General features: G+C 62.0%; 70 protein-coding genes and 1 pseudogene (2 of these 71 running past the window's edge). 25 read left to right on the forward strand and 46 right to left on the reverse strand.

The genetic code is table 11. From position 1 onward, the window contains the following. The 12 genes from tolB to hisB form a co-directional block, all read right to left on the reverse strand. Positions 1-819, reverse strand: the 5' portion of a protein-coding gene (tolB, locus tag ACSH0F_RS12815) for a Tol-Pal system beta propeller repeat protein TolB (protein ID WP_435203404.1). It extends 573 nt beyond the left edge of the window; the window shows 819 of its 1,392 coding nt (coding positions 1-819); it begins with the start codon at positions 817-819; its stop codon lies beyond the left edge, outside the window. Then, on the reverse strand, positions 816-1,628 hold the full coding sequence (locus tag ACSH0F_RS12820) for an energy transducer TonB (RefSeq protein WP_435203406.1): 813 nt from the start codon (positions 1,626-1,628) through the stop codon (positions 816-818). The genes tolB and ACSH0F_RS12820 overlap by 4 nt, the downstream gene beginning before the upstream one ends. Before the next feature lie 9 nt (positions 1,629-1,637). Further along, on the reverse strand, positions 1,638-2,120 hold the full coding sequence (locus ACSH0F_RS12825; RefSeq protein ID WP_435203407.1) for an ExbD/TolR family protein: 483 nt from the start codon (positions 2,118-2,120) through the stop codon (positions 1,638-1,640). Further along, a complete protein-coding gene (gene tolQ / locus ACSH0F_RS12830; protein ID WP_435203409.1) occupies positions 2,121-2,819 on the reverse strand; it encodes a protein TolQ in 699 nt (232 codons plus the stop codon). Further along, positions 2,816-3,268 carry a YbgC/FadM family acyl-CoA thioesterase gene (locus tag ACSH0F_RS12835; protein ID WP_435203411.1) on the reverse strand — a complete coding sequence of 151 codons (453 nt, stop codon included), beginning with the start codon at positions 3,266-3,268 and terminating at the stop codon, positions 2,816-2,818. Before ACSH0F_RS12835 ends, tolQ begins: the two co-directional genes overlap by 4 nt. A 115-nt stretch (positions 3,269-3,383) precedes the next feature. Beyond that, complete coding sequence (locus ACSH0F_RS12840; protein ID WP_435203413.1) at positions 3,384-3,764, reverse strand: histidine triad nucleotide-binding protein; 381 nt, start codon at positions 3,762-3,764, stop codon at positions 3,384-3,386. Beyond that, the gene (locus ACSH0F_RS12845; RefSeq protein ID WP_435203415.1) at positions 3,764-4,078 is read right to left on the reverse strand and encodes a phosphoribosyl-ATP diphosphatase; all 315 of its coding nucleotides are present in this window, start codon (positions 4,076-4,078) and stop codon (positions 3,764-3,766) included. The genes ACSH0F_RS12840 and ACSH0F_RS12845 overlap by 1 nt, the downstream gene beginning before the upstream one ends. Positions 4,079-4,096: 18 nt before the next feature. Beyond that, positions 4,097-4,870 (reverse strand): imidazole glycerol phosphate synthase subunit HisF, encoded by a 774-nt coding sequence (hisF, locus tag ACSH0F_RS12850; RefSeq protein WP_435203417.1) that lies wholly within the window; start codon positions 4,868-4,870, stop codon positions 4,097-4,099. Beyond that, positions 4,867-5,262: a hypothetical protein gene (locus ACSH0F_RS12855; protein ID WP_435203419.1), complete on the reverse strand. Its 396-nt coding sequence runs from the start codon at positions 5,260-5,262 to the stop codon at positions 4,867-4,869. Before ACSH0F_RS12855 ends, hisF begins: the two co-directional genes overlap by 4 nt. After that, positions 5,259-5,996: a 1-(5-phosphoribosyl)-5-[(5-phosphoribosylamino)methylideneamino]imidazole-4-carboxamide isomerase gene (gene hisA / locus ACSH0F_RS12860; protein ID WP_435203421.1), complete on the reverse strand. Its 738-nt coding sequence runs from the start codon at positions 5,994-5,996 to the stop codon at positions 5,259-5,261. The genes ACSH0F_RS12855 and hisA overlap by 4 nt, the downstream gene beginning before the upstream one ends. After that, on the reverse strand, positions 5,993-6,619 hold the full coding sequence (gene hisH, locus ACSH0F_RS12865; protein ID WP_435203423.1) for an imidazole glycerol phosphate synthase subunit HisH: 627 nt from the start codon (positions 6,617-6,619) through the stop codon (positions 5,993-5,995). The genes hisA and hisH overlap by 4 nt, the downstream gene beginning before the upstream one ends. Then, positions 6,612-7,205: an imidazoleglycerol-phosphate dehydratase HisB gene (gene hisB, locus ACSH0F_RS12870; protein ID WP_435203425.1), complete on the reverse strand. Its 594-nt coding sequence runs from the start codon at positions 7,203-7,205 to the stop codon at positions 6,612-6,614. Before hisB ends, hisH begins: the two co-directional genes overlap by 8 nt. A gap of 114 nt (positions 7,206-7,319) precedes the next feature. Between hisB and ACSH0F_RS12875 the strand changes: the two genes are divergently transcribed. The 4 genes from ACSH0F_RS12875 to ACSH0F_RS12890 are packed head-to-tail and all read left to right on the forward strand — an operon-like array spanning position 7,320 to position 9,774. Next, positions 7,320-7,823 carry an SspB family protein gene (locus ACSH0F_RS12875; RefSeq protein WP_435203427.1) on the forward strand — a complete coding sequence of 168 codons (504 nt, stop codon included), beginning with the start codon at positions 7,320-7,322 and terminating at the stop codon, positions 7,821-7,823. Between the two features lie 35 nt (positions 7,824-7,858). After that, positions 7,859-8,296, forward strand: coding sequence for a hypothetical protein (locus tag ACSH0F_RS12880; RefSeq protein ID WP_435203429.1), 438 nt, complete (start codon positions 7,859-7,861; stop codon positions 8,294-8,296). Positions 8,297-8,350: 54 nt separating this feature from the next. Further along, positions 8,351-8,998: a guanylate kinase gene (gene gmk, locus ACSH0F_RS12885; protein WP_435203431.1), complete on the forward strand. Its 648-nt coding sequence runs from the start codon at positions 8,351-8,353 to the stop codon at positions 8,996-8,998. Positions 8,999-9,000: 2 nt separating this feature from the next. Further along, positions 9,001-9,774: a helix-turn-helix domain-containing protein gene (locus ACSH0F_RS12890; protein ID WP_435203433.1), complete on the forward strand. Its 774-nt coding sequence runs from the start codon at positions 9,001-9,003 to the stop codon at positions 9,772-9,774. Positions 9,775-9,816: 42 nt separating this feature from the next. On the opposite strand, the gene ACSH0F_RS12895 is transcribed toward ACSH0F_RS12890, so the two are convergent. The 3 genes from ACSH0F_RS12895 to ACSH0F_RS12905 are packed head-to-tail and all read right to left on the reverse strand — an operon-like array spanning position 9,817 to position 12,968. Continuing rightward, a complete protein-coding gene (locus ACSH0F_RS12895; protein ID WP_435203435.1) occupies positions 9,817-10,623 on the reverse strand; it encodes an SDR family NAD(P)-dependent oxidoreductase in 807 nt (268 codons plus the stop codon). Between the two features lie 16 nt (positions 10,624-10,639). Next, the gene (locus ACSH0F_RS12900; RefSeq protein WP_435203437.1) at positions 10,640-11,779 is read right to left on the reverse strand and encodes an acyl-CoA dehydrogenase family protein; all 1,140 of its coding nucleotides are present in this window, start codon (positions 11,777-11,779) and stop codon (positions 10,640-10,642) included. Between the two features lie 4 nt (positions 11,780-11,783). Next, complete coding sequence (locus tag ACSH0F_RS12905) at positions 11,784-12,968, reverse strand: acyl-CoA dehydrogenase family protein (RefSeq protein WP_435203439.1); 1,185 nt, start codon at positions 12,966-12,968, stop codon at positions 11,784-11,786. Between the two features lie 179 nt (positions 12,969-13,147). On the opposite strand from ACSH0F_RS12905, the gene ACSH0F_RS12910 reads away from it, so the two are divergent. From ACSH0F_RS12910 to ACSH0F_RS12955, 10 genes are all read left to right on the forward strand, one after another. Further along, positions 13,148-14,008, forward strand: a complete 861-nt coding sequence (locus ACSH0F_RS12910) for an SDR family NAD(P)-dependent oxidoreductase (RefSeq protein ID WP_435203441.1) — start codon at positions 13,148-13,150, stop codon at positions 14,006-14,008. Further along, the gene (locus tag ACSH0F_RS12915) at positions 14,008-15,477 is read left to right on the forward strand and encodes an MFS transporter (protein ID WP_435203443.1); all 1,470 of its coding nucleotides are present in this window, start codon (positions 14,008-14,010) and stop codon (positions 15,475-15,477) included. Before ACSH0F_RS12910 ends, ACSH0F_RS12915 begins: the two co-directional genes overlap by 1 nt. Positions 15,478-15,558: 81 nt before the next feature. Next, entirely contained in the window at positions 15,559-16,911 is a 1,353-nt protein-coding gene (locus tag ACSH0F_RS12920; protein WP_435203445.1) for an acyl-CoA dehydrogenase family protein, read from the forward strand. Beyond that, positions 16,911-17,996 carry a Zn-dependent alcohol dehydrogenase gene (locus tag ACSH0F_RS12925; RefSeq protein ID WP_435203447.1) on the forward strand — a complete coding sequence of 362 codons (1,086 nt, stop codon included), beginning with the start codon at positions 16,911-16,913 and terminating at the stop codon, positions 17,994-17,996. The genes ACSH0F_RS12920 and ACSH0F_RS12925 overlap by 1 nt, the downstream gene beginning before the upstream one ends. Positions 17,997-18,221: 225 nt before the next feature. Beyond that, entirely contained in the window at positions 18,222-19,292 is a 1,071-nt protein-coding gene (locus ACSH0F_RS12930; RefSeq protein WP_435203449.1) for a phosphotransferase family protein, read from the forward strand. 48 nt (positions 19,293-19,340) lie between these two features. Continuing rightward, the gene (gene dapD / locus ACSH0F_RS12935; RefSeq protein ID WP_435203451.1) at positions 19,341-20,165 is read left to right on the forward strand and encodes a 2,3,4,5-tetrahydropyridine-2,6-dicarboxylate N-succinyltransferase; all 825 of its coding nucleotides are present in this window, start codon (positions 19,341-19,343) and stop codon (positions 20,163-20,165) included. 83 nt (positions 20,166-20,248) lie between these two features. Next, the gene (locus ACSH0F_RS12940) at positions 20,249-20,575 is read left to right on the forward strand and encodes a hypothetical protein (RefSeq protein WP_435203453.1); all 327 of its coding nucleotides are present in this window, start codon (positions 20,249-20,251) and stop codon (positions 20,573-20,575) included. 20 nt (positions 20,576-20,595) lie between these two features. Beyond that, positions 20,596-20,823 (forward strand): DUF2945 domain-containing protein, encoded by a 228-nt coding sequence (locus ACSH0F_RS12945; RefSeq protein ID WP_278329006.1) that lies wholly within the window; start codon positions 20,596-20,598, stop codon positions 20,821-20,823. Further along, positions 20,823-21,014 (forward strand): DUF3008 family protein, encoded by a 192-nt coding sequence (locus ACSH0F_RS12950; RefSeq protein ID WP_435203455.1) that lies wholly within the window; start codon positions 20,823-20,825, stop codon positions 21,012-21,014. Before ACSH0F_RS12945 ends, ACSH0F_RS12950 begins: the two co-directional genes overlap by 1 nt. Further along, a complete protein-coding gene (locus ACSH0F_RS12955) occupies positions 21,014-21,343 on the forward strand; it encodes a DUF3140 domain-containing protein (protein WP_435203457.1) in 330 nt (109 codons plus the stop codon). Before ACSH0F_RS12950 ends, ACSH0F_RS12955 begins: the two co-directional genes overlap by 1 nt. Positions 21,344-21,358: 15 nt before the next feature. Here ACSH0F_RS12955 and ACSH0F_RS12960 read toward each other — a convergent pair whose 3' ends face one another. Then, a complete protein-coding gene (locus ACSH0F_RS12960) occupies positions 21,359-22,627 on the reverse strand; it encodes a dipeptidase (RefSeq protein WP_435203459.1) in 1,269 nt (422 codons plus the stop codon). A 67-nt stretch (positions 22,628-22,694) separates the two neighbouring features. Between ACSH0F_RS12960 and ACSH0F_RS12965 the strand changes: the two genes are divergently transcribed. Genes ACSH0F_RS12965 through ACSH0F_RS12975 form a run of 3 tightly spaced genes read left to right on the forward strand, consistent with a single transcriptional unit; the run spans position 22,695 to position 23,616 of the window. Continuing rightward, positions 22,695-22,985 carry a DUF427 domain-containing protein gene (locus ACSH0F_RS12965; protein ID WP_435203461.1) on the forward strand — a complete coding sequence of 97 codons (291 nt, stop codon included), beginning with the start codon at positions 22,695-22,697 and terminating at the stop codon, positions 22,983-22,985. Further along, entirely contained in the window at positions 22,898-23,218 is a 321-nt protein-coding gene (locus ACSH0F_RS12970) for a DUF3253 domain-containing protein (protein ID WP_435203463.1), read from the forward strand. Before ACSH0F_RS12965 ends, ACSH0F_RS12970 begins: the two co-directional genes overlap by 88 nt. Then, positions 23,215-23,616 (forward strand): DoxX family protein, encoded by a 402-nt coding sequence (locus ACSH0F_RS12975; RefSeq protein WP_435203465.1) that lies wholly within the window; start codon positions 23,215-23,217, stop codon positions 23,614-23,616. Before ACSH0F_RS12970 ends, ACSH0F_RS12975 begins: the two co-directional genes overlap by 4 nt. Positions 23,617-23,622: 6 nt before the next feature. Here the strand turns inward: ACSH0F_RS12975 and ACSH0F_RS12980 are convergent, their stop codons facing one another. Continuing rightward, the gene (locus ACSH0F_RS12980) at positions 23,623-23,874 is read right to left on the reverse strand and encodes an SWIB/MDM2 domain-containing protein (RefSeq protein ID WP_278328999.1); all 252 of its coding nucleotides are present in this window, start codon (positions 23,872-23,874) and stop codon (positions 23,623-23,625) included. 25 nt (positions 23,875-23,899) lie between these two features. Beyond that, the gene (locus ACSH0F_RS12985) at positions 23,900-24,433 is read right to left on the reverse strand and encodes a YbhB/YbcL family Raf kinase inhibitor-like protein (protein ID WP_435203468.1); all 534 of its coding nucleotides are present in this window, start codon (positions 24,431-24,433) and stop codon (positions 23,900-23,902) included. Positions 24,434-24,723: 290 nt separating this feature from the next. Between ACSH0F_RS12985 and ACSH0F_RS12990 the strand changes: the two genes are divergently transcribed. Continuing rightward, positions 24,724-26,166 (forward strand): S41 family peptidase, encoded by a 1,443-nt coding sequence (locus ACSH0F_RS12990; protein WP_435203470.1) that lies wholly within the window; start codon positions 24,724-24,726, stop codon positions 26,164-26,166. Positions 26,167-26,178: 12 nt separating this feature from the next. After that, positions 26,179-26,514: an Mpo1-like protein gene (locus ACSH0F_RS12995; RefSeq protein ID WP_435203472.1), complete on the forward strand. Its 336-nt coding sequence runs from the start codon at positions 26,179-26,181 to the stop codon at positions 26,512-26,514. On the opposite strand, the gene ACSH0F_RS13000 is transcribed toward ACSH0F_RS12995, so the two are convergent. From ACSH0F_RS13000 to ACSH0F_RS13015, 4 genes are all read right to left on the reverse strand, one after another. Further along, on the reverse strand, positions 26,511-26,966 hold the full coding sequence (locus ACSH0F_RS13000) for a DUF3429 domain-containing protein (protein ID WP_435203474.1): 456 nt from the start codon (positions 26,964-26,966) through the stop codon (positions 26,511-26,513). The genes ACSH0F_RS12995 and ACSH0F_RS13000 overlap by 4 nt on opposite strands. 28 nt (positions 26,967-26,994) lie before the next feature. After that, entirely contained in the window at positions 26,995-27,414 is a 420-nt protein-coding gene (locus ACSH0F_RS13005) for a COG3650 family protein (RefSeq protein ID WP_435203476.1), read from the reverse strand. Beyond that, on the reverse strand, positions 27,411-28,331 hold the full coding sequence (locus tag ACSH0F_RS13010; RefSeq protein ID WP_435203478.1) for an alpha/beta hydrolase: 921 nt from the start codon (positions 28,329-28,331) through the stop codon (positions 27,411-27,413). The genes ACSH0F_RS13005 and ACSH0F_RS13010 overlap by 4 nt, the downstream gene beginning before the upstream one ends. Before the next feature lie 84 nt (positions 28,332-28,415). Next, complete coding sequence (locus tag ACSH0F_RS13015) at positions 28,416-29,312, reverse strand: hypothetical protein (protein WP_435203480.1); 897 nt, start codon at positions 29,310-29,312, stop codon at positions 28,416-28,418. 201 nt (positions 29,313-29,513) lie between these two features. On the opposite strand from ACSH0F_RS13015, the gene ACSH0F_RS13020 reads away from it, so the two are divergent. Continuing rightward, positions 29,514-30,065 (forward strand): hypothetical protein, encoded by a 552-nt coding sequence (locus ACSH0F_RS13020; RefSeq protein WP_435203482.1) that lies wholly within the window; start codon positions 29,514-29,516, stop codon positions 30,063-30,065. Between the two features lie 32 nt (positions 30,066-30,097). Here ACSH0F_RS13020 and ACSH0F_RS13025 read toward each other — a convergent pair whose 3' ends face one another. Continuing rightward, complete coding sequence (locus ACSH0F_RS13025) at positions 30,098-30,676, reverse strand: fasciclin domain-containing protein (protein WP_435203484.1); 579 nt, start codon at positions 30,674-30,676, stop codon at positions 30,098-30,100. A 262-nt stretch (positions 30,677-30,938) separates the two neighbouring features. Between ACSH0F_RS13025 and ACSH0F_RS13030 the strand changes: the two are divergent. Then, positions 30,939-31,358 (forward strand): annotated as a pseudogene (locus ACSH0F_RS13030) (pyridoxamine 5'-phosphate oxidase family protein). 31 nt (positions 31,359-31,389) lie between these two features. Here ACSH0F_RS13030 and ACSH0F_RS13035 read toward each other — a convergent pair. Continuing rightward, the gene (locus ACSH0F_RS13035) at positions 31,390-31,734 is read right to left on the reverse strand and encodes an HPF/RaiA family ribosome-associated protein (protein ID WP_435203486.1); all 345 of its coding nucleotides are present in this window, start codon (positions 31,732-31,734) and stop codon (positions 31,390-31,392) included. Between the two features lie 205 nt (positions 31,735-31,939). Here ACSH0F_RS13035 and ACSH0F_RS13040 point away from each other — a divergent pair, with 205 nt between their 5' ends. Further along, positions 31,940-32,479: a hypothetical protein gene (locus ACSH0F_RS13040; protein ID WP_435203488.1), complete on the forward strand. Its 540-nt coding sequence runs from the start codon at positions 31,940-31,942 to the stop codon at positions 32,477-32,479. 24 nt (positions 32,480-32,503) lie between these two features. Here the strand turns inward: ACSH0F_RS13040 and ACSH0F_RS13045 are convergent, their stop codons facing one another. The 3 genes from ACSH0F_RS13045 to ACSH0F_RS13055 all read right to left on the reverse strand — a co-directional run bounded on the left by ACSH0F_RS13045 (position 32,504) and on the right by ACSH0F_RS13055 (position 33,602). Beyond that, positions 32,504-32,734, reverse strand: coding sequence for a hypothetical protein (locus ACSH0F_RS13045; RefSeq protein WP_435203490.1), 231 nt, complete (start codon positions 32,732-32,734; stop codon positions 32,504-32,506). Between the two features lie 126 nt (positions 32,735-32,860). Beyond that, positions 32,861-33,265 carry a nuclear transport factor 2 family protein gene (locus ACSH0F_RS13050; RefSeq protein WP_435203492.1) on the reverse strand — a complete coding sequence of 135 codons (405 nt, stop codon included), beginning with the start codon at positions 33,263-33,265 and terminating at the stop codon, positions 32,861-32,863. Then, a complete protein-coding gene (locus ACSH0F_RS13055; RefSeq protein WP_435203494.1) occupies positions 33,258-33,602 on the reverse strand; it encodes a hypothetical protein in 345 nt (114 codons plus the stop codon). Before ACSH0F_RS13055 ends, ACSH0F_RS13050 begins: the two co-directional genes overlap by 8 nt. 218 nt (positions 33,603-33,820) lie before the next feature. Here ACSH0F_RS13055 and ACSH0F_RS13060 point away from each other — a divergent pair, with 218 nt between their 5' ends. Both ACSH0F_RS13060 and ACSH0F_RS13065 read left to right on the forward strand, forming a co-directional pair. Further along, positions 33,821-34,330, forward strand: a complete 510-nt coding sequence (locus ACSH0F_RS13060) for a ferritin-like domain-containing protein (protein ID WP_435203496.1) — start codon at positions 33,821-33,823, stop codon at positions 34,328-34,330. Between the two features lie 108 nt (positions 34,331-34,438). Continuing rightward, positions 34,439-34,924, forward strand: a complete 486-nt coding sequence (locus ACSH0F_RS13065) for a YaiI/YqxD family protein (RefSeq protein WP_435203498.1) — start codon at positions 34,439-34,441, stop codon at positions 34,922-34,924. Positions 34,925-35,179: 255 nt separating this feature from the next. Here ACSH0F_RS13065 and ACSH0F_RS13070 read toward each other — a convergent pair whose 3' ends face one another. From ACSH0F_RS13070 to ACSH0F_RS13110, 9 genes are all read right to left on the reverse strand, one after another. Further along, positions 35,180-35,353: a hypothetical protein gene (locus ACSH0F_RS13070; protein WP_435203500.1), complete on the reverse strand. Its 174-nt coding sequence runs from the start codon at positions 35,351-35,353 to the stop codon at positions 35,180-35,182. Between the two features lie 47 nt (positions 35,354-35,400). After that, positions 35,401-35,691, reverse strand: coding sequence for a hypothetical protein (locus ACSH0F_RS13075; protein ID WP_435203502.1), 291 nt, complete (start codon positions 35,689-35,691; stop codon positions 35,401-35,403). 98 nt (positions 35,692-35,789) lie between these two features. Then, the gene (locus ACSH0F_RS13080; RefSeq protein WP_435203504.1) at positions 35,790-36,359 is read right to left on the reverse strand and encodes a hypothetical protein; all 570 of its coding nucleotides are present in this window, start codon (positions 36,357-36,359) and stop codon (positions 35,790-35,792) included. 141 nt (positions 36,360-36,500) lie between these two features. Then, entirely contained in the window at positions 36,501-37,187 is a 687-nt protein-coding gene (locus ACSH0F_RS13085) for a Fic family protein (RefSeq protein WP_435203506.1), read from the reverse strand. 1 nt (position 37,188) lies between these two features. Beyond that, the gene (locus ACSH0F_RS13090; protein ID WP_435203508.1) at positions 37,189-37,362 is read right to left on the reverse strand and encodes a hypothetical protein; all 174 of its coding nucleotides are present in this window, start codon (positions 37,360-37,362) and stop codon (positions 37,189-37,191) included. Between the two features lie 135 nt (positions 37,363-37,497). Beyond that, positions 37,498-39,414: a phosphomethylpyrimidine synthase ThiC gene (thiC, locus tag ACSH0F_RS13095; protein WP_435203510.1), complete on the reverse strand. Its 1,917-nt coding sequence runs from the start codon at positions 39,412-39,414 to the stop codon at positions 37,498-37,500. A 194-nt stretch (positions 39,415-39,608) separates the two neighbouring features. Beyond that, positions 39,609-40,220, reverse strand: a complete 612-nt coding sequence (locus ACSH0F_RS13100; protein WP_435203512.1) for a hypothetical protein — start codon at positions 40,218-40,220, stop codon at positions 39,609-39,611. 341 nt (positions 40,221-40,561) lie between these two features. Next, positions 40,562-41,641 carry a tyrosine-type recombinase/integrase gene (locus tag ACSH0F_RS13105; protein ID WP_435203514.1) on the reverse strand — a complete coding sequence of 360 codons (1,080 nt, stop codon included), beginning with the start codon at positions 41,639-41,641 and terminating at the stop codon, positions 40,562-40,564. A 43-nt stretch (positions 41,642-41,684) separates the two neighbouring features. After that, complete coding sequence (locus ACSH0F_RS13110; protein ID WP_435203740.1) at positions 41,685-42,440, reverse strand: hypothetical protein; 756 nt, start codon at positions 42,438-42,440, stop codon at positions 41,685-41,687. On the opposite strand from ACSH0F_RS13110, the gene ACSH0F_RS13115 reads away from it, so the two are divergent. Continuing rightward, entirely contained in the window at positions 42,417-42,611 is a 195-nt protein-coding gene (locus tag ACSH0F_RS13115; protein WP_435203516.1) for a helix-turn-helix domain-containing protein, read from the forward strand. The genes ACSH0F_RS13110 and ACSH0F_RS13115 overlap by 24 nt on opposite strands. Positions 42,612-42,654: 43 nt before the next feature. On the opposite strand, the gene ACSH0F_RS13120 is transcribed toward ACSH0F_RS13115, so the two are convergent. The 10 genes from ACSH0F_RS13120 to ACSH0F_RS13165 form a co-directional block, all read right to left on the reverse strand. Continuing rightward, positions 42,655-43,224, reverse strand: coding sequence for a hypothetical protein (locus ACSH0F_RS13120; protein WP_435203518.1), 570 nt, complete (start codon positions 43,222-43,224; stop codon positions 42,655-42,657). Positions 43,225-43,316: 92 nt separating this feature from the next. After that, positions 43,317-43,820 carry a hypothetical protein gene (locus ACSH0F_RS13125; protein ID WP_435203520.1) on the reverse strand — a complete coding sequence of 168 codons (504 nt, stop codon included), beginning with the start codon at positions 43,818-43,820 and terminating at the stop codon, positions 43,317-43,319. Next, a complete protein-coding gene (locus ACSH0F_RS13130; protein WP_435203522.1) occupies positions 43,817-44,440 on the reverse strand; it encodes a hypothetical protein in 624 nt (207 codons plus the stop codon). The genes ACSH0F_RS13125 and ACSH0F_RS13130 overlap by 4 nt, the downstream gene beginning before the upstream one ends. 2 nt (positions 44,441-44,442) lie before the next feature. Next, positions 44,443-44,973, reverse strand: coding sequence for a hypothetical protein (locus tag ACSH0F_RS13135; protein ID WP_435203523.1), 531 nt, complete (start codon positions 44,971-44,973; stop codon positions 44,443-44,445). A 105-nt stretch (positions 44,974-45,078) separates the two neighbouring features. After that, positions 45,079-45,603 carry a hypothetical protein gene (locus ACSH0F_RS13140; protein WP_435203525.1) on the reverse strand — a complete coding sequence of 175 codons (525 nt, stop codon included), beginning with the start codon at positions 45,601-45,603 and terminating at the stop codon, positions 45,079-45,081. 225 nt (positions 45,604-45,828) lie between these two features. Continuing rightward, positions 45,829-46,383, reverse strand: coding sequence for a DUF305 domain-containing protein (locus ACSH0F_RS13145; RefSeq protein WP_435203736.1), 555 nt, complete (start codon positions 46,381-46,383; stop codon positions 45,829-45,831). A 57-nt stretch (positions 46,384-46,440) separates the two neighbouring features. Next, positions 46,441-46,782 (reverse strand): ion channel, encoded by a 342-nt coding sequence (locus tag ACSH0F_RS13150; protein WP_435203527.1) that lies wholly within the window; start codon positions 46,780-46,782, stop codon positions 46,441-46,443. 726 nt (positions 46,783-47,508) lie between these two features. After that, positions 47,509-48,768: an APC family permease gene (locus tag ACSH0F_RS13155; protein WP_435203737.1), complete on the reverse strand. Its 1,260-nt coding sequence runs from the start codon at positions 48,766-48,768 to the stop codon at positions 47,509-47,511. Positions 48,769-48,857: 89 nt separating this feature from the next. Next, positions 48,858-51,086, reverse strand: coding sequence for a copper-transporting P-type ATPase (locus ACSH0F_RS13160; protein ID WP_435203529.1), 2,229 nt, complete (start codon positions 51,084-51,086; stop codon positions 48,858-48,860). A 16-nt stretch (positions 51,087-51,102) separates the two neighbouring features. Next, positions 51,103-51,508 carry the 3' portion of a ribose-phosphate diphosphokinase gene (locus ACSH0F_RS13165; RefSeq protein WP_435203531.1) on the reverse strand. 485 nt of this gene lie beyond the right edge of the window, so the window shows 406 of its 891 coding nt (coding positions 486-891); its start codon lies beyond the right edge, outside the window; the stop codon is at positions 51,103-51,105.

Below are 51,508 nucleotides of genomic sequence, written 5' to 3' on the forward strand. Positions count from 1 at the left end.
CGTCACCAGCGTCTGGCGACCGGTGCCGATGTCGTAGACGTAGATGCGCGGATTGCCGTCGACATAGCTGAGGTAGGACAGCTTCTTGTAATCGGGCGAATAGCGCGGCGTCAGCGCAGTCGAGCGGCCGGTGGTGATGAAGCGGTGGTTGGCCCCGTCGCTGTCCATGATCGCGAGCCGCTTGGTGCGATTATCCTTCGGCCCCGTTTCGGCGATATAGGCGATGCGGCTGTCGAAGAACGGACTTTCGCCGGTCAGGCGCGAATAGACGAGGTCGGCGCATTTGTGCGCCGCGCGCCGCCAGTCGGCCGGCTCCACGATCCAGCCTTCGCGGACCAGTTGCTGCTGCAGCGCCATGTCGTATAGATAGCAGCCGACCGTCAGCCGGTTGTCGCTTCGCGCACGGACATAGCCATGCACCAGCATTTCCGCCCCGCGATTGGACCAGGTCGGCCAGTTGGGGGCGTTGATTTCCGGGAAGCTCGGCTGCGGCAGCGCATCGGGGCCGGTAGGTTTGAACAGGCCGTTGTTTCGCAGGTCGGCGGTGATGACACGGGCGAGTTCCTTGCCCAGCGCAGCCGTGCCGTTCTGGTTGGCCGGCGTTGCGACATCGGCATCGGTCGCGAAGCCGGGAATGGCGATGCCCAAGTCTTCCAGCGCGGTTTCGTCGGTGATGGTGAAGGTCAGCCCTTCGCCATCCTCCGCCTCCATGACGGTTTCGACCTCGCCGCCCTCCTGAATGGGCTGGCCGAGATCCTCGTTCTGCGCCGCGAGCGGGGCGGCGACGAGAGCGGTGGCGAAAATGAAGAGCTGTTTCATCGGGACAAGTTCCTGTCGAAGCGGGCGCCGCGGATGGACTTCCACGCATTGTAATATTCGGGCGGGAGATCGAAGGGCGCGGCGAGTTGGACGGCGCGGATGGCGACCTCGGCGTGGCGGCCCTTCTGGGCTTCGTTGGCCGGGGTCACGCCATCCTGTGAGACGACGCGCGGGCGACCCGCCAGCGAGCCGTCGGGATTGAGATCGAAGGCGAGGACGGAGACGAGCAGTTCGGCGTCGGCACCGGACGGCGCCTTGCCCTGCCAGTGCGGGCGCACTTGACGGGCGATTGCCTGCACGATCGAAGCCTTCGCGCTTGCCCCGATCTGCGAAGCGGGAACGCGAGTCTCGCTGGTCGTGGTGCTGGCACCGGCGCCGTCGAGGAAATTGTCGCCCAGGCGCGAGCCACCGCTGCGTTCGCTGCTGCGCGGCTGCGTCTGCGTGCGCTGCGGCTCCCGGCGCGGAGCCTCGCGCGGCTGGGCGCGCGGCGCGGGGACGGGTGATTGCACGCGCGGGACCGGCGGCGTGACCTGACGCGGGACTGGCGGCGCGACCGGCTCGACTAGCGGCGGGGCCGGACTATCCGACAATGTCGGCGCGACTGCGGCGCGACTTTCGGGCACCGGATCGGGCGCGGTCGCCTCCAGCCCGACATCCTCGGCCAGGCTGACGGTCATGCGCTCGACCGGCTCGAAGGTCGGCGCCGGGAGCAAGCCCTGCACAAACAGGCCAGCAAACAGCGCCAGATGCAGGATGAGCGCGACCAGTAGCCCGGTCTTCTCCTCGCTGCGGAAGGCGGTGTTTCCCATGCTCACCGGCTATTCCTCCGTCGATGAACCGTTGTTGACCGGGGCGGAGACCTGGCCGCCGTTCGTCACCAGCGCGATGCGGTTGAGCCCGGCGCGATTGAGTTCGCCCATCACCGCCATCACACGCCCGTAATCCAGTCCGCGATCGGCCCGCAGGGTGATATCCGGGCCGTCGTCCGTGCGCGGAATATTCTCGAGCGCCTGCGGCAAGCCGCCGACCGCGACCTGCGCGTCGTCGATATAGACATAGCCGCCCTCGTCGATGCTGATCGTAACCTGCTGCGCCTCCTGTGGCAGCGAATCGGCACGGCTGTCGGGCAAGTTGATCGGCACCCCAGCGGTCAGCAGCGGCGCGGTCACCATGAAGATGATCAGCAGCACCAACATGACGTCGACAAAGGGCGTGACGTTGATTTCGGACATCGGGCGACGACCGCCGCGCCCGCGCCGCCTGACGCGGCGGCGTCCGCCCGAGGCAAGGCTTATCGCCATTTACCTTTGCTCCAGCTGGCGGCTGAATGTCGCGGACAGCTTGTCCGCAAAGCGCTGCAGCCGCGCTTCGTAGCGGTCCACCCGGTGGCTGAAGCGGTTATAGGCGATCACCGCGGGAATGGCGGCGAACAGGCCGATTGCGGTCGCGAATAGTGCCTCGGAGATACCCGGAGCGACCACGGCGAGCGAGCTGCTCTCCTGAGCACCGATCTGGAAGAAGCTGTTCATGATCCCCCAGACGGTACCGAACAGGCCGACGAAGGGCGCGACCGAGCCGACCGTGGCGAGGAAGTTGAGCCGTTCGGCGATCTCGTCCGCCTCCAGCGCGATCTGGCTGTCCATCGCCACGCCGATGCGGTCGCGCAGCGCCTCCTTGTCGCGCACCTCGCCCTTGGTCGACTTGCGCCATTCGCTGACCGCTGCCTGCGCGACGCGAGCGGCGGGAATATCCTTGTTGCCACGTTCGGACATGAAGCGATCAAAATTGTCCGCCTGCCAGAACTCGCTTTCGTAGGCGATCGTGCGCTTGCGGGTGCGCGCCATGCGCAGGCTGAAGCTGACGATGATCATCCAGACCCAGATGCTGGCGAGCAAGAGGCCCGCCATGACCAGCTGGACGACGATGTCCGCATCGAGAAACAATTCGATCGGATCGAGCCGCGTCGGGGCAGCGGCTGCAAGCATGGAAAGTGTGGTCATTCGCCCTCTTGGATACCGAAACGCGCAAAAGCCGCGCGCCATTCTTCGGGTTGGCGCACGGGCCGACCCTCGGGTGAAACGAAGCCGACGCGCAAATGTGCCTCGGCCAGCAAATCATCCCCGCGTAACGCCCGCTGGTGCATGCGGCACGAGGCCGCGCGCATCTGCGTGCAAGTGGTGACGATCGTGACATCGTCATCGAGTTTGGCGGGGGTAAGATATTTCAGAGAGAGTTCGGACACGGCGTAGGCGCCCGTCCCGTCCTCGATCGCAGATCGCTGGTCGATCTCCAGCCGGCGGAGCAAATCGCTGCGTGCACGCTCGAACCAGCGCAGATAATTCGCGTGATAGGTGATGCCCGACAGGTCCGTGTCTTCATAATAGACGCGCACCGCATAGAGGTGGCGACTGCCATCGATCACGCCGTCGGGGGGATTGGGTAAAAGCATTCGAACGGCGCTCTAGCGCAGCGGAAATTCGCTGCAAAGACGGCATTCGACTCCTGAACATGAACGGCGATGAAACGAGGCATGGAGGCGGTGAAAATGTTCGAAAGCAGGGAGCCTATCTTCGCGCAATCATTGGGCCGAGCGGCTCACCACCGAAGAGGTGCACATGCAGATGCGGCACTTCCTGGCCGCCATGCGCTCCGACATTGGCCATCATGCGGTAGCCAGGCTCGACCAGATCCTTGTCGCGCGCGACCTTGCCCACGGCGCGCACGAAGCCTGCGATTTCCTCGGCAGAAGCCTTTGCGCTAAAATCGTCCCAGCTGACGTAGCGGCCCTTGGGGATCACCAGCGTGTGGACCTCGGCCTGCGGATTGATGTCCTCGAAAGCGAAAACCCACTCGTCTTCATAGACTTTGTTCGAGGGGATTTCCCCGCGCAGGATCTTCGCGAAGATGTTGTCGTCGTCATAGGGCTGGGTCGGGTCGATCGGCATTACGCGCTCCTCGAATTCTTCTCGTCGATACCGCTGGTCCCCTCGCGCCGGTCGAGTTCGGCCAGCACTTCGGCCAAAGTTACGTCCTTCGCACCGAGCAGGACCATGAGGTGGAAGAGCACGTCCGCTGCCTCGCCGACCAGCTCTTCGCGGCTGCCGCTGAGCGCCGCGACGCAGGCTTCCACCGCTTCCTCGCCCAGCTTGCGGGCCATGATGGGCAGCCCACGATGGTTGAGCTGCGCGACATAGCTGGTGTCGGGATCGGCCTCGCGGCGGTTCGCGATGGTGGTTTCGAGACGGGTCAGCGTGTCCATGGGCGCCTTCTTGTGCGTTCAACCGCGGGCGGGCAAGCCCGCTGCGCGCAACGCCGCGTGAGCCTCGGCCACGGTATGCTCGCCGAAATGGAAGATCGATGCGGCAAGGACCGCGCTCGCATGCCCTATGGTCACGCCTTCTACCAGATGGTCGAGCGTGCCGACGCCGCCGCTGGCGATCACGGGGATCGAGACGCTGTCGGCGATCGCGCGGGTCAGTTCGAGATCGTAGCCCGCCTTGGTCCCGTCGCCGTCCATCGAGGTGACCAGCAACTCGCCCGCGCCAAACTCTGCCAGACGCTCGGCATGCTCGATGGCGTCGATCCCGGTCGGCTTGCGGCCTCCGTGAGTGAAGATTTCCCAGCCGCGAAAGCCTTCGCCCTCGGTACGTGCCCGCGCATCGACGCTGGCGACGACGCATTGGCTGCCGAATTTCTCGGCGATTTCGCGTACCAGTTCGGGCCGCGAGACCGCAGCCGAATTGATCGCGACCTTGTCTGCGCCGGCCAGCAAGAGTGCACGCGCATCCTCCACGCTGCGCACCCCGCCGCCGACGGTCAGTGGCATGAAGCAGACCGCCGCCGTTCGCCGCACCATGTCGAGCAGCGTTCCGCGCCCCTCGTGGCTGGCGGAGATATCGAGGAAACACAGCTCGTCGGCACCGGCGCGGTCATAGGCCTGCGCTTGCTCCACCGGGTCGCCCGCATCCTTGAGATCGACGAAATTGACGCCCTTCACCACGCGCCCATCGGCGACGTCCAGGCAGGGAATGACGCGGATGCGGACGGTCATAACCAAAGGTCCACGAAAATTATCAGTAGAGGTCGCAATTCAAGCGTCCCGCTTTGGTCAACATTAGGTTCTCGGAGCCAATCCTCGACCGTCAATCCATCGCTGATTGACACGATCCTCTGCCTCAAGAGATGCTCTAAGCTTTTTTTAAGAACGCTTGGTGGTTCCGAAAAATTGAAAGCTCCGTAATCTCCCGCAGACCACGCATCTAAGTTTGAGAAAAAGTCTCCTAAAGCAGCCAAAGTCTTTGGATTCTCAGCGACGGGTTTTAAGCTTTTGGGCCATTTTGCCGCTGAAGAGTCAGATGCAACGTTCTCGCGAACCTTTTCAATTTCTCTCCTGAAATTGTCCTTAAGCCGCAACTCAGGGCGGTCGTGATCAATCCGGCTCATATAGACCCGTCACAATTGGCGGTGCGTATTGCTAGAGAAAGATCGAGCCGCCCGTCATAGAGCGCGCGTCCGGTGATCACGCCCTCGATCCCATCGGCGGCATGCGGCTTCAGCGCCTCGATGTCTTCGATCCCTGCGACGCCGCCGCTGGCGATGACGGGGATGTCGACCTGCCGTGCAAGCCCGACCGTCGCCTCGACATTCACGCCTTTCAGCAGACCGTCGCGCCCGATGTCGGTGAACAGCAGCGCGGCAACACCCGCATCCTCGAACCGGCGGGCGAGATCGACCACCGGCACGTCCGAAACCTCCGCCCAGCCCTCGGTCGCGACCATGCCATCTTTCGCATCGACCGCGACGACGATGGCCTGCGGATGGGCGCGAGCCATGGCTTTCACGAACTCCGGGGCCTTCAGCGCCGCCGAGCCCATCACGATCCGCGAGACACCCACATCGAGCCAGCCCTCGACGTCCTCTTGGCTGCGGATGCCGCCACCCAATTGCACACGCCCGGGGAAGGCTGCGACGATGCTCTCGACAGCCTCGCGGTTCTGCGCCGATCCCGCGAAGGAGCCGTCGAGATCGACCACGTGGAGATACTCGGCCCCGGCCTCCGCAAACAGCGTCGCCTGCTTGGCCGGATCGTCGCCATAAACGGTTGCGCGATCCATATCGCCCTCGGCGAGGCGCACGACTTGGCCGCCTTTAAGGTCGATCGCAGGAAAGATGATCAAGGCTTCCACTCCAGAAAACGGGTCAGGGTTGCGAGGCCGTAATGCTGGCTCTTCTCCGGATGGAACTGTACGCCGAGCAGATTGTCGCGGCCGACCGCAGCGACCAGTCCGCCGCCGTGATCGGTCATGGCGAGCACGTCCTTCCCGCTATCGGCGTGGAAGTGGAAGGAGTGGAGGAAATAGGCCTCACCCTCATAAACAACGTCATGCATTTTCGCATGCGGCGTCAGCGCGACATCGTTCCAGCCCATATGCGGCACTTTCACGCTCTCATCGGTTGGCTCGATCAGCCGTACCTCGCCCTCGATCCAATCGAGGCCCGGCGTGCTGCCATGCTCCAGACCGCGCGTGGCGAGGAGTTGCATGCCCACACAAATACCGAGGAACGGAGCGCCGCCCACGAAGACCCGATCGTGGATCGCCTCGATCGCTCCGTCGACGGCGCGCAAGCCTTCGGCGCACGCCTTGAACGAGCCGACGCCGGGAAGAACGATCCGGTCGGCCGCGCGGATGACATCGGGATCGTCGGTAACTTCCACCTTCGCCCCGACCTTGCGGAGCGCGTTCTCGACCGAATGGAGATTCCCCGCGCCGTAATCCACCAGCGCGATCACCTCACCCACCGAGCTGCCCCTTCGTGCTCGGAATGGCCCCACCCTTCCGCGGATCGATTTCGCAGGCAATCCGCATCGCGCGGGCGAAGCCCTTGTAGATGCTTTCGCAGATGTGGTGGTTATTCGTGCCGTAAAGCAACTCGATATGCAGCGTCAGGCCGCAGGTCTGAGCGACCGAGTGGAACCAGTGCTCGATCAGCTCGGCGTCCCATTCGCCGAGCTTTTCCTGGCTGAAGCCCGCCTTCCACACGAAATAGGGCCTGCCGGATATATCGAGTGCGACGCGCACCAGCGTCTCGTCCATCGGCGAATAGGCGCTGCCATACCGCGCGATCCCACCCTTGTCGCCAAGCGCCTGCGCCAAAGCCTGGCCGAGCGCGAGCGCACTGTCCTCGGTGGTGTGGTGCTGGTCGACATGGAGGTCGCCGTCGACTTTCAACGTGACGTCGATCAGGGAATGCTTGGCGAATTGCTCGACCATGTGATCGAGAAAGCCGATGCCGGTGGATACGTCGTATGATCCGGTCCCGTCGAGATCGACCTCGACGAGAATTTTCGTTTCCGCAGTGTTGCGCTCGATACGGCCTGTTCGCATGGCGCCCGCGCTAGAGCCGCATGGGGCGATAGGCAAGAAATAGCACCTTACTGCGTTTTAAAGCCGCGCTTAAAGCGCTTGACCCGCGCGCCTCGCGGTTACACCTAGGCGGCCATGAGCGACGAGACGCCCGACAGCCTGATCCCCTACGATTCCATCGTGCAGGAGGCCCTGCGCGCAGTGGTCGGCCGCGTGCTCGGCGAAATCGAGCAAACCGGCAGCGAACTGCCGGGCGCGCATCACTTCTACATCACCTTCAAGACGCACGCCCCCGGCGTGAGCATCCCCGACAGTCTGCGCGAGCGGTTCCCGGACGAGATGACCATCGTCCTGCAGAACAAGTTCTGGGACCTGAACGTGCGCGACGACGGCTTTTCGGTCGGTCTGAGCTTCAACCAGGTGCCCGCCGCGCTCGACATTCCCTTCGCCGCGATCACGCAATTCGTCGATCCGGCAGTCGATTTCGGCCTGCAATTCCAGGCGACCGTGGCCGACATGGCCCCTGCCCCGACCGAGCATCCCGAGAACGACGGGTCGGAACAGGGCGAGGATGCAGCCGTTGAGGAAGCAGAAGACGGCTCCAACGTCGTCACGGTCGATTTCGGCCGCAAGAAATAGCCGCGGCGCGAAGCCCCGGCAGAACGGGGCATGGCATGGGCTTGAGCAGCAAGAAAAAACCGAACCACCTGACCGACCGCGCAGGTGCGGCGATCGAGAAGGCGACCGACAAGACGATTGGCCCGGACGAAATGCCGGGGCCGAGCCCGGATCCGTCGACCAATCTCATCATTCACGACATCCTCCTCCGCAGTGTCGGGCGGCTGTCTCGCATGACGGTGGAAAAGGCCCTGCTCGGGCGGCGTTACGGCAAGGGATACGCCAAGCAAATCGTCGAGAATCGCTCGACCCTCAACGCTCTGGCTGCCTACGGCGTCACCAAGGTCGCGACGAAATCCGTACCCGGCGCACTTGCCGTCGGCACCGGTCTCGCGCTCAAGGTGCTGTTCGACAGGGGGCGTTCGCGTCGCAAATCGAAAGCAGCCGGCGAGAAAATGCTGCGCAAACAGGCCGACCCCGATAGCATGATCTAGGCGTGGCGGCCCGCCGCCCTTGATTTCGGCGTCCGGCTTGGCGCAAGAGCGCGCATGGCCGAATCCCAAGCTCCGACAGACAAACTCGCACGGCGCGGGCTGATGTTCATCCTCTCTTCGCCAAGCGGCGCGGGCAAGACGACGATCAGCCGTATGCTGCTGGAAGCCGAAGACGAGATCAAGCTGTCGGTCAGCGTGACGACCCGCCCGCCGCGCCCGGGCGAGATCGACGGGGTGCATTACTACTTCGTCGACGATGCCGAGTTCGACCGGATGGTCGAGGAGGACGACTTCTACGAATGGGCGCACGTCTTCGGCCATCGCTACGGCACACCCAAGGGCCGCATCCGCAATGCGCTGAAGGACGGGCAGGATTTCCTGTTCGACATCGACTGGCAGGGTACGCAGCAGCTTTACCAGAAGGACCAGCAGGACGTGGTCCGCGTGTTCATCCTGCCCCCCAGCATCGCGGAGCTCGAGCGCCGCCTGCGCAGCCGCGGGACCGACGCCGAAACCGTGATCGCTGCGCGCATGGAACGTGCCCGCTCGGAAATCAGCCACTGGGACGCCTATGACTATGTCGTCATTAATGAGGATGCGCAGGCTTGCTTCGCCAAGGTTCGCGAAATCCTCGATGCCGAGCGGATGAAGCGCCAGCGGCAGACCGGGCTGATCCCCTTCGTCCGTGAACTGATGAGCTGACGATGGCAGACGGGGTCGCCTCGCTGACGGATCGGGAGCGCGAAGTCCTGCGGCTGCTGCTGGCAGGACATACCGCCAAATCCGCCGCCGCCGAGCTCGATCTGTCGGTCCACACGGTCAACGACTACCTGCGTGAAGCCCGCAAGAAGCTTGGGGTGGCGAGCAGCCGCGAGGCCGCAAGAATCTTGGGGGAACAGGAGGCGGAAGACCCGCAGACCGCCCCCCAAAATGCTGCGCCCGAGCAAATCGGGATAGCCGGTACTACGCCCGCCACCGATACTCCGATGCCATCAGCAACCTCGGGCCGCCGCAACCGTGTGGCCTGGATCATCGGAGGTACACTCATGTTCACAGCCATTATCGCCGCAGTCCTTCTCGCCACCTCGTCCGGATCGCACGAGGCCGGAGAAGACGAGATGGAGGCATCCTTGCAGCAGGGAACCCAGGCGGAAGCCGCCGCGCGCAACTGGATCAAGCTCGTCGATGCCGGCAACTATCAGGAAAGCTGGGTGCAGGCCGGATCGATGTTCAAATCGGCCGTGACCGCGGACGCCTGGGCCAAGCAGGTCACGCCGGTCCGCCAGCCTCTCGGCGAAGTCGTCAGCCGCAATCTGAAGGGCATCGACGCACCCGCTTCGCTCCCCGGTGCGCCGAAGGGCGAATATCGCATCGTCACCTTCGACACGGATTACGCGTCGGCCGCGGGTGCAGTCGAAACAGTCGTTCTCGCCAAATCGGGCAGTGACTGGGGCGTCGTCGGATATTTCATCCGCTGACTACCCGCGCCGATGTTCGGCGCGGGCGACATATACCGGCGGTCAGTCCCCCGACGGATCGACGAAATTGCCCGCGCCGACATTGGCGTTCACCACCCCACCGTCGATCGCGATGGTCGTGCCGACGACATAGTCGCCCGCGCGGCTGAGCAGGTAGATCGCCCCACCCGCCATGTCCTCGGTCACCCCGACACGGCGGCTTGGAATACCCTTTTCCACCATATCCGCATTGTCGCGCGCCGCGCGGTTCATGGCGCTGGGAAAGGCGCCAGGGCCGATGCCGTTCACGATGATATTGTGCTGCACAAGCTCCGCGGCCATGCGCCGAGTGAGGTGGATGAGCCCTGCTTTCGATGCCTGGTAGGGATAGGTGGGCCAAGGGTTGGTCTTCATGCCGTCGATGCTGGCGATCATCAGCACCTTGGCCGGTCGATCCTTGGTCCCGGCCTTCTTCAGCAACGGCATCAGCTTCTGCGTCAGGAAGAACGGCGTCTTGACGTTCAGGTCCATCGTGCGGTGCCATCCGGCCTCGCTGAATTCCTCGAACGGTTCACCCCAGGCGGCACCCGCATTGTTGACCAGGATGTCGAGCTTGTCCTCGCGAGCGGCCAGATCGTCCGCCAGCTGCTGGATGCCGTCCATCTGCGACAGGTCGCCGACCAAGCCGATGACCTTCTCGCCCAGTTCGGCGCTAGTCTCGTCGACCTGCTCCTTCTTGCGGGCGACGATGTAGACACGCGCTGCGCCCGCAGCGAGCAGGCCTTCAACGATCATCTTGCCGATGCCGCGGCTTCCGCCGGTGACGAGGGCGACGCGGCCTTCGAGGCCGAACAGGTCTGGCAGATTCATATTTTTTCTCCCCGGCTCAATAGCCGCTCAGTTCCGCGACGCGGCCCGCGTGGTAATACTGGTCGCCGAGGAATTCCTGCAGCGCCCGGTCGCGTTTCATGTAGAGGCCGATGTCGTATTCGTCGGTCATGCCGATGCCGCCGTGCATCTGCACGCCTTCGCGCACCGCCAGCCCGGCGGCCTTGGCCACCTTGGCCTTGGCGACGCTGGTCATCAGCTCGGCCTTCTCGCTGCCGCCATCGACCAGCTGCGCGGCCTTGACGGTCACGGCGCGGGCGATCTCGACTTCGGAATAGAGATGGGCGGCACGGTGCTGCAGCGCCTGGAATTCACCGATCAGCCGACCGAACTGCTTGCGCTGCTTGATGTAATCGACGGTCATGTCCATCGCCCCGCGCGCAACGCCGACGCCTTCGGCTGCCGAGCCGACACGGCCCGCCATCAGCACGGCGTCGAGGATCGCGCGGCCACCGTCGACCTCGCCGATGACGGCATCGCCGTCGAGCTCGACATTGTCGAAGCTGACATGGCTCGCCATCGAGCTGTCGACCAGCCGCACGCTGTCGTGGCTCATCCCGCTCGCGTCCTGCGGCACGGCGAACAGGGTGATGCCGTCTTTGTCGTCATCGCTGCCCGAAGTGCGCGCGGCCACCACGATCATCTCGCTCGACGCGCCATAGACCACGAAGTCTTTCTTGCCCGAGAGGCGGAAGCCGTTGCCGGACTTTTCCGCCCTGGTCGCGATCCGCTCGGGACGGTGCTTGGGCCCTTCGTCGATCGCCATGGCATAGACCTTGTCGCCCGAAATAAGATCCGGCAGCCAGCGGCCTTTCACATCGTTGCTGCCGTGCTTGAGCGCGGTCGCGGCGAGCACGGAGGAGGACAGGAAGGGCGATGGCGTCAGATTGCGCCCGATCTCTTCGAGCACGATCCCGGCTTCGACTTGGCCCATGCCGAGCCCGCCGTCGTCTTCGTCCACCAGCATGCCGGTGAAGCCCATTTCGGCGAACTGCTTCCACAACCCATGGCCGAAACCATCCTTGCAGTCGCGATCGCGCCAGTGGCGCAGCTGGTTCTTGATCGAACCTTCCTCGCCCATGAACTGGCTGGCGGTTTCGGCCAGCATCGTCTGGTCGTCGTCGTAGTAAAGAGGCATCGGATCAGGCTCCCGGCAGGTCGAGGATACGTTTGGAGATGACGTTGAGCATCACTTCGCTCGTTCCGCCTTCGATGGAATTGGCCTTGGTCCGCAGCCAGCCACGCGCAGCCTTGCCGCCGTTCGACGCCTCGCTCTCCCATTCGAGCGCGTGGCTGCCGCCGGCTGCCATGACCAGCTCGTTGCGGCGCTTGTTAAGCTCGGTACCGGCGTATTTCATCATATTCGGCTGGGCGGGATGCCCCTTGCCGGACTTGAGTTCGTCCATGAACTTCTCGCTCATGGCGGTGTAGGCCAGCGCGTCGACGTCGAACATGGCGATCTCCGCGCGCAGCACCGGGTCGAGTGCGCCCTGCCTCGAGGCCACTGCGCCGAGCGAGGTTGCCCGGTCGCCGCCGCCGGTTGCCGATATCATCTCGCGTTCGTGACCCAGCAGGTACTTTGCCACATCCCAGCCGCGGTTGATTTCGCCGACATAGCCGGGGATGTCCTCGCCGTAGCTTTTGGGCACGGTGACATCGTCCATGAAGGTTTCGCAGAACGGGCTGTTGCCGCTGATCAGCTTGATCGGCTTGGTCGACACACCATCGCTGGCCATGTCGAACAGCATGAAGGTGATGCCCTGGTACTTGTTGTCCTTGTCGGTGCGGACGAGGCAGAAGATCCAGTCGGCCTCGTCGGCATAGGAGGTCCAGATCTTCTGGCCGTTGACGACCCAGTGATCACCCTTGTCTTCACCGAAAGTCTGCATGGAGACGAGGTCGGAGCCGCTGCCCGGCTCGCTATAGCCCTGGCACCAGCGGATTTCGCCATTGGCGATCTCGTTCAGGAAGCGCTGCTTCTGTCCTTCGGTGCCGAAGTGCAGCAGCGCCGGGCCGAGCATCCAGATGCCGAAGCTAGAGAGCGGCGGACGGGCATTGATCGCAGCCATTTCCTGGCGGAGCACCTTGCCCTGCGCCGGAGTGAGTCCCGCGCCGCCATATTCCTTCGGCCATTCGGGAACGGTGTAGCCCTTTTGGCGGCAGGCCTCGAACCAGGCCTTTTGGGCGTCGTTTTTGAAGCTGGCATTGCGGCCGCCCCAGTAAACGTCTTCCTCGTCGCGGACGGGCTCGCGCATTTCGAGCGGGCAATTAGCTTCCAGCCATTGGCGCGTTTCGGCGCGGAAGGCTTCGAGATCGCTATCGGACATGGCCATGATCCTCTCTGTTCTGAAACATCGGTATGTTGACGCTAACGTTAGGAGGATTCGGCCACCGGGTGCAAGGGTGCACACGACGACCTGCAATGCCGTAGCGTCAGGCGGAATGCGTTGACGAGCGAGGCAGCGCGCCTAAGCTGGAGGCGGAGAAATTCGGGGAGAGAGTAGGCATGCGATTCTCTGGCAAGACGGTCGTGATTACCGGCGCCGCATCGGGCATTGGCGCGGAAACGACGCGCCTGTTCGCGAGCGAAGGCGCGACCGTTTTCGCCAGCGACATCGATGCCGAAAACGGCGCGAAGCTCGCGAGCGAAACCGACGGCGACGTGCGCTTCGCCGAGTGCGACGTCTGCGATCCTGCGGCCATCAAGGCACTGATGGACCGCGCGGCAAGCGAAACCGGCGGCATCGACGTCGTCTTCAATAATGCCGGTGCGGGCGGCGCGCGTCCGCCGATCGACGAGATCGAGCCGGGCGAGTGGGACCGCACGATGAACCTGCTGCTGCGCTCGGTCGCGATGGGTATCCGCTATGCCGTGCCGCACATGAAAGGCCGAAAAGGGGCGAGCATCGTCAATGTCTCCAGCGTCGCTGCCGTGGGCCCGGGCTATTCGCCGACCGCCTATGCCGTGGCCAAGGCCGGCGTGCTTCATCTGACCAAATGCGCAGCCACCGATCTAGCGCAATTCGGCATCCGCGTGAATGCGATCCAGCCGGGCTTCATCAACACCAATATCTTTACATCCAGCCTGGAAATCACCGGAGAGATGCGATCGATGGCCAATGCGGCGATCGCGCAGATGTCCTCCAATGCCCAGCCGGTCGCACGGGGCGGACAACCGCGCGACATCGCCAATGCGGTCGCCTTCCTCGCGGGCGAGGAAGCGAGCTTCATGACCGGCGCTTCGCTGGTCGTCGACGGCGGAATTACGCTGGGTCCTCGGCATAGCTGGGATCCGGAGGAACCCGGCCTCTTCGCCGCTCTCGAAGCGATGGAGGAGCAGGCGAAACAGGGCGCTGCCGCCACCTGATGTCTTTCGTCGACGGCCCCCTCCCTCAAAGGCTGAAGCTGGTCCACGGCTCCGGCGCGGTAGCCTTCGGCGTGAAGGATTCAGGGTTCAGCTTCTTCCTGCTGCCGTTCTACAATCTCGTACTGGGCGTCGATGCGGGCGTCGTCGGCGCGGCGCTGGCTACCGCGCTGGTCGTCGATGCGCTGGTCGATCCGCTGATCGGCCATCTGTCCGACCGGACCTACACGCGCTGGGGTCGCAGGCTGCCATGGCTCTATGTTGCCCCATGGCCGCTAGCGCTGCTGTGGACGGTGCTGTGGTCCCCGCCCTTCACCGGTACGCCCGGCTTCTGGGAGATCGTCGCGCTGGCCGTGGGCGTGCGGCTGCTGCTCTCCGCTTGCGAGGTCCCTTCGGTCAGCCTGGTGCCCGAAATTACCGACGATTACGACGAGCGTACCACGCTGTTCCGCTATCGCTTCCTGTCGGGCTGGCTCGGCGGCTTGCTGATGATGGTACTGGCCTTCACGATCTTCCTGCCCACGCCCGAAGCGCAATTGCAGCCCGAAGGTTACGCGCAGTTCGGCCTGTTCGGGGCCGGCCTGATGGCGCTTGCGGTCATCGGTTCGGCGGCGGCGCAGCACAGGATCGTGGCACACCTTCCGGCCCATCGCCCACCCCCGTTCTCGTTACGCGGTGCGTTCGCCGAAATCTTCGATGCATTTCGCGAGAAGGCCTTCGTCATCTTCGCGCTCGGCGGCCTCGCCGCATATGTGCTGCAGGGAATGACCTTTTCAATCACGCAATATGTGAATCTCTACGTCTGGCAGTTCAGCGAGCTCGCCTTCCGGCTCTATCCGGTGGTGCTGTTCTTTTCCGTCGTGCTGATGTTCGTCATCGTCGGCCCGCTGCACCGCGTCTGGGGCAAGCCGAAATCGGCAGCGGTGGCGGCCATCGTCGGCCTGACCTTCTACTGCCTGCCCTATATGCTGCTGCTGGCAGGGGCCTGGCCGACCACCGGCACTACCGCCTCGACCGCCCTGCTGTACGTCTTCCTAATCTGCGCCAACACTGCGAGCGTCGTGTCGATCATCTCCGCCACCTCCATGGTCGCCGAGATCGTCGAGGCTTTCGAGGAGCGAACTGGCAAGCGCGCCGAGGGCACGTTCTACTCGGGCAACTGGCTGGTGCAGAAATGCGCGACCGGTGGCGGCATCCTGCTGACCAGCCTGATCGTCCAGTCGATCGATCTCGCCCCCGGTACACCGCAATCGCAGGTGACGCAGGAGACCGTCACCCAGCTGGTCGTGCTCTTCGTCGCGGCCGCCAGCGTGCTGGGGCTGATCGCCGCCTTCTGGCTCAGCCGCTTCCCGATCACGCGCGAGCAGCACGAGGCTCGCGTGGCGGCCCGGCGCGCTTCCGACCCTGAATTCCCCAAGGCGATCGACGATGCGGTACGCGCCGATCCCGACGGCCACACGATAACCCCCTAGGCGTGCAGGTGGAGGCTTGGCTTGCGCCGCCGCATCTGCCAGTTTCATGAAGCAACCGATCTGAGAGAAGAGGAAAACACGATGGATTTCGAACCCACTGAGAAACAAGTATTCTGGCGCGACCGGGTGAAGAACTTCATCGAGCAGCACGTGCGTCCCGCCATCCCCACCTATCGCGAACAGGACGCGGAGGGCGATCGCTGGAAGGTGATCCCGGTCGTCCAGGAACTTAAGGCCAAGGCCAAGGCGGATGGCATCTGGAATCTCTTCATGCCGCCGCGCAACGAAGGCCATCACCATGTCGAGGAGACCTATGAGTTCGACGGTCCCGGTCTGACCAATCTCGAATATGCGCTCTGCGCCGAAGAAATGGGCCGCGTCGGCTTCGCGTCCGAGGTCTTCAACTGCTCCGCGCCCGACACCGGCAACATGGAAGTCTTCCACCGCTACGGCACGCGCGAGCAGAAGGACGAGTGGTTGACGCCGCTGATGAACGGCGAGATCCGGTCCGCCTTCCTCATGACCGAGCCTTACACGGCCAGCTCCGACGCGACGAACATCGAGACCCGCATCGAACGCAACGGGGACGAATATATCATCAATGGCCGCAAGTGGTGGTCCTCGGGCCTCGGCGATCCGCGCTGCAAGGTCTCGATCGTCATGGGCAAGACCGACTTTTCCGCCGGTCGTCATGCGCAGCAATCGATGGTCCTCATGCCGAACGATGCGCCCGGCGTGAATATCATCCGTCACTTGCCGGTCTTCGGTTACGACGATGCCCCGCACGGGCATATGGAAGTCGAGCTGAAGGACGTACGCGTCCCCGTCACCAACATGCTGCTGGGCGAAGGCCGCGGCTTCGAGATCGCACAGGGTCGCCTCGGCCCGGGCCGCATCCACCATTGCATGCGCACCATCGGCGTAGCCGAGGAAGCGCTGGAGAAGATGTGCAAGCGCCTGCAGGAGCGCGAAGCCTTCGGCAAGCCGATCTACAAGCACTCGGTATGGGAAGAGCGCGTGGCTCGCGCCCGCATCGATATCGACATGACCCGCCTGCTCTGCCTCAAAGCGGCGGACATGATGGACAAGGTCGGCAACAAGGCGGCCAAGCAGGAAATCGCCATGATCAAGGTGCAGGCGCCGAACATGGCCCTACGGATCATCGACGATGCCATCCAGGCCCATGGCGGGGGCGGCGTGAGCGAGGATTACGGCCTCGCGTCGGCCTATGCCCACCAGCGCACGCTGCGCCTGGCGGACGGGCCGGACGAGGTCCACGCCCGCTCCATCGCGCGCATGGAATTCGCCAAGCACACGCCGAACGAAGGGCCGAGCAGCAATGCCCTGCGCAACAGCAATGCGCAGTCGGCCAGCGCCGGCAGCGCGGCGGCCAGCGCCGACATGTCCAGCGGCGATGTAGGAGCAACGCGCTAATGGCCAAGGCAGCGATACTGGAGCAGGTCGGCGGGCTGACTATCGGCGAGGTCGAGCTCGCCGATCCGGCCCCGCACGAAGTCCTGATCGATACAAAGGCGTGCGGGTTGTGCCATTCGGACCTGCACTTCATCGACGGGGCCTACCCGCACCCGCTTCCGGCTATTCCGGGCCATGAGGCGGCGGGGGTGGTGCGCGCGGTCGGCAGCGAGGTGAAGACGGTGAAACCGGGCGACCATGTCGTCTCCTGCCTCTCGGCCTTCTGCGGCCATTGCGAATTCTGCGTGACCGGTCGCATGGCGCTCTGCATGGGAGCGGACACGCGCCGCGACCAGACGGCACCGCCGCGCATCACCCGCAATGGTGGCGAAACCGTGGCCCAGATGCTCAACCTGTCGGCCTTTGCCGAACAGATGCTGATCCACGAGCATGCCTGCGTCGCCATCGACAAGGACATGCCGCTGGATCGTGCCGCTGTGATCGGCTGTGCGGTTACGACCGGGGCAGGCGCGATCTTCAATGCCTGCTCGGTCGTCCCGGGCGAAAGTATAGCGGTCGTCGGCTGCGGCGGCGTTGGGCTCGCGGCCATCAATGCAGCGAAGATTACCGGTGCCGGCAAGGTCATCGCGATCGATCCCCTGCCCGAAAAGCGCGCTCTGGCCGAAACGCTGGGCGCTACGCACACGATCGACGCCATGGCGGACGATGCGGTCGAACAGGTGATGAAGATCACCGGCGGCGGCGTGCACCATGCGATCGAGGCTGTCGGCCGTCAGGCGAGCGCGGACCTCTGCGTCAAGATCCTGCGGCGCGGCGGCACGGCGACCATCCTCGGCATGATGCCGCTGGACTGCAAGGTCGGCCTCGGCGCGATGGACCTGCTGTCGGGCAAGAAGCTGCAAGGCGCGATCATGGGGATGAACCACTTCCCGGTCGACTTGCCGCGCCTGGTGGATTTCTACATGCGCGGCCTGCTGGACCTCGACACGATCATTGCCGAACGCATCCCGCTCGAGAAGATCAACGAAGGGTTCGAGAAGATGAAGCAGGGCACCTCGGCGCGCAGCGTGATCGTATTCGACTGACCCTCGCGTTGTGCGGCCTGTCCTACACGGGCAGGCTGCGCTAGGCCCCGCGCGACGACAGCGTGGAGAGCCGAGAGATGGATAGGTTTCGGAAGGTGACAGATCGGTCCGGTGCTTCCCGGTCGAAACGGCGATTTTCCGGGCTGGAATAGCCATCACCGAGTTTTGTAAGAACGGGGGTTAGGTGGTCCACCAAGCTCACCTGAGGGTACGAGAGAGGATGCGATGAGCGAGATCGACTTCGACAAGGAAATGGTCGGCACGGTCGAAGTGTCGGACAAGGATGCCATGGATCTCGACACGCTGACGGCGTGGTTCGAGGCCCATGTCGAGGGCTTCGGAGGGCCGATCAGCTATTCGAAGTTCAAGGGTGGCCAGTCGAACCCGACCTACCGCATCGACACGCCGAACCAGTCTTACGTCCTGCGCCGCCAGCCCTTCGGCAAACTGCTGCCGAGCGCGCATGCGGTGGACCGCGAATACAAGGCCATGCATGCCCTCGGCCCGACCGGCTTTCGCGTGCCCAAGACCTATGGCTTGTGCGAGGACACCGAGGTCATCGGATCGAAATTCTTCGTCATGGGTCTCGCCGATGGGCGATCCTTGTGGAACGGCGCCCTGCCCGGCATCGACCCGAAGGATCGGCGCGAGATCTACAACTCCATGATCGACACCATGGCCGAGCTGCACCTGCGCGACCCGGACGCGATCGGCCTGTCCGACTTCGGCAAGCCGACCGACTATTGCGCGCGCCAGATCAGCCGCTGGTCAAAACAGTACAAGCTCTCCGAGACCGAACACATGCCGCAGATGGAGCGGCTGATCGAATGGCTCCCGCAGACGATCCCGCCGCAGCACGAGAGCAGCGTTGTCCATGGCGATTACCGGCTCGACAACATGATCTTCGAAAAGGACGCCAATCGCGTGCTCGCGGTGCTCGACTGGGAGCTGTCGACGCTGGGCGATCCGATCGCGGATTTCAGCTACCTCATGCTCAACTGGCATAATCCGGCCGACGGGCGCGCGGGACTGCTCGGCCTCGACTTGGACGAGCTCGGCATCCCGACGCAGCAGGAAGCGGTCGACCGCTATGTCGCCAAGACCGGCTATCCGGTGCCGCCGATGGACTGGTATCTCGCCTATAACCTGTTCCGGCTGGCCGGCATCATGCAGGGCATCAAGAAACGCGTCATCGACGGTACGGCTTCGTCCGCCCACGCCAAGAACATGTCCGAGCGCGTCGCGCCGCTGGTGGAGCGCGCCTATCAGTTCGCGCAGGCTGCGGGGATGGACTAGCGCGGCTGGGCTGCTAACGAGCGCTCCGAAACGAACACGGAGACCAGCATGAGCGCCGACCTTGAAACCCGCATCGAAGCCGCGTGGGAGGACCGCGCGAATGTGACGCCAAAATCGGGCGACGTGCGCGAGGCGGTCGAGGCTGCGCTCAAGATGCTCGACAGCGGAAAGGGTCGCGTCGCCGAACCCGACGGCAAGGGCGGCTGGCAGGTCAACCAGTGGCTCAAGAAGGCCGTGCTGCTCAGCTTCCGGCTCAACGACAACCGTGTGATGGACGGCGGCAGCGCCGGTCATCCCGCTTTCGACAAGGTGCCGAGCAAGTTCGCCGGTTGGGACGATGCCCGGTTTCGCGAAGCAGGCTTCCGCGTCGTGCCCGGCGCCGTGGCCCGCGAAGGTGCCTATATTGCCCCCGGCTGCGTGCTGATGCCCAGCTTCGTCAACATCGGCGCCTATGTCGGCAAGGGCACGATGGTCGATACCTGGGCCAGCATCGGCAGTTGCGCTCAGATCGGCGAGAACTGCCACATCTCCGCCGGCGCCGGCATCGGCGGCGTTCTCGAACCGATGCAGGCGAACCCGACCATTATCGGCGACAACTGCTTCATCGGCGCGCGCAGCGAGATCGTCGAAGGGGTAATCGTAGGCGAAGGCAGCGTCGTCGCCATGGGTGTCTTCGTCACCCAGTCGACCAAGATCGTCTACCGCGACACGGGCGAGATCATCCGCGGGCACATCCCGCCCTATTCCGTCGTGGTGCCCGGCTCGCTGCCCGGCAAGGATGGCGGAACCGGCCTCGCCTGCGCGGTCATCGTCAAGACGGTCGATGCGCAAACCCGCGAGAAAACGGGCATCAACGACTTGTTGCGCGACTGATCCGCAAGCCTGTAAAAGGGAACATTCGCCGCTGAGGCGCGTATCGCAGCAAATGGTCGAAACGACCGGGAGGTATTCTCACAATGGAAAAGCATGATGGTCACGTCCACGTGGACGAAGTCGAAGCGAGCGGCGGCAGCAAGGAAGGCGTCGTACGCTGGGTTCTTGCCGGAGGACTGCTGCTGGCAATCCTGCTCTTGTCCGTCACCTGGATCGTCCCTGCACTGATGCAAGACGATGTTGAAGAAGAGGCCACCGTAAGTGGTGAAATCTCCTCGATCGATAACGATGGCGACGACACCGACAGCATCGTCGACACCGGACCTTCCGAAGACCTCGGCGGCGAAACGGAACTTACCGAAGAGGGGCAGGTTGTTAACGAGGACGGGCTCGAAGTTATCGAAAACTAATCTGCCAAGGTGACCTTACGATGAGCAATTCCAACAGCTTTCAGACCGACCAATATGTCGAGTGGGATTGGGGCAACGGCAAGGGCAAGGGTCAGATCAAGGAGCGCTTCGAGCGTGAGGTAACGCGCACGCTCCAGGGCAGCGAAGTCACCAAGGATGGCGACGAGGACAATCCGGCCTATCTGATCAAGCAGGAAGACGGGGACGAGGTGCTCAAGCGCGGCTCCGAACTTTCGGCGCAGAACTGATGCCGAAAGCAAAAAGCAAGGCGCAGCAGCAGGCTGCCGGAGCCGCCCTATCCGCCAAGCGCGGCGAGACCAAGGTGTCGGACCTGCAAGGCGCGTCGAAGGATATGTACGATAGCATGAGCGAGGACGAGCTCGACGAAATGGCGTCGACCGACCGCTCCGACCTGCCCGACACCGCGGATGACGACTGATGGACGACGGCGAGAAGGACGAGGTCTATTCCGATTTCACGGACTGCGTGAACATGCAGCCGAAGGAACTCGAGGAATGGCTCGAAACCGAGGAGTCGAAGTCGGTTGGCGACAATCACGGCGGCGAAAGCACCGGCCACCGGTCGGGCCGCCGGATCGTCGAGATCAAGCGGACGAAGAAAGACGACCTGACGGACAGCCAGTACGAGCACATGCAGAAGGTCATCGGCTATGTGCACCGTCACACCGCGCAAAAGCCTTCCGGCGACATCGAAGAAAGCGACTGGCGCTACAGCCTGATGAACTGGGGCCACGACCCCTGCAAGTGAGCCGACCGGCGAGGTTCAGTCCTCCCCGTCGCGCGGTACTCCGACAGCATGTTCGATCGGCGCCGCACTCCGCTGGCTCGCCGCATGGGCCTCTGCCGCGCGCATGACCCGCATCATATTGCGCGAGGAAATCTTTTCGAGATCCTCCTGCAAATAGCCGCGCCGGGCCAGTTCGACGAATAGCGCCGGATAACCAGTCACATCTTCCATCCCGACCGGGCCGTTAGGCATCCCGTCGTAGTCCCCGCCGATTCCGATGTAGTCGATCCCTGCGACTTCGCGGACATGGTCGATATGGTCGGCCATGTCGGAGATAGTCGAAACCGGAGCGCGGTTTTCCGCATCCCACACGGCAAGCTGCGCTTCAACTTCGTCGGGCCGACCGGGAAGCAGAGCCTCGAGCCGCGCCTGCTCCGCGGCGCGATTGGCGGAATGCTGGCGCAAGTCCTCGGTCAGATACCACGGTAGTGCCACCACCATCACGATACCGCCATTCTGCGGCAGGCGGGCAAGCACGCTATCCGGCACGTTGCGCAGATGGCCGTTCATCGCTCGCGCGCCGGAATGGCTGAAGATCACCGGTGCCCCCGTCACGTCGAGCGCATCGTGCATTGCGTCTTCGCTGACATGGCTGAGATCGACCAGCATGCCGATGCGGTTCATTTCGCGCACGACGTCCATGCCGAACGCATTCAGTCCACCATGCTTGGGCGCATCGGTCGCGCTGTCGGCCCAGCTCAGCGTGGTGCCATGGGTCAGCGTCATATAGCGCGCACCGAGATCATACATCTGGCGCAGCACGGCGAGGCTCGACCCGATCGAGTGCCCGCCTTCCATCCCGAGGAGCGAGGCCACACGGCCCGCCGCCATCGCCTGCTCGACGTCGTCGGCAGTCAGCGCAAGTTGCAGCGCATCGGGATAGCGCGCGATCAACCGCTTGGTCACGTCGATCTGCTCGATCGTCGCCTGCACGGCCTCGGGTTCCGGCAGGCTGGCGCTGACATAGACCGACCACCACTGCGCGCCGACCTTGCCGGTGCGCAGGCGCGCAAGGTCGGTGTGCATCGCAGCCCGATCCCCGGTCGCGGTATCGAGCGTGTCGGCGAAATCGAAGTCGTTGATGCGATTGTCGAACCGGCTGCGAAGCTGGATCGGCACGTCGTTGTGGCCATCCCACACCGGCGCCGCTTCGAGCGCAGCCGCGGCGGTTTGCTCGGCCCGGTCCTGTGCAGCGAGCGGGCTGGTCGTGATGAGAAACGCGGCGGCGAGAGCGAGTGTGCGCATAAATGGAACCCCTTGCGATGTCGTGGGCTGTCCTAGCAAAGACAGACAGCATGAAAAGGCGCGAATGATGACGATAGAAGCACGGTGGAACGGCGAGACGCTGGCAAGAAGCGACGACACGGTCGTCGTCGAGGGTAATCATTATTTCCCGGCCAGGGATGTGGCACGCGGCGTTCTGACGACCAGCGACAAGACCACCACCTGCCCGTGGAAAGGTACGGCACAGTACCATTCGATCAATGCGGGCGGCGCGATCAATCCCGACGCCGCATGGTACTATCCCGAGCCGAAGCCCGACGCCGCCCATATCAAGGGCCGCATCGCTTTCTGGAACGGTGTCGAAGTTGTCGAGGTTTGAGCGACCTCGAAGCAACAATTCTGGAGATGCTCGGTCAACGCGCCGAGGGCGCGACGATATGTCCCAGCGAGGTGGCTCGCCGTCTAGCGCCCGATGCTTGGCGGGCGGAGATGAGCGCGGTGCATTGTGCGACCGATAGGTTGGTCAGCCGCGGCGAAGTCCTACTCAGTTGGCAGGGCAAGCCGATGCCACGGCGTAAAGGTCCATACCGTATTGGCAGGCCCAACCGATGATCCGGCTGGGTCTCAGACTGTTGCTGACGATATTCTTTGCGGCCGCCGGCTACTTGCACCTCGCTCGGCCGGAACCGTTTCTCACGATCATGCCACTTTGGGTGCCCATGGCCGAAACCATCGTGTTCTGGACCGGCATCGCCGAACTACTGGGCGCGGCCGCGCTATTGCAGGGCGTATCGATGCCTCTCAGGCGAGCGGGCGCGATCGGTCTCGCGCTTTACGCAGTGTGCGTGTTTCCGGCGAATATCCATCACTTCGCGCTCGACATGGCGCGTCCCGATGGAGGGCTGGGGCTCGGTTATCACATACCGAGGATGTTCGCGCAGCCTCTCGTGATCTGGCTCACGCTGTGGTCCGGCGGCGTCACGGACTGGCCGTTTCGCCGCCGGTCCTGAGCAGGATCAGCTCATGTGCTTCGAGACGGCGCCCGTCATCTTGAACATGGAGATCTGTTCCTTGCCGATCACCGCGCCGAGCTTGTCATCGGGGTTGATCATGCGCTTGTCCTTGGAATCCTGCAGGTTGTTCGCCTTGATGTGATCCCACACCTTCGACGTGACCTGGGCGCGGGTCATGGGACCCTTGCCGACCACGTTTTCCAGCTCCGGCGTCAGGTTCACCGGTTTCTGCAATGCGTTGTTCTTGCCAGCCATGATAATTCCTTTCCTTGGCTATGCTTCAATCATCGTCGTCGAGATCCTCGAGGTCCAGTTCTTCGACCTGATGGCCTTCGAACCGGGCTGTGAGGACCGCGGCGGCGGTCACGTGTCCGTCCAGATTGCGGACGAGTTCCTCATGCGTCGCGCCCGGCATCAGTGTGAGCGGGAGATCGACGGCAAAAAGCTGGAACAGGTAACGATGCTCTTCGCCCAGCGGCGGGTCGGGCAGGAGCCATTCGGAATTCCCATGGGCGTTCTTACCGGTGCGCGGCGGGACTTCGCCTTCCAGCAGCTTGCCCTTCTGGCCGGGAAGGCCCCACACCGTCCAATGCACCTGGCCCGTATTGATATCTTCGGCGACCAGCACCAGTTCCTGCGTACCCGGCGGCGGCGCGGTCCATTCGAGCGGCGGCGCGACCGCATCTTCTTCGATCGCAGTAAAAGAGGGATCGAGTTCACCACCGTGGCGGAAAGCGTCGCTCGCCAGCGCGAAGCCGGAGCGACCCAGAGCCTTTTCCTCGGCCACCTTCGCCAAGGTGGGTGCGTGCGGCACCTCCCCTCCACCGATCGCCTGTTGAATCCAACCCGGTACGCCGCTCGACATGAATGCTCCTATGCCCGGCCCACACTGCGCGCGCCTTTCGATGCGAGAGTAAGGCACAGGGACGGGAGGAAAACCATGTGTGGTGAAGGAATTTGCACCGTTTTCCCCCCGTAAAAACCGAATTTAGCTGTTTCGACTGCCCTTTGGCTTCCTCCTTGATCAGCCCGGATTAATCCCCCATGCCGGAAACACGGGTTCCGTCGATCGGGACCGCAGGAATTTGGAGACATCGCATGTCCATGGGTCGCACCATTCTCAGCACCACTCTGGCCTTTTCGCTCGCCGCTTGCGGCGGAGGCGGGAGCGGCGGAAGCACCAGCGGTAGCGGCGGCGGAGCGATCGGCGGAGGCAGTACGAATCAGTGCTCCTTGAGCCAACGCCAGGATTGGGTCCTCGCTCAGTTGAACGAGTGGTACCTGTTCCCGAACCTGCTCGACACCTCGGTGCCGAAAGCGAATTTCGACGGCGTCCAGTCCTATATCAACGCTCTTGTGGCACCGGCCCGCGCGCAGAACCGCGATCGCTTCTTCACCTACATCACCTCGATCGAAGAAGAGAACGATCTCATCCAGAACGGCTCCAACGCAGGGTTCGGGATTCGCCTGAGCTATGACACGCAGGCGCGGCGAGTGTTCGTGGTGGAAGCCTTCGAAAACGCGCCTGCCTTTGCCGAGGGAATCGACCGCGGGACGGAAATTCTCGCCATCGGCGGCCAGACGGTGGCTAACATAATGGCGGCCAACCCGGGCAATCCCGCAGGCGCAGTTAGCAATGCCCTTGGCCAGAGCGAGCCCGGGGTCACCCGCGAATTGCGTATTCGCCAGCCGGACGGCACGGAAAGCACGGTCTCTGTCGCCAAAGAGGAATACAGCCTCGATCCGCTGTCCGATCGCTACGGCTCGCTTATCCTGGACAACGGCGGGACCAAGGTCGGTTACATAAACCTGCGGACCTTCATCGTCGACGACGCCTCGCGCCAGTTGCGCGATGCTTTCTCCCAATTCCGGTCGCAGGGTATCGAGCAGGTCATTCTCGATTTTCGCTACAACGGTGGCGGGCTCGTATCGGTAGCGGAACTGCTCGGCGACCTGCTGGCGGCGGACAAGGTCGGACAGGAATTTTCGACGACTATCTTCAGGCCTTCCAAGAGCGAGAACAACGAAAGCTACAATTTCAGTTCTCAACCCCAGGCGATTTCCGCAATGAAAATTGCAGTCATCGGTACGAACGCCACGGCATCTGCTAGCGAACTTCTGCCGAATGCGTTCATTCCCTATCTCGGCCAGAATATCGCTCTTATCGGCAGCGACACCTTCGGCAAGCCCGTCGGCCAGATCGCCCGTGATCGTTCTGCCTGCGACGACCGCCTGCGCGTGGTCGCCTTCCGCTCGGTCAACCGCGACGACAACGGCGGCTATTACGATGGGCTCGCCTCCGTCATGCCGCGCACCTGCGCGGCGGCGGATAATTTCCTCGTCCCGCTCGGCGATCCGCGCGAAGCCTCGATCTCCGCGGCGCTGGACTTCCTCGCCGGTCGCAGTTGCACCGCAATCGGCGCGGCCGACAAGGACGGCACCGTGCGGGCCCGCCTGCCGGAGCGCGAACTGATCCTGCCGGAGCGCGAACTGATGATGCCGAGCGAGCCGAGCGCTGCTCAGCTTCGCATCCCGGGCCTCTTCTGATCTGGAGCGTGCATGGCTGAGAAGCAATACACCAGCTTCGCCGATTTCTGGCCGTTCTACCTGGGCGAGCATTCGCGGCCCGGTACACGCGCCCTGCACTATATCGGGACTTCGCTTGTAGTCGCGCTAGCCATCGTAGCTTTGGTGACCGCGAACTGGTGGCTGCTCGCAGCCATGCCGGTCGCAGGCTACTTCTTCGCCTGGATCGCACATTTTGCGCATGAGAAGAACCGGCCGGCGACCTTCACATACCCGCTATGGAGCCTCGGAGCCGATTTCCGCATGTGGTGGCTGTGGCTGACGGGTCGTCTCGGACCCGAGCTCGAGCGTGCAGGCGTCGAGCGCTAGGCGAGCGCCGCAGCGACCGTAGCGAGACCGAGCCCGACCGAGAGCGGCACCCTGAGCGACATCCACCAGGCGGGCGCCAGCGGACGCAGCTTTGCATCGACGGCGAGGCTCACGAGGATGCCGCTTCCCAGCATGATGAGCGACGGCTCGGGCCAGGTCTGGCCGAACACCCACGGCTGATAGGCGACGAGGGCGATCAGGCTGGGCGCGACCGCAGCCACCCAGACCCAGCCGAGCGAGCGCCGGTTTTCCGCCGCTGGGGCCATGGCGGCAATGCCCCACCACATGCCGCCGAGAAAACTGAAGATCAGCGCGGCATAGCCGAAGGCGATCGCCTGCGCGGCATAGCGCCACTCTTCCGGCCCGAAGTACAGCGCGATCACGCAGGCGAACTGCGGCAAGAGGCCGGCGAGCCCGAGCAGGCGGGGAAGCGATGGTACGGTGCGCATCATCTAGAGTGTCTCCGCCCGCCCAACGCGCTCACGGCGTTGCAGGTCCGGAGAAAGGCTGCCGATCGGTCCATGCACATCCCTCGCGCATTTCGCCGCCGACCAACAGGGTGGCGGTAAAGGGATAGCTGCGGTCGCTCATGCCGTCGGAACAGGTGCCGGGCGTGATGGTGAGATCGAAGGTCGCGCCATCCAGCGTGCCGCTGTAGCCTGCGCCATTGAGTCCGGAAAAGCGTTCGACCGCAAAGCGCGTTCCGTCCGGATTTTCTGGCGTCGCATAGGATGCGGTACCGCCTTCGATCGAACCGTTCCAGAAAGGCTCCGTACCGGTGAAGCGCACGATTTCATCGGCGGCGATAGCGTCGAAGGCTTCGCTGCGCGCAGCTTCTTCCCCTGCCTGACAGCCGGTTAGCAGTGCGGCGATCGTGCAGGCGACCAATGCAGTTCTCATGCAGAAACCCTTGCGTGATGGCGGATGAAGTCCGCCGTTTCTTCTAGCGCCTGCCTGCCCTCAGGCACGGGAAGCAACATCCAGACGTGGAACATGCCCGGATATTCGCGATAGACATAAGAACGCGAGCCGAGTGCTGTAAGCTTGTCGTGGAGACGACGCCCATCGACCAGCAGGATGTCGTTCGTACCCGAAAAGATCGCCATCGGAGGAAGTCCTTCCAGGGGTCCGAACAAGGGACTAACCTTGGGATCGTCCGGCGCAAGTTCACCCCGATACATCGCGCCGCATGCTTCGAGACCCGAGACCGCCAACATCCTGTCGCGCGGCTCGATATCGCGCTGCCCCGGCGCGTTCGCTGTCGCATCGAGCCAGGGCGAGAACAAGACGAGCGAGCCGGGTAATTCCCCGCCATCCTCCCGGATCATCTGCGCGAGCGCCAGCGCCATGCCGCCACCTGCGCTGTCACCCATGACGGTTATCCCTGCCGCGCCGTGTTTCGCGGCGACATCGTCGTAAAGCGCTCGCATCGCATCCAGCACATCGGCTGACTTGTGCTCGGGCGCGAGCGGATAGAGCGGGACTGTCGCCGACGCGCCGAGATCGCGGCAGAGCCGCGCAATGCTGTCCCAGTGCACGGCGGCAATATCCATCACATAACCGCCGCCATGAAGGTAGAGCAGATTTGGCGCGCTGGCTGCATCGCCCCCCCGCGGGGTCATCGTGACGACTTTGAAACCTCGTCTGTCGTCCTCGACAATATCGAATTGCTTGCGAAGCGCGGCACGCGGCATGATCGTCGGCTTTCGCCGCAAGGCCGCGATGCGGTCCTCGAGCTTGTCCGGTTCGGAAAAGAACCGCTTGATGCCGAGGAGCGGCAAGGCAAGATTGACGAGGCGTGCTCGCAGGCTGGGCATGGTATCGCTATTCCCAATCTACCGACGTGGTAGGCGAGAAGACTAGCGAGGGATTACGTGCTGTCCAGCGGCAGGGTCTGCGCGTCAGCGACCGAAGATGCGTGACAGCAGCCCGCGCTTTGGCTCTTCCTCTTCCTCCTGGCCGGTTTCGAGAACGCGGCGGCGCAGGTCCGAGCCGGTCGGCTCCTTATCTTCCTCGACGGATCGGACCTGGATGAAATCGGCGGCGAGCATCGGGGCGCATTCGCTCGCCTCGGTCTTACGCTGCGGCTCGACAGTACGCGCACCTATGCCGTGGACCATCACGATTTCAGGCCGCATCTCCACCGTTCCGGCGAGCACCGGAATACCGCCTGGCAGGCCGTGGATGGTGCATTCGCTGGCAACCGCCTGCTGGAACAGAAGCGCGCGCCACCAGCAGCCGAGCACGTACTCGACATAGCGCAACGGCGCGTCTTCGGGCGCACCATCGCGGAAGAAGTGGCGCTGCTTGTGATGCAGGAGCGCGGTGTTGAGCTCGTCCAGTCCGTCGATGTCGAGATAGACTTCGATGTCCTCGTCATATCCGGCCCAGGCGGGGCCGTCTTCCGCCTGCATCTGGGCAAACAGGTCCGCCTCGCGCGCCGTGCTGAAGCCGAAGGCCTCGTCCGTGTAGAGGCCGAGCATCATGAACGGGTGATGGAGCTGCCCCTTCTCGAACGCCCGGTCAGCCTCGTTTGCCACCGCCAGCGTGACGCCGGTGATCGTATCGCCCTCGTGGTCCTGAATGGCTTCGACCAGTTCCGGCCATCCGGCGATAGTCACGACTTCGGGCGTCGTACGCAGGCACATGCGCCCGAATTCGCTTTCGAGCTGCTCGATCGCCGGTTGGAGGATGGCGTGGATGTCGTCGTGACTGCCCGCCTCGAACAGACGCAGCAGGTCGCTCTCCCAGGCATCCTCGCCCTTGGCGGTCGCAAATGTCAGTTGCAGCTCATGCATCGTTCGTCTCTCGCTTCCGGCTGTCCGGAGGTTTCGCGCAGTGCATACGCGCAAAGTGTCACCACGCTGTTAACCTAGCCGCTGAACCATTGCAGACCGGTTCAATGCATCGGTTAAAGCGGTGTGAATGCCGAGGGTGGGCGATGCTCGTAAAGAAGGCCGCGGAACCGGGCGCATGGTCCGCTCATTCTTTCAGCAGACATGACAAGCCATCCCAACATCAATCTTGCCCGCACTGGCTTCGCCGTCGCCCTCTTCGGTGTGGTGCTCGGCGGCATGCTGACCGGTGAAGCCATCGGTGAAACGCCGATGTTGCAAAAGCGTGGTCACGAGTTCGCCCTTCCGCAAACGCCTGCACCACAAGTCTCTAGAACGGCGAGGCGGAACACCCCCAATCACTATCCCCTTGTCACTCCCGAAGGAACGATCCCGGTGGCAGAGCTCGCCTTTCATGGACGGCTGCGGGATCAGCGCTTGGAGTGGTTCGACCAAGGCGATACGCAACGGCTCGATGCCGACTACGAGAACTTCTTCGACGAAGCCGAAGTCGATGCGCTGGCGTCTGGTCCTCCAGTAACGCGGGAGCCGATCGAGCAAGGCAAGCGTCGCGACCCCTCGCCGACACGACGTTCGACGGCCGCTGGTGCCGTCATCGTCGAGCCACTCGCCGGCACTCTCGAAGTGGAGCCGATCGCAGATACTCCCGAACCAATGTCCATCGATGATCCGGAAGACAAAAAGGGCGACCTTTAAGGCCGCCCTTTTCCATTCGAATTATCGAGCGCTTACTGCGGCATGAGCACGGTATCGATAACGTGGATCACGCCATTCGATGCAGCAACATCGGTTGCCGTCACGGTCGACGTGCCACCGGTTGCATCGGTGAGGACGACGTTGCCGTCGACGACATTGGCAGTGAGCGTGCCGCCATTGACGGTGTTGATCGTATAGCCGTCTTCACCTGCATCGTTGATCGCCTGCGTCAGCGTAGCCGCATCAACATTGCCTTCCACCAGGTGGTAGGTGAGGATGTTGCCAAGCGTCTCAGTATCGTTCGTGGTCAGTTCGGTCAGGGTCGCCTCAGGAATCTTTCCGAAGGCGTCGTTGGTCGGCGCGAATACGGTATAGGGTCCGTCGCCCGACAGCGTATCGCCGAGTTCGGCAGCCGTCACGGCGCTGACCAGCGTCGAAAACTGTTCATCACCCTGCGCGACTTCTACGATGGTGCCGGTCTCGGCGGTATCATTCGCCATCTGGTCAGCAGCAACGGTGTCGTCGGTGGTCGGCGTTTCTTCGACCGGTTCTGCGCAGGCGGCAATTGCCAGCGAGGCTGCCGAGGCGAGCGCGATTGTAAGCTTGTTCATATCTAACCCCTTTGTGAAGAGAGTGTGCGTGTCGGCGACAGGCTCTTCCAGCCGCCGCTTCAAGATACGAACGACAAACCCAGTTGGATGTTTCCGATTTGGGCGAAATTGTGTCCAATCGGCGCGAAGCTGCGACGAAGCGAGCCAAAAGCAGGGACGAGGTACTTACCAGCTGATTTACCGAACCATCACTGACGTCCTTGGCACTTCGGTTCGATTTGGTCGTTCATGATCCGTCAGCACACAACATGAGGAAGAGCCCATGTCCGAACGCATCATTTCCGATATTGCAGCCAAGCTGAAGTCGATCGACATCGCCATGCTCGTCACCAAAACCGGCGCCGAAGGCGCAATCGCCGCTCGACCGATGTCGAACAACAAGGACGTCAGCGCCAAGGACGGAACCACCTACCATTTTGCGACGGACGATGGCCGGATCGACGACGACCTCAAGCGTTCGGACCAGTGCGGCGCGACCTATTCCAGCGGCGAATTCTACTGCGCCGTCTAGGGGACCGGCAAACTCCACCGCGACCGCGCGATGATGGAGAAGCACTGGGTAAAGGATCTCGAGAAGTGGTTCGAGAATGGTCTCGACACCGACGGTCTGGTGCTGATCGAAGTATCGCCCGACCGGATCGCGTGGTGGGAAGGCCGCGAACAGGGCGAACTTACGCTCTGAGCACTCGCGAGTAGCCTCGGGTGACCCGCGCTCACATGACCTTGTCGGGGCGCGGGTCGTGACCGTGGCGGCTTTCCTTGCCGAAATGCCGCTCCAGCCGCTGGGCGAGCGTATTTGCCGCCATTCGCGCAGCATCGTCCACCTTGCTGGCCTTGGCCGTCACGCCGATCGGCTTGCCACCGCGCGGGCGCGCCTCGATCGTGCAGGCCTTGTCGTCGGCACCATGCTTGGCGCCGTTCTCATCGCGCACGTGAATTTCGATCCGCGTGAGCCTTTCGTCGAACCTCGCCAGCTTCTCGCGAACGCTCGCCTCGATCCGCTCGGCGACGTTTTCGGTTCCCATAACACTACTGTCGGAATTGAACTGGACCTGCATCGGGATCGCTCCTCTCGATTGTTTCTCTCATATCCAGAGATGGGTCGGGGCCACCGGGTTTCCAGAGCAAATTTCATTTTTTCGCGGGCCATGGGCCGTTAGGAGACGCAGGGGCTCCGGAACGCCACCCGCTGTCACTCATTGATTTTCTACAAGCAATTCAACTCTCGCAGACCGGTGGACGCCAGTCGGGAAGATCTGCCCAATGACCATACGCCTCGCCCCCCTCACCGCCGCAATCGCCGCGAGCGCCCTGTTTGCAGCGCCGCTCGCAGCCCAGGATTTGGATCTCGATGGCGACGACGACGGTGACGACATCGACACCGAAGAGGTAATCGCCGGGGCCGTCATCATCGGCGGGCTCGCCGCGATCCTCGGCGGGGATGACGACGATGATCGGTACCGCGACCGCCGCTATGGCGACGATTATTACTACGACCGCGGCTACGAAGGCCGCTATTACGATGGCGAGTACCGCATGCAGTACAGCCGCGAGCTGATCGAACGCTGCGTCTATGTCGCCGAGAACGAAGCCCGCCGCTGGGGACCGGCCAATGTGACCCAGATCGAAGATGTCGATCGCGACGGCCGGCTGCTCAAGGTCGAAGGCGACATCCGCATCGCCGGCCATTACGAGCGCGACGGCTGGAACGATTACGATTACGACAATGGTGACAGCGGCGAGTTCGAATGCCTGATCGATCGCCGCGGACGCGTGGTCGATATCGATTTCGACGGACTCTGAGGCGAGGCGGCACCCACCGCGACGTCATCCCACGCCGAGCAGAAAGGCGAAAAACAGCACCCCGAACACGGCATCGCCCGCTAATATCCAGCCGAGCGCTTTCGGTGTTTCCGACTCCCGTACTGCCGGGGCCACTAGCGCGACGACTCCAGCCTTGCCCAGCACGCCTACCCATAGCATCGGACCGAAGCGCTCCGGGTCGAGCGCGACGATGGCATAGATCACGCCGAACGCCACCACGAACAGGCCGATCACCCGGCCCTAGCGCGGTGCTGCGGCCTGGAGCAAGCTGCCCGCGCCGATCACGGCGTTATAGGCCGCCGCCGCCCAGAAAACGATCGGCCAGAACCCCATCGCGTCTCTCCTTGGCTGCCTTGGATCCTACCGCCCCAAAGCCGCGTCCGCCAAGATCGTATCCATGTACTCGCGCACTTCCACGATCTTGCCGTCCGCCAGCCTGAACACGAAGGCGTAGTCGTTGTCGTAGCGCAGACCCTCCACCGTTTCCGCATCGCCCTTGGCCAGTACCACCACGTGATCCCCATCGGCGAGGATCAGCTCGGGGATATTGAGATAGGGTCCGGCGAAGCGCGCGAACAGCGGGCCGACGAGGTCGCGCTCCACTGTAGGCAGCCCCTTGGCATGCTTGGACCAGGCGGAGGAGCCCATGACCCGCCACTCGATATCCTCTGCAAACAGCGGAAGGAAATGCGACGGATCGCCGTGGCGCAGGCCGTCGAAGGCTTTCTTGATCAGCGCGCGGTTGGTTTCGGTTGTATCAGCCATTTCCACTCTCCCTGTTGCCCTCGGCGATGCGGCGGTGCTCGTCGACCGAGCGCTTCATCTCCGCCGCCTGCAGATGCAGCGCCTGGTTCGACAGGCGGATCTCGCGGCTTTGCTGGAAAAAGCCGAGCACCAGCCACCGGAACGCCAGCGGGCTCGACACGCCGCCGAGGAAATCGCCCAGCTCGTTGAGCCGCAACTCCGCCGGGTTTTGCCCCTGCACCGTCAGATAGATCACCAGCCCGGCCAGATAGAGCGCGGTCAGGACGAGTCCGACCACCGGCAGGCGCCTTCGCTCGCGCCTGTCGTCCAGTATGGCAGCGGGTTCGGTATCGGCCATGGCGCTCCCCTTCTCGCAGCGGCGGATCTTGCCGGGAGAGTGGCGGGAGTTTGCGTGCTTGTAGATACGACGAAGGGAGGGCGTCCTCCCCTCGCCCCGTCCAGCTACCGCCTGCGCGCATATGCACCGGGCGGGTGGAACGCGAACCCTCATCGCCCGTCGGTAAGACATCACGGCAAGGCGCACACTGCTGCCTCGCACTCACAAGGAACCAAATCATGTCAGCCCCCAAGAACCTCACCGATTGCTACACCCACGAACTGCAGGACAACTGGTCCGCGAACGAGCAGATGGAGACAGTCGTCCGCAAGATGGCCGACGCCACGGACGACAGCTCGCTGGCCGACAAGCTCAGGCAATCCGCCGACGGCATCGCCGACAGCACCGCAACCGTGAAGCAGCTGCTCTCCGACTGCGTCATCTCCGAGAAGGAGCATTGCAAGGGCATGGAAGGCTTGGTCAAGGAAGCCACCAAGCACGTGCTCGAAGCCGATTTCGACGATGGCGACGTGCGCGACGTGGTGCTGATCTCGCAATACCAGCGCATGAGCCACTACGGCATCTGCGGCTTCGGCACGGCCAAAGCCTATGCCGAAGCGCTGGGCAAGAGCGACCATGTGGCCAAGCTCGATGAGCTGACCGCCAATTGCTACGAAGCGGACGAGAAGATGACCGACCTCGCCGAACGCTGTGCCAACCTGCGCGCCAAGGAGACCGAAGCCGCCTGATCCGGCCGCGACGGACGCTCAAAGCCCCGCCCGCCACATGGCGCGGCGGGGCTTTTCGTGTCCTCCCGCCATTTACCGGCATTGGGCGACTCGGCTAGGGGACCGGCCATGCCTGCGCCCACGCCCCTCTCGCCCACGATCCTGGTCGATGCCGATGCCTGCCCGGTGAAGGACGAGATCTATCGCGTGGCGGAGCGTCACAAGGCCCATGTCCGTGTGGTCAGCAACAGCCCCTTCCGCGTGCCGGTGAGCGAGCGGGTAAAGCGTGTGGTCGTCTCCGACGGCTTCGACGCGGCGGACGACTGGATCGCGGCTAACGCATCCCCAAGCACCGTGGTCATCACCGCCGACATCCTGCTGGCCGAACGCTGCCTCAAGGCGGGCGCGACGGTGCTGCGCCACGACGGCAAGCCCTTCGACGCCGCCAGCATCGGCAGCGCCATCGCCACCCGCGCGATCATGGAAGACCTGCGCGCCGGAATGGACGGCCCCCTCGGCACGGCCGGAGGCGGCCCGCCACCGTTCGGCAAGGCGGACCGGTCCAACTTCCTGCAGGCGCTCGACCGGGTGCTGGTGAAGCTCGCAAGGGTCTGAGCGGCGTGTAGGACAATTGCAGGACTTGCCTCCTGCCAGTCCCATCACATGGACCGCATGGACCACTGTCCAGGGGCAAAAAAGTTCGAGGGGGTGCGCGGGCACTCGGAGACAGGCTTCTGCAAGGGGCGGAGTGCGGACATGGACCGCATGACAACAGGTTCGGGCGGAGTAGGAAAGGCTTGACGGACACCCCCCAGCCAGGCGGGGTAAGCGCCGTAGGCGGAGACATGAAGAACAGTTGAGGGTTTAGCCCTACTCGCGGTCGACCGGCGGCTGGTCCTTGCGGGCCGTGTGCTCCGCCAGCAGCCGGTCGATCTCCGCGATCCGCAAGCGCTGCGGTGTATCGCGCTTCAACCCCTTGAGACGACATTCGCCCCACAGCTTGCGGCGTTCGGATTCGAGGTTCTTGCGATAGAGATCGGCCATGCGCCGCTATGCGCGTTGCCTAGATGTAAAGCCAGCTCAGCCTTGCGTTACCGGCTCAACCGCTTGCGATTGGCGCGGACGGGGGTGCGGTAATGCGCGATGGCGCGGCCTGTCGCCTCCTCTGCCGATTGCCCGATACCGCCCGCCATGATCGCGGGGAAGAGGGTCATCGCGGCCAAGAGTTTTTCCGATACCATCCGCTCCGCCTCGCGGCTCGCCAGCCTGCCCCCCGTCATCATGCGCAGGCCCCGCAACCAGATCACGGCAGACATCTCCGCACCCAGCCACCATCCCTCGAAAGCGAGTTCGGGCCAGGTTTTTGTAAGAGTTTTGGTCATTGAACGACACTCCGGCAACGAGATGCTGCACTGCAACAACGGTGGAGGGAGTGGAAGGTGCCGGATTAGGGTTGACGTTTAATTCCAGAAACCCTCGATCAGCTGAGCGCCTGACGAAGCTTCGCTGGCACTTCCTCGATCCCGACTGCCTCAACAATTGCGGAAAGTTTGGAATGCGTGATGGTCTTTTGTGGCGGCAGGGCGTCGCTGCGGACGATGTGGAACTGCCACTGCTTCGGCTCGCGATTATCGGCTCGGTCGACATCCGTGACTGGATGCCACGCGAAAATGTAAATTGAAGCTACACGTCCGGCTTGCTCGATCCGGCACTTGCCTTCCCACCGAACCTTGCGCGCTGCGATATCGAACCTTCCGCGATTGGGCGGGAAGCCATCCCCATACCATGATTGCAATGCCGCCGACTGCTTGACTTCGAGCCGCACGCCATCGCCGTTCTCGAAATCGTGCGAAGCCCAATCGGCGGAGCACCACCGCCATTCGGGTTCCAGAACCTGCGTCAGCATTGCCTCTACAAGCGTACCGCGGAAGGTATTGGTCACGAGGGGCTTGTCGAACAGCGCCGACATCAAGCGCGATTTCAATTCGGCATCCATGTTGAGCGTATAGCCGCCGCGCGCGATGCGGTGAAGAAGGAAGCCCGCCCTCAAGCAGCGAAGCGATAGGACGAAAGACGCTCAAGGCGGGCATCGGCTATCACGAGATCGTCGCCGGCGACACCACGCCGAGCGAACTCAGGGCGCTGGTGGAAGAGCTGGTTCCGGCGGGGTGGCGCGCAAACCTCTGCTCTCTTAATGAAGGACCTTCCCATTAGGCTTTTCTGCCTTCGGATCGTTCGCGTCATTATAAGCGCTTAAAAGTTGATCGGCGAGGCACCCGTCGAGCAGCTCTTCTAACGCCGCAAGATCAAGACCGCCTTGCTCCCAACGCTCATCTGCCTTCTCTAACGCATCGTAATATGGTGCTTTATCAGCCGCTATTTGCTCAGGCATCGTCACATGGCCCGGCAACCTGTAACCGGTTTTTGCGCAAAGCACATAGTAGGCTAAAGCGCGCGAGGTTCGCCCGTTGCCGTCAGTAAATGGGTGAATCCAATTCAATCGCCACATCACATATGCGCAAAGATGGATGGCCTTCGCGTTTGCGAAATTGTCTTGGACATAGTCACACATTTCTTCGATAAGCCCCGGCACGAGGTGCGCTTCAGGCGGCTCATGCTTGCTCTGTCCTATCGAAACATCTGCCGGGCGAAAGTTTCCGGCATATTCGCTCAAACCGTCTAGCGCAGTGCGATGCAGTCCAAGTATCATGGACGTTCGCAATCGGAAGGGTCGACCATCCCTGGCAACCTCGTCGATCATATCCAAAACCTGATCGAACTGTGCTAGTGCGTTTTCAGATTCCCGCTGCGCTTCTTCAATAGGATCTTGAATAAGCGAAGGCGTCTCCGCCACGCTGTGACGTTCACCATCGCTCATTCTAGTTCGACTGCGTCGTCTTTTGAGCCGCGCTATCCACCATAGCTCTAGTTACGCGAGCATTCTCAATATTCGCGTTTCCAAATGCGAAACTCCGACGCTGAGCCTCTTTCTCCGCATCGCTCATTTGGCGATTGCGTGAGGCGTCGATCAATTTCTGTAGCTTATCAGTCATGTTCGCCTCCTTAGACGTACTATGAGGATTCCACCTCTGTTCCGTCAACACGTCTTGCGATAGACTGAGTCGAATTGTGGGTTATATCTCGCGGAGTGAGCGCTGGTTGTATCGATCGCAAACCATGCGTTCGCTTTACGTAGTTGCATCACCCCCCTCCGGCAAATACAACTTCTCGCCCTTCTCCCGGTACACCTCGCTCATCTCCTCCATGCCCTTCTCCGCTTCCTCGGCCTCTTCGGCTGAGGTCTCACGCTTGATGTTCTCGCTCGCCAGATAGCTGTCCGAGTTCTGTTTCGCCGCGAAATCGCGCACTTCCTGCGTGATCTTCATCGAGCAGAATTTCGGGCCGCACATGGAGCAGAAATGCGCGGTCTTGGCGCCTTCTGCAGGGAGGGTCTGGTCGTGATATTGCTCGGCCGTGTCGGGGTCGAGGCTGAGGTTGAACTGGTCGCGCCAGCGGAATTCGAAGCGGGCCTTGCTCAGCGCGTCGTCGCGGACCTTGGCGGCCGGGTGGCCCTTGGCGAGGTCGGCCGCGTGGGCGGCGAGCTTGTAGGTCACCACGCCCACCTTCACATCGTCACGGTCGGGCAGGCCGAGATGTTCCTTGGGCGTGACGTAGCAGAGCATTGCGGTGCCGTACCAGCCGATCTGCGCCGCGCCGATGCCGCTGGTGATATGGTCGTAACCCGGCGCGATATCGGTGACGAGCGGGCCCAATGTGTAGAAGGGGGCTTCGCCGCAGGCTTCGAGCTGCTTGTCCATGTTCTCCTTGATCTTGTGCATCGGCACGTGGCCGGGGCCTTCGATCATCACCTGCACGTCCTGCTCCCAGGCGCGCCTGGTCAGCTCGCCCAGCGTGTAGAGCTCGGCGAACTGGGCTTCGTCGTTCGCGTCGGCGATACTGCCGGGGCGCAGGCCGTCGCCCAGCGAATAGGCGATGTCGTAGGCCTTCATGATCTCGGTGATCTCGTCGAAGCGTTCGTAGAGGAAGCTCTCCTTGTGATGCGCGAGGCACCATTTCGCCATGATCGAGCCACCGCGGCTAACGATGCCGGTAACGCGTTTGGCGGTCATCGGCACATAGGGCAGGCGCACGCCGGCGTGAATGGTGAAGTAGTCGACGCCCTGTTCGGCCTGTTCGATCAGCGTGTCGCGAAAGATCTCCCAGGTCAGATCCTCGGCAATGCCGCCGACCTTTTCCAGCGCCTGATAGATCGGCACGGTGCCGATGGGGACGGGCGAGTTGCGGATGATCCATTCGCGCGTGTCGTGGATATTGCGGCCTGTCGAGAGGTCCATGACGGTGTCCGCGCCCCAGCGGATCGACCAGACCATCTTGTCGACCTCGCTCGCCACGTCGGAGGCGACGGCGGAATTGCCGATATTGGCGTTGATCTTGACGAGGAAGTTGCGCCCGATCGCCATGGGCTCGGTTTCGGGGTGGTTGATGTTGTTCGGAATGATTGCGCGGCCGCGCGCCACCTCGTCGCGGACGAATTCGGGGGTGACGTAATCGGGGAGCTCGGCGCCCCAGGGCTGGCCGTCGTTACGCGCGGTGAGGCGGGCGGCTTCCTCGCGCAGCATCTCGCGGCCCAGATTCTCGCGCTCGGCGACATATTCCATTTCGGGCGTGATGATGCCGCGGCGGGCATAATGCATCTGGCTGACGTTCATGCCGGGCTTGGCGCGCAGGACCTTCTTGGCGACATTGGGGAAGCCGGGGACGCCGCCGCTGCGGTCGGGGCCGAGCTGGCCGTTGTCTTCGGGCTTCACCTCGCGCGCGTCATATTCCTCGACATCGCCGCGGGCGAGGATCCACTCGCGGCGCTTCTGTTCCAGCCCAGCGCGGATATCGATCGTGGCATCGGGATCGGTGTAGGGGCCGGAGGTGTCATAGACGCGCACGCTCGGCTCGCCGCCCTCGAGGTCGATCTCGCGCATGGCGACCTGCACGCCACTGCCGCTCTTGGCACCGACATGGACCTTGCGGCTGCCGCGGATCGGACCGGTGGTGACGCCGATGTCGAATTTGCTGTTGATGTCGGCCATGCGTGCTCTCTCCATAAGGCGGAGGAAGAGCGGTTTGCTGGCGCCGCTCCACTCCCTCCGCCGATGCTAATCGGTTCAGGTTCGACGGGTCGGGCGGTGCTACGCGCCCCTCTCAGCCAAGCGGCTCCCCGGGGATGGCGCTGGTCATAGGGCAAGCCGGCGCTGGTGGAAAGGGGCTCGCGCGAAGTCGCCGCTCAGCCGCGAGACAGGCCGGGCCAGATCCGGCATGCGCCATAGGCTAGGCTAGCCGCGACGAGAAGCAGGGCGCAAGCCCAGTAAAGTGCGTCTTTCAGGCTCGCTGTGTAAAATGGCAGAAGGGCGAGAACAGAGTTCGCAAGGACGTGGAGAACGAACAGGAAAACCACGCCTGACCATGCGCGATTGTCGGCGAAGACGACGTAGTATCGGCACAAGGTGAAATGCCACAACAAACGGGCCGCGCCGATGGCGATGAAGACCGCCATCAGGATTCCCGGCTCGATTGACTGGCCCGCGTCCGCAAGACCTGCCGAGACCCTGCCGAATTGCAGAATATTCTCTGCCAGAGCGATAAAGATTGCGACCACGAGCGCGCTCGACACGAGGCTGTAGCGCTGGCGCATCCGGCGCATACCGAGAAAGCGCAAACCGTCTTCCGCCGTGACTGCGATCAGTTTCGAAAGCATGGTGCCGACTATCGCCATTGTGTCACCACGGTTGAACAGTGGCGGGAACACCTTGCCGGTTATTGATAAGGCAAGGGTTACGCCCAGGCCGATCAGCAGCGCCCAGGCAAACCTTTCAAGATATTGTTGCCAGTCGCCCATCGATCGCTGGATAACACCGTGACACGGAAGTTCGACCCTAGATGTAATCGCCACCTTCAGTGCCGGTGAGACGTATGATCTGTATTTCCTGCCCAGATTGATCCAATAGGCAAGTGATTACGAGCAGTTGTTGTCTGGTCGAGCGAATATGAAAAGCCCACGAAGGTTTCCGCTAAACGAGGACTTTACGCTACTGTTCGGAACGGGTCTGACAGTCTATTTCGTGAAACCGTCTCGGGTCAGAAGAATTGGATGCCCCGTGAGGATTCGAACCTCAATTGACGGAGTCAGAGTCCGTAGGTCAGACCTGAAATCATTACCTAATTTGGCCCATGCTGCTCTCATGCTGCACGCCCGAAGAGCGCCTCGTCGATTGCTCTTGCAACCTCTGCGTCGCTGTCTGCATCGAGAAAAAGGTGCCCGTACGTGTCAAAGGTTACGGTGATGGACGCATGGCCCATCAGATTCTGAATTTTCTTGGCGTTGAGCTTTTGCTCAATCCAGAGGCTTGCCGCAGCGTGACGAAAAGCATGCATTCCGTACCGTGGCTTTTTGCCGCCAGGTGAAGTGATACCGGCTGCAACCTGCAATGGCCCAACCAGTTTGTTCATCAAGACTGTATGCGAAAGGACGCGCCCTCTCTCGCTGGGGAACACAAGGTTTTCATCGTTGGGCGGACATTTGAGCTTCCATGCCTTGAGAGCTTTGGTAGCCGAAGAACCTAATGGTATCCGTCTATATCCCGCCTCTGACTTGGGCGGGCCTAACGTTCCTTTTGCATCCGCGCGCTGTTCGATTTCGACCCTACCGTTCTTTAGGTCGAGGCAATCCCACGCGAGACCTCGCAACTCAGACGCCCTCATCCCTGAGTAAATGGCGAGCGAGACAATTGCAGCTGCCTTTTGATCTTCAGTCTCTTCGACTGCTTTCAGAATGACTTTAAGGTCACCCTTGGTCGGCGGCTTCGCCTTCGGCTTGCCTCGCGAAGCTTTCGCCGGCTTTATCTCCAAGGCAACGTTTTGGGCAACGAAGCCCTCATCGCGCGCGTTCGTCAAAATCGACTTGAATGTCCGAAGAACTCGGACTGCCATTGGGCGCGATAGATCCTTCAACCAGCCGTTTAAATACCCTTTGACCATCGGCGCCGTAATCTGGGAAAGCCTGACTCCTCCACACTTAGGCAAGATGTGCAAACGTACGTGTTGATCATAGGCCGCGATGGTAGTTGGTTCCCGACCAGCTCTTCGAACGCCGGCAAGCCAGAGTTTCGCCGCAGCTTCGACATCAATGGAACTGCTGTCAGGAGTGTGGACGCCGCGAACGACCTCACTTCGAGCATTCAATTCCCAAGCTTCAGCGTCTTTCTTCCTTTCGAACTGTTTTGACCGTCGCTTCCCAGTCTGATCTTTGTAATCAACCACCCATCTCTGCTTTGAATTACCATTCGGCGAAGTCCAGACCCGCTTACGTATCGACATTTGAGTTCCTATTTTTCATTTTTGTGATGCTCTCTAACCTCGCGACTCTTTCGTCCTTCTCCCAATCCAAGAGGTCGCCGCGGAGTTGCTCTTTAAGGGGGCCGTCTTTTCCGAGTAGGTTTATGATAAACCCACCTAGAACTGAGGTGAGATCGATGAAGGAGAACCGGTTCACTTGAAAAATCGACGAACGAAGGATCGCTGGAAATTCGTTCTGAGTGGCGATCACCGCTGAACAAAGATGCCCCGGTTCGTCAGGGTTTCGGAAGTTGCTCAACGTTTGAGGGAACAGAATTAGATAGGTTGGCCCTTTGTTCTGCTCGAAGGTGTCGAGAGCATGTAGAAGACCGATTGGAACCAGAGGTCCTGCGCGCTTCATGTGGTGAATTACCCCCTCAGGCGACAGTCCCAGCTGGGTGATCTCCAAACCCAGCGCCAAGCTCAAGGCTTGGCGGACCGTGTATCGGACCTTGGCACCTTTCCCCTGGTTGGTTCCCTCGGGCCATGACAGGCGCTGAAAATTCTTCAGTCGTCCCTTAAGGGCGCCGCGTTTGGTTGGCACGACGCCATGCGTGACCGCCAAAAAGTCTTCGATTTTCCCGTAACCAAACTCCAACTCGCAGCTCCTTGAAAAATTTTTCGGATCAGGTCTTGTCGCCCACCGATAGCCGGATAGAATATGAATTGTAAGTGCAATCTTTCTCTTCAGGAATTCAGAATGCTTGAGTACGATCTGATCCAAGGCGCCGCAGCTGCTGCAAAATACTGCGGGCTGAAACGACGTAAGATCTATCGATTGGTGGAAACCAAACAGCTTCCCTATATCCGGATTGGTCGATGCCTGTTCTTCCGCAAATCAGAACTGAATGCGAGGTTTCGTTCAGCTAACTCTGGAAAGGGTGCCCCTAATTAATCGACGAACGCGACCCGCAGCGATGGTAACTCAAGAGTCCCGATCAAACTGGATTTGGTACAAGAGGCTCTGAGCGCGGCGGATGCCCCCAATGCGTTTCCATCAACCTCGATGTCAGACGCAAGGCATCCGCCGCCGCGCGATGGGGCGGTGGATCTCGCCGCAATAGATACGCCAAGTGGTGATGTTGGTCAGCGCTGAAATCCCGCGTGAGGATCTGAAAGTCGAAAATCCTGAACCTCTGCTCGCGCCCTGCAGCAGTAAACAGCGTGTCGAGCCAGTCCTGATCGTATCTGGGAGCATCTGAGGCAACGATGGTGTCTATGCCGAGCAAACCGTTTAGCCAGTCACAAACCGCTTCGACAGGTTCACCCTCACGCTGCACGCGCTCAAGCGGAAGGCAGTGTACCGCTTCAGAAGATTTCGACCACAAGCCGGTCTTGAGCCAGTCGGAGGTCGGCCGGATCAGCTTTGCTCCGACACCGATAGGCTCAGAAGCTCCGCGCACGAGCGCCACACCCACTTCGATCGGATAGCTACCTGCCTCAAGCGCTGATGCTTCGACGTCGAGGATCGCAATGCGCAGGTCGCTTCGGTTCAGGATGTTCTTCATTTCGGTTATTCTCTTTTCCAACTCACGGGAATGTTTGAATGCCCTCTCCCAGTCCTGCTGGACCCGGCAGAGAGCCTGCGGGCAGCATGCCTTCAAGAGCGATTTTCATGCCACCTACCGAGATAGAGAAAGCTCGCTGGCGCATTCCGACCTTCATCAAACTTCTGCAAAATCTGGCGGAGGGAATGCGAAATGAAGGTCTTGGAGAACGGAAAGTACCCGAGTCCCACATTCACCGTCGCGCCATTGGCAAGCGTGTGCCCGATGTGAGCCGCCAACTGCCGACGGAAATCATCCTCATCCCGAGCGAGGCCAGCCGCGAAATAGACCGTATGGCCCGTGCCCGTTGCCAGCTCGCTTACGGTCCCGAGAAAAATACGCCTCGGAGCATGACCCCTAGGCTCGGAAGTCTCCCAAGAATATGGAGCGACTTCGAAGGGATTCTCGCCGTCCGCGTATGGCTGAACCTCCCCGCCCGCCAGAAGCTGGCGAGCGAGGTCAATGGTGACTTGCATCTTGTCGAGTTCTTCTTGCCCCTTGCGAGCAAGATGCTCTGCAAGGAGGGCCGAGGGGCCAGTCTTTGCTGCCTCGCTCATGCCGACACCTTCCAGGTTTTCTTGTGTTTACGCCAGGCAGCAAGCGCCGCCTCGTAGCCACGATCGCTGCACAAATCGCTGCAGGCACCGCCGAAGCCATTGATGGTGATCTCGCGGGAGAGGACCGCGCAATGGACGTGGTTGCCTTGCCCTTTAAGGCCAGCGAGGCCCGGGATATGCGCGATGAGGACCGTCGCGAAGCGATGCGCGAAGTGATGGCGCGCGTAGCTGCGCACGCGTTCGAAGCCGACATGCCATGCCTCAGCCGGATCGAGCATGATCTTCACGTGGATCATCGCGTGCTGCTCATAATCCGGAAGCGTGTCATCGAACCGGTCAACGAGGGTTCCGTACCTGCCAAGATCCCCCGGGGCCGTAGGTGGGAGAAGCAGGTCGTATTTGGCCGCGCAGCCAAACCGGGGGTCTTCTCCGGGAAAGAGCTTTTTATTGAGCCAAGGTTCCACACCGACCCTATTCTCCTTTCCTTTGTACCAATGGCGCGAGAAGGCAAAATCTGGATGCTCGTCGCAAAGGTCGTGGACGAACACGCTCAGCTTCGTCTGCAGCGGTTCGGCCACGTGCTCGAAGGTATCGATATTCCTAGAAGGAAGCTGAGCCATGATCAGAACCTCCCTTCGAACGAAGGAGCTTCGATGGCGCGAATGATGCCGGCGTAGCGCTCGAACCCATTTGCGTAAGGAGCGCCTTCGCAAGCTTCGAGCCCGCTCTCGTTCAGGCAAAAGTGCGGACCCGAAGCCCGTGCCGGCACCAGCCACATGTCGCCGCCTTCACGGCGCCAGGCGAGGAGGTCGCAGAGCCAGTTCTGGCTGCCGGCCATCAGCACATCGAACGAGGCACCAAGGAGCGGATCGAACCGCATCAGCACAAGGTCCATCAGCAGGAACTGGGCCAGCGCCTCGCATTCGGGGAAGAACAGCGGTCGGTCGCAAGAAGTGGCGGTGATCACCACGCTCGCTTCCCGGTCCGCATAGAACCCGTCCGCAGCGTGGGCGCTCATATCTTCGCCCTCGCACGAGAGTCCGGATGCGCTCACGAATGCGCCGAACCGGCTCTGCGTCCTGAAGGTCTTGTAGGTAGTAGGCGGCAGCACGGGTTCGCCCTGGAGAGGGCATTGCAGGCTAATCATATTCATTTTGGATAGTCCTTCGGGGGAGGCCGCTCTGGCCGAGCTCACCCTCCCCACTTTATTTCATTTTCTACTCGGCCTTACCGCCGAGCCGTCACTTCATTCTTGGGATCAGCCTGGCCGGTTATCGGCCCCTTCCTCCAGAAGCAGCGTCGTGGCTTCGGCAATACCGCGATGCCGGTCGGCTTCGTCGGACCAAGGCTGCGCGACCTTGCGCAGGCCACGGTCGAACTTGAAGCACGTAGGGTTGCCTGCAGCCGTGTCTTCATCTGGGAGGAGATAAAGGCCGCTTTCCCTATCAAACCATGGACGCATGCCTGCAAAGCGTTCGGCTTTGCCATTCTCTGCGAACAGCACAGTGAACTCAGGAGTTCGCTTGCCGTCAGAATGGGTCAGACATCGCACCCCAAGGGCGCTAGTCCCAAGCATGGCGATGCCTCCAGCCATTTCGTCAGAAGCTAGCCTGACACCCGGCATGAGGACGAGCGACCGGGCGATGCTGGAGGAACTGTCATCATCATCTGGTATTAGGATCTGGTCGCCGGCGATTTCGTAGGCGGTAAGTTCGCCAAGGTTTTGGCAGATGAGCAGAGCGTCTGCGTAGGACGCTGTGCCTTTCACATTTTTCTTTGTCATGAGAGTCTCTAGGCGGCGCGCAGCTGGCTGCAAGTCTGTGCGCCTCTGGTGGAATTTTCACCTCTCGGGGTCAGCCACCAAACTTCTCAAATGACATTCCATCCCCTTCTTCGTTGTCCAGTTGCCACGAAGGTTTCACCCTTCATTGATGGCGGCTTTGCGCCCCAATTCCGGACCTTCAAGTCGAAGGCACAGGCGGACAAAAGCAGACGGCACTGGCGAGGATCACTCTCCGATTGTGACCTCTTCACGGACATCAGGTTCAACTGGGCGCTCGAGTGCTTTCTTGGCTTCCTCCAAGAGTTCCGGAGTTAGGTCGGTAGTCCGTGCGGGGAGAGGCGTGCCATCGCCCATTTCGCCATTGGTCTCGATGTCTTCGATCAACATCTTCATCTCGGCGATTTCCTTGACTTGCGCTTCGATGATGGAGTCTGCGAGCTTGCGAACACGCGGATCGGTGATCTCTGCTCGCGAACTGGTCAAGACGGCGATCGAGTGATGGGGGATCATCGCTGCCATATATTCTTCATCGTTGACGGTCGCCTGGCTGCGAACCAACCAGAGCGCCACCGCGAAGGTTAGGGCACCAACCCCCAGGATGATGAAGTTCTTGGTCTTGTCCTTGTACATCCCCCACATGAAGAGCAGCATGACGATCATCATCATGCCGCCCATGACGAAGGTCATCCAGAAGCGCGTCTCGCTCCAGAACACGTGATCGAGTTCGTAAGTATTTAGATACATCAGGCCAAACATGATCGCGGTCGATGTCGCCACCATTGCCATGAAGCGCCAGTAATTGCCCCCGCCGCCGTGTTGCTTATGCTCAGGCATCGATCATTTCTCCTGTTCCGACATTGTCTGGAAAACGAATTGCGCCGTGCAGCTGATCAGAAGGAAGCCGGTTAGGGATTCGATCCCTGCAAGCGCGCGTAGGTGCCCGGTCGGATAGATGTCTCCGAGTCCGAGCGTGGTGATGTTGATGAGCGAGAAGTAGTATAGGTCCATGGCGCTCATGACAGGCTCCTTCTCGAAGCCGCCGAGTCCGAGACCGGCTGCACCGGCAAACCCAACAGCAAAAAGGCCTGTAACGGCCAGGTGACTGGCGAGAACGATAAGATACGCGAGGCTCAAGTTGAAAAAGCCGGGCGTGCTTGTCGCAACTGTGCGCTTCGCCAAGCGGATTATTCCGATGTGCATCCACAAGGCCGCGATGAACAGAATTACGCCTATTAGCAGGGCAATTGATATGGCTGCTTCTCCATCTCAGTTTGCTGGTTTTAACGGGACGCGAAACCGTTTCGTTCCCAGCGGGGAAGCGCTGTCCCTGAACGAAGAAGGTCTCAAGGTGCCCCGAGCGATGTCTTGGCTGCGAGGCTAAGTTGCTGTTGTGTGGGGAAATAAGAAGCGCGGCCTAAAGGACGTTTAAGCCATTCGTCGCGCCAAGCCCAGCGACGCCAGTGGGACGACTACCCACATGGCGAGAGGCACTACCCCAATGCCGAGCAGAGTAGGCATTGATTGGGCATAGCTCCAACCCCAGTCGCTCCGCAGTGCCATCCACTCGATCGCAGCGGTTGCGGCCAGTCCAACACCCAGGAATATCCCCACGGGCCGCGAAGTCAGACGTTCGCGCCAGAGACCGCCGCCAGTTAGCCGATCAGCAATCCATGCCGCACCAACCATGATGCCCGCATCGCCAAGTGACGCGAGCGCACAGCTCTTCGTTACTGCCCAAGCTGTCATGCCATCCATCACGTAGAACGGCATCTGGAGCATTTCCCAAAGGAAGGCGACGAGCAAGCTTTGAACGGCCAGCCACACTTCGGGATGGCTTCCGGTCTTCGCGCTGTGTTTCCCAGAACCAGAAATGACTCTCGCCTCCAAAACCCAACGTTTGCACCGCTAGGCGGGCTCTTCTTCAGTAGCTTCCTTGCGACGCAGGAACAGATGTTCTCCGGCGAAGACAACGGCGATCCCCACGGCGGCGTAGAGGACAATCATCGCGTCGCTCTGCAACTTGGTCCAGGTGAAGGCACCCAGGACGACCAGGTCAGCTGCCAATGCTGCCAGCAGGATCTCGGCCCGCGCACCGATTTCCTTGCGCAGGTTCCGCAGGACGCCCCAATGCACGAGCATGTCCATGACCAGGTAAAAGAACACGCCAAGGGCAGCAATGCGGGAAAGGTCGAACAGGACCGCAAGGACTCCGGCGACCACCACTGTGTAGACCAACAGGTGGCTGCGCAGACTACCTTTCATTCCGAAGTGGCTGTGCGGGATCATCTTCATCTCGGTGAGCATTGTCAGCATGCGGGATACGGCGAACACGCTCGCCACGACGCCAGAGGCGGTCGCGGTAATGGCGATCACAATCGTGAACCAGAACCCTACGCGGCCAAGCGCGGGTTCTGCAGCGGCCGCCAGCGAGTAATCCCGCGCCTCCACGATCTCGTCGATACCAAGGCTCGCACCCACTGCAGCCGCAACGAGGAGGTAAGTCACGACGCAGATGCCAATGGCGATCATGATCGTGCGCCCGACATTGCGGTGTGGGTCAACGATCTCGCCGCCGCTGTTCGTGATAGTCGTGAAGCCCTTGAAGGCAAGGATCGAGAAGGCGACGGAAGCAACCATGCCTTCCCATCCGAATCCGGTTGTGGGTTCGGCAAAAGCTCCGCCTGAGAACCCGCTCACCCAGAGCGCGGCAATGGCGAAGATCGCGATACCGCCGATCTTGATTGCGGACATGACAATCGAGACCATGCTCACCGAGCGATTGCCCGAAGCATTCACGAGATAGGCGAACACGATCAGCGCCAGGGCGAGTGCAGACTGCAGCAGGCCATTGTCCTGCATCTCGAAGGGGCGAAGCGCATAGGTGGCAAATGTGCGCGCGACGAGGCTCTCGTTGATCACCATCGAAAGCGCCATAAGCAGCGAAGCCGCAGCGGCTACGGTGCCGGGGCCGTATGCCTTCTGCAGGATCATCGCGATGCCGCCTGAAGATGGCCAGGCGTTGGACATCTTGATGTAGCTGTATGCCGCCAAGGCAGTGACGATGGCGCCGGCGATGAATGACAGCGGGAACAATGGTCCGGCGAGTTCTGCGATCTGTCCGGTGAGTGCGAAGATACCCGCGCCGATCATCACGCCGGTGCCCATGGCAACAGCGCCGCCGAGCGTGATGCTTCCCTTTTCTTCTGATCCGCCGTGCGAATGCTGACCAGCACTGTGGTTATGGTGCTCTTCCGTCACAGCCTTGCCGTCCGCAAGCGCAGGGAGTTGAGGACCACCGAGATCGAGGATGCACTCATCGCAAACGCGGCGAACATCGGACTGATGAGCATTCCCATGACCGGATAGAGCACCCCTGCTGCAACGGGCACGCCGGCAGCATTGTAGATCAGCGCGAAGAACAAATTCTGCCGGATGTTGCGCATGGTCGCTTGGGCAAGTCGGCGAGCACGGACGATCCCGTCGAGATTGCCCTTCACGAGAGTTATGCCTGCGCTTTCGATAGCGACATCGGCGCCGGTGCCCATGGCGATGCCGACATCGGCCTGTGCCAGTGCGGGGGCATCGTTCACCCCGTCGCCTGCCATGGCCACCCTGGCCCCGCCATTCTGCAATTCGCGAATGATGCGAGCCTTGTCTTCGGGCAGGACGTCGGCGCGGATTTCGTCGATACCAAGCTGCGCTGCAACAGCCTTGGCCGTGCGTTCGTTGTCGCCCGTCGCCATGATGATGCGCAGGCCAAGAGCATGCAGTGCCTTGAGCGCATCTGGCGTGGTTTCCTTGACCGGATCAGCCACGCTAACGAGCCCGGCAATCACGCCTTCGATGGCTACGAACATCACGGTTTCGCCTTCATCACGGCGTTGGTTGGCCCTTTCGACCAGATCACCCGCGGTGAGGCCGAGGTCCTCGATCATCGCCTTGTTACCGAGCGCTACCGCTTGCCCATCGACTTTGCCCTGCACACCCTTGCCGGTGACCGCCTCGAACTCCGTGGCTTCAACCAAGGCGATGCCTCGCTCCTCGGCACCATTCACAATGGCTTCCGCCAGGGGATGTTCGGAGCCGCGTTCGAGCGATGCGGCCACTCGCAAGACTTCCTCTTCATCCATTCCCGGCTGGGGCAGGACGGCCACAAGCTTTGGCTTGCCCTCGGTGAGCGTTCCGGTCTTGTCGACGATCAGCGTGTCGATCTTCTCGAAGCGTTCCAGCGCTTCGGCGTTCTTGATCAGCACGCCAGCTTGCGCGCCCCTGCCGGTCGCGGTCATGATCGACATTGGCGTGGCCAGGCCAAGCGCACAGGGGCAGGCGATGATCAGCACGGCAACTGCGGCGACCAGGGCATAGGCCAGGGTGGGTTCTGGTCCCCAGATGGCCCAGGCGATGAACGCGAGCACGGCCACCCCGATCACTACCGGCACGAACCAGCCGGCGACCTTGTCCGCATATTTCTGGATCGGCGCGCGCGAACGCTGCGCGGCTGCCACCATCTCGACGATCTGCGAAAGCATGGTGTCCGATCCAACCCGCTTGGCTTCGATCACGAGGCTGCCAGTGCCGTTGATCGTAGCCCCGGTCACGGGATCGCCAGCGACCTTCTCGATCGGAACAGGCTCGCCAGTAATCATGCTTTCATCGACGGAGGACCTGCCATCGACGACTTCGCCATCGACCGGCACTTTCTCGCCGGGTCGCACGCGCAGGCGGTCGCCGACATGGACGTGTTCGAGCGGGATCTCCTCCTCGCTGCCATCATCACGGATGACCCGCGCTGTCTTCGCTGCAAGGTCGAGCAATGCGCGGATTGCCTTGCCTGTGCCTTCGCGAGCACGCAGTTCCATGACCTGCCCTAGCAGGACCAGCGTCACAATAACCGCTGCTGCTTCAAAATAGACGCCGACATGGCCCTCAGCATCGCGGAAGCCGTCAGGGAAAATATCCGGAGCTATTACAGCAACCACGCTGAACAGCCAGGCCGCGATTACGCCCATCCCGATAAGCGAGAACATGTTGAGGTTCATCGTTCGGAACGAATTCCACGCCCGCACCAAGAAAGGCCAGCCGCACCAAAGGACCACCGGCGTCCCCAATACCAGTTCGATCCAAAGGGTGGCGCGTTCTCCAAGGAATTCGCGAATGCCGGAGAACCCTAGCAGTGGCCCCATTGTAAGGACGAGCAAAGGAATTGTGAGAACCGTTCCCACCCAGAAGCGCCGTGTGAAATCGACGAGTTCCGGGTTCGGTCCCTCATCCAGCATCGCCGCGGATTCGAGCTCCAGACCCATACCGCAAATGGGACAGGAGCCCGGGTGCGTTTGCCGCACCTGCGGGTGCATGGGGCATGTATATACCGCACCGGCGTAACCTTCCGGGACGCTATCGTAGCGTCCATCCTTCGGCGCCTTGTCGCCATGACCGTGTTGGTGGCAATGATGTTCGTCGTGTTGAAGTTCTTGCTCGTTCATGGGCGTTACTCTTGGGTCACGTGTTATCGGTTAGTTCGGCGGCGGCATCGGACAAGGGGCCAGCCAACGAGATTGCGTTGCTCTCATGGAAAATGGAGTTGGTGGTGACGATCCGCGCAGCACCAGCATTGAGGATCTGGTTGTAGGCATCGCCCGAAAAGACAGCGTGGATGACAACGCAAATGGGCGGGCTGCATCCGGCATCGGCCAGTCGCGCGATCGCCTCGATCATCGTCCGACCCGAGGACGCAATATCGTCTAGGATGACGGGCGTTCCACCCAGCAGCGCCTCGCTTTGAGGAACGCTTACCTGCACCTCGCGATCTCCGCTGCGAACCTTCTCCAAGACCTCGAATGGACGGCCCGCGCGCTGTGCGACCTCGGCAACCCACTGCCGGCTCTCGCCATCCGGGCCCAGCAAC

Origin of the sequence: Qipengyuania sp. 902, assembly GCF_051195295.1 — a bacterium.
Lineage (GTDB): Bacteria > Pseudomonadota > Alphaproteobacteria > Sphingomonadales > Sphingomonadaceae > Qipengyuania.

Excerpts from the sequence above, each read along its gene's own strand:
- ACSH0F_RS12820 (WP_435203406.1), bottom strand. The coding sequence starts at position 1,628 with ATGGGAAACACCGCCTTCCGCAGCGAGGAGAAGACCGGGCTACTGGTC.
- ACSH0F_RS12825 (WP_435203407.1), bottom strand. The coding sequence starts at position 2,120 with ATGGCGATAAGCCTTGCCTCGGGCGGACGCCGCCGCGTCAGGCGGCGC.
- tolQ (WP_435203409.1), bottom strand. The coding sequence starts at position 2,819 with ATGACCACACTTTCCATGCTTGCAGCCGCTGCCCCGACGCGGCTCGAT.
- ACSH0F_RS12835 (WP_435203411.1), bottom strand. The coding sequence starts at position 3,268 with ATGCTTTTACCCAATCCCCCCGACGGCGTGATCGATGGCAGTCGCCAC.
- ACSH0F_RS12840 (WP_435203413.1), bottom strand. The coding sequence starts at position 3,764 with ATGCCGATCGACCCGACCCAGCCCTATGACGACGACAACATCTTCGCG.
- ACSH0F_RS12845 (WP_435203415.1), bottom strand. The coding sequence starts at position 4,078 with ATGGACACGCTGACCCGTCTCGAAACCACCATCGCGAACCGCCGCGAG.
- hisF (WP_435203417.1), bottom strand. The coding sequence starts at position 4,870 with ATGACCGTCCGCATCCGCGTCATTCCCTGCCTGGACGTCGCCGATGGG.
- ACSH0F_RS12855 (WP_435203419.1), bottom strand. The coding sequence starts at position 5,262 with ATGAGCCGGATTGATCACGACCGCCCTGAGTTGCGGCTTAAGGACAAT.
- hisB (WP_435203425.1), bottom strand. The coding sequence starts at position 7,205 with ATGCGAACAGGCCGTATCGAGCGCAACACTGCGGAAACGAAAATTCTC.
- ACSH0F_RS12875 (WP_435203427.1), top strand. The coding sequence starts at position 7,320 with ATGAGCGACGAGACGCCCGACAGCCTGATCCCCTACGATTCCATCGTG.
- ACSH0F_RS12880 (WP_435203429.1), top strand. The coding sequence starts at position 7,859 with ATGGGCTTGAGCAGCAAGAAAAAACCGAACCACCTGACCGACCGCGCA.
- gmk (WP_435203431.1), top strand. The coding sequence starts at position 8,351 with ATGGCCGAATCCCAAGCTCCGACAGACAAACTCGCACGGCGCGGGCTG.
- ACSH0F_RS12890 (WP_435203433.1), top strand. The coding sequence starts at position 9,001 with ATGGCAGACGGGGTCGCCTCGCTGACGGATCGGGAGCGCGAAGTCCTG.
- ACSH0F_RS12895 (WP_435203435.1), bottom strand. The coding sequence starts at position 10,623 with ATGAATCTGCCAGACCTGTTCGGCCTCGAAGGCCGCGTCGCCCTCGTC.
- ACSH0F_RS12900 (WP_435203437.1), bottom strand. The coding sequence starts at position 11,779 with ATGCCTCTTTACTACGACGACGACCAGACGATGCTGGCCGAAACCGCC.
- ACSH0F_RS12905 (WP_435203439.1), bottom strand. The coding sequence starts at position 12,968 with ATGTCCGATAGCGATCTCGAAGCCTTCCGCGCCGAAACGCGCCAATGG.
- ACSH0F_RS12910 (WP_435203441.1), top strand. The coding sequence starts at position 13,148 with ATGCGATTCTCTGGCAAGACGGTCGTGATTACCGGCGCCGCATCGGGC.
- ACSH0F_RS12915 (WP_435203443.1), top strand. The coding sequence starts at position 14,008 with ATGTCTTTCGTCGACGGCCCCCTCCCTCAAAGGCTGAAGCTGGTCCAC.
- ACSH0F_RS12920 (WP_435203445.1), top strand. The coding sequence starts at position 15,559 with ATGGATTTCGAACCCACTGAGAAACAAGTATTCTGGCGCGACCGGGTG.
- ACSH0F_RS12925 (WP_435203447.1), top strand. The coding sequence starts at position 16,911 with ATGGCCAAGGCAGCGATACTGGAGCAGGTCGGCGGGCTGACTATCGGC.
- ACSH0F_RS12930 (WP_435203449.1), top strand. The coding sequence starts at position 18,222 with ATGAGCGAGATCGACTTCGACAAGGAAATGGTCGGCACGGTCGAAGTG.
- dapD (WP_435203451.1), top strand. The coding sequence starts at position 19,341 with ATGAGCGCCGACCTTGAAACCCGCATCGAAGCCGCGTGGGAGGACCGC.
- ACSH0F_RS12940 (WP_435203453.1), top strand. The coding sequence starts at position 20,249 with ATGGAAAAGCATGATGGTCACGTCCACGTGGACGAAGTCGAAGCGAGC.
- ACSH0F_RS12945 (WP_278329006.1), top strand. The coding sequence starts at position 20,596 with ATGAGCAATTCCAACAGCTTTCAGACCGACCAATATGTCGAGTGGGAT.
- ACSH0F_RS12950 (WP_435203455.1), top strand. The coding sequence starts at position 20,823 with ATGCCGAAAGCAAAAAGCAAGGCGCAGCAGCAGGCTGCCGGAGCCGCC.
- ACSH0F_RS12955 (WP_435203457.1), top strand. The coding sequence starts at position 21,014 with ATGGACGACGGCGAGAAGGACGAGGTCTATTCCGATTTCACGGACTGC.
- ACSH0F_RS12960 (WP_435203459.1), bottom strand. The coding sequence starts at position 22,627 with ATGCGCACACTCGCTCTCGCCGCCGCGTTTCTCATCACGACCAGCCCG.
- ACSH0F_RS12965 (WP_435203461.1), top strand. The coding sequence starts at position 22,695 with ATGACGATAGAAGCACGGTGGAACGGCGAGACGCTGGCAAGAAGCGAC.
- ACSH0F_RS12970 (WP_435203463.1), top strand. The coding sequence starts at position 22,898 with ATGGTACTATCCCGAGCCGAAGCCCGACGCCGCCCATATCAAGGGCCG.
- ACSH0F_RS12975 (WP_435203465.1), top strand. The coding sequence starts at position 23,215 with ATGATCCGGCTGGGTCTCAGACTGTTGCTGACGATATTCTTTGCGGCC.
- ACSH0F_RS12980 (WP_278328999.1), bottom strand. The coding sequence starts at position 23,874 with ATGGCTGGCAAGAACAACGCATTGCAGAAACCGGTGAACCTGACGCCG.
- ACSH0F_RS12990 (WP_435203470.1), top strand. The coding sequence starts at position 24,724 with ATGGGTCGCACCATTCTCAGCACCACTCTGGCCTTTTCGCTCGCCGCT.
- ACSH0F_RS12995 (WP_435203472.1), top strand. The coding sequence starts at position 26,179 with ATGGCTGAGAAGCAATACACCAGCTTCGCCGATTTCTGGCCGTTCTAC.
- ACSH0F_RS13000 (WP_435203474.1), bottom strand. The coding sequence starts at position 26,966 with ATGATGCGCACCGTACCATCGCTTCCCCGCCTGCTCGGGCTCGCCGGC.
- ACSH0F_RS13005 (WP_435203476.1), bottom strand. The coding sequence starts at position 27,414 with ATGAGAACTGCATTGGTCGCCTGCACGATCGCCGCACTGCTAACCGGC.
- ACSH0F_RS13010 (WP_435203478.1), bottom strand. The coding sequence starts at position 28,331 with ATGCCCAGCCTGCGAGCACGCCTCGTCAATCTTGCCTTGCCGCTCCTC.
- ACSH0F_RS13015 (WP_435203480.1), bottom strand. The coding sequence starts at position 29,312 with ATGCATGAGCTGCAACTGACATTTGCGACCGCCAAGGGCGAGGATGCC.
- ACSH0F_RS13020 (WP_435203482.1), top strand. The coding sequence starts at position 29,514 with ATGACAAGCCATCCCAACATCAATCTTGCCCGCACTGGCTTCGCCGTC.
- ACSH0F_RS13025 (WP_435203484.1), bottom strand. The coding sequence starts at position 30,676 with ATGAACAAGCTTACAATCGCGCTCGCCTCGGCAGCCTCGCTGGCAATT.
- ACSH0F_RS13035 (WP_435203486.1), bottom strand. The coding sequence starts at position 31,734 with ATGCAGGTCCAGTTCAATTCCGACAGTAGTGTTATGGGAACCGAAAAC.
- ACSH0F_RS13040 (WP_435203488.1), top strand. The coding sequence starts at position 31,940 with ATGACCATACGCCTCGCCCCCCTCACCGCCGCAATCGCCGCGAGCGCC.
- ACSH0F_RS13050 (WP_435203492.1), bottom strand. The coding sequence starts at position 33,265 with ATGGCTGATACAACCGAAACCAACCGCGCGCTGATCAAGAAAGCCTTC.
- ACSH0F_RS13055 (WP_435203494.1), bottom strand. The coding sequence starts at position 33,602 with ATGGCCGATACCGAACCCGCTGCCATACTGGACGACAGGCGCGAGCGA.
- ACSH0F_RS13060 (WP_435203496.1), top strand. The coding sequence starts at position 33,821 with ATGTCAGCCCCCAAGAACCTCACCGATTGCTACACCCACGAACTGCAG.
- ACSH0F_RS13065 (WP_435203498.1), top strand. The coding sequence starts at position 34,439 with ATGCCTGCGCCCACGCCCCTCTCGCCCACGATCCTGGTCGATGCCGAT.
- ACSH0F_RS13070 (WP_435203500.1), bottom strand. The coding sequence starts at position 35,353 with ATGGCCGATCTCTATCGCAAGAACCTCGAATCCGAACGCCGCAAGCTG.
- ACSH0F_RS13075 (WP_435203502.1), bottom strand. The coding sequence starts at position 35,691 with ATGACCAAAACTCTTACAAAAACCTGGCCCGAACTCGCTTTCGAGGGA.
- ACSH0F_RS13085 (WP_435203506.1), bottom strand. The coding sequence starts at position 37,187 with ATGAGCGATGGTGAACGTCACAGCGTGGCGGAGACGCCTTCGCTTATT.
- ACSH0F_RS13090 (WP_435203508.1), bottom strand. The coding sequence starts at position 37,362 with ATGACTGATAAGCTACAGAAATTGATCGACGCCTCACGCAATCGCCAA.
- thiC (WP_435203510.1), bottom strand. The coding sequence starts at position 39,414 with ATGGCCGACATCAACAGCAAATTCGACATCGGCGTCACCACCGGTCCG.
- ACSH0F_RS13100 (WP_435203512.1), bottom strand. The coding sequence starts at position 40,220 with ATGGGCGACTGGCAACAATATCTTGAAAGGTTTGCCTGGGCGCTGCTG.
- ACSH0F_RS13115 (WP_435203516.1), top strand. The coding sequence starts at position 42,417 with ATGCTTGAGTACGATCTGATCCAAGGCGCCGCAGCTGCTGCAAAATAC.
- ACSH0F_RS13120 (WP_435203518.1), bottom strand. The coding sequence starts at position 43,224 with ATGAAGAACATCCTGAACCGAAGCGACCTGCGCATTGCGATCCTCGAC.
- ACSH0F_RS13125 (WP_435203520.1), bottom strand. The coding sequence starts at position 43,820 with ATGAGCGAGGCAGCAAAGACTGGCCCCTCGGCCCTCCTTGCAGAGCAT.
- ACSH0F_RS13130 (WP_435203522.1), bottom strand. The coding sequence starts at position 44,440 with ATGGCTCAGCTTCCTTCTAGGAATATCGATACCTTCGAGCACGTGGCC.
- ACSH0F_RS13135 (WP_435203523.1), bottom strand. The coding sequence starts at position 44,973 with ATGAATATGATTAGCCTGCAATGCCCTCTCCAGGGCGAACCCGTGCTG.
- ACSH0F_RS13140 (WP_435203525.1), bottom strand. The coding sequence starts at position 45,603 with ATGACAAAGAAAAATGTGAAAGGCACAGCGTCCTACGCAGACGCTCTG.
- ACSH0F_RS13145 (WP_435203736.1), bottom strand. The coding sequence starts at position 46,383 with ATGGTGGCGACATCGACCGCGATCATGTTTGGCCTGATGTATCTAAAT.
- ACSH0F_RS13155 (WP_435203737.1), bottom strand. The coding sequence starts at position 48,768 with ATGGGCACCGGCGTGATGATCGGCGCGGGTATCTTCGCACTCACCGGA.
- ACSH0F_RS13160 (WP_435203529.1), bottom strand. The coding sequence starts at position 51,086 with ATGAACGAGCAAGAACTTCAACACGACGAACATCATTGCCACCAACAC.